Origin of the sequence: Vibrio bivalvicida (assembly GCF_001399455.2) — a bacterium.
GTDB lineage: Bacteria > Pseudomonadota > Gammaproteobacteria > Enterobacterales > Vibrionaceae > Vibrio > Vibrio bivalvicida.
Genome location: NZ_LLEI02000013.1, coordinates 57,672 through 115,342, shown reverse-complemented (window position 1 = coordinate 115,342; position 57,671 = coordinate 57,672). Strand labels below are relative to the sequence as shown.

Here is a 57,671-nt window from a genome sequence, read left to right as displayed (position 1 = left end):
AACATCGGCCACTTCCGCGCTGCGGGTAAGATGCTTGAAGAGTTCAATGGTTCCCTAAGCACTCGTCTATGGGTTGCACCACCAACTAAGATGGATAAAGATCAGCTAACGGAAGAAGGTTACTACGGTATCTTTGGCCGTGCGGGGGTTCGTATTGAAACTCCGGGTTGTTCGCTATGTATGGGTAACCAAGCACGTGTTGCCGACAAAGCGACAGTCATGTCAACATCTACTCGTAACTTCCCGAACCGTTTGGGTACTGGTGCGAATGTTTACCTAGCGTCAGCAGAGCTTTCTGCTGTGGGTGCCATTCTAGGGCGTATCCCAACTAAGGAAGAGTACTTGGAGTACGCTCAGAAGATTGATGCAACGGCAGCGGATACATACCGCTACCTGAACTTCCATAAGATGGAAGAGTACACTAAGAAAGCGGATGAAGTGATTTTTCAAGAGCCAGTCTAACGTTTAGTCGCGGTTCAAGTAATGATATAGCGCTCGCCAAAAGGTGGGCGCTTTTTTTTAGACAATGGGAACGGACTTCGTCCTATGAAACGCTTCGCTCTAGGTGCGAGAGTAGTAGGATCTATTTTAATTCTGTCATTCCCTAGACTGACGAAGGAAGGAGTAGGGAATCTCACTAAGCTATCTACTCGCTTGAGGAGATCCCCAATTCTCGACCCTTGATTCCCGACCCTGTATACTCCCGCCGATTAAGTTTGGCAGAACTACAAGAGGCGCCCTATGGAATTCGAGTTTATTAGGAACACTTTAATGGGCGAATACTATGTGAAGTCCAGTATGGGGCACGAAATTGTTGCACGTTGGCTGCAGGAAGAAATTGGTAAAGATTGGCAGAAAATTGATCGCGTTGATCATTTAATTCGCGAAGCACGCTCTAACCCTCAACAAGAGCATGCCTTAGAAGGCACTGAAATTTCCCTAATGATTCAAGGTGATGAAGCAACGGTTCAAGAAAATGTACTTGCTCATGGTCAGGAGATGGACGCAAATAGCGAGTTTGATTTTTATGACAGTGAAAGTACAGCCAACTGTGGGTTGGAAGACTTCGAAGATCTAATTGAGCAATGGAAAACTTTTCTCACAACCAAGTAATGCACTTTTGTGGTGAGCTATCTTAGACTTGCTTTAATTTTGTGAAAAGGGCGCACCGAGTTGGTGCGCCCTTTTTGTTTGTTGAGCTATATTTGAGGCTTGTTTTTATTTAAATCAATAATTTAATAAGTTGGCACGTACCTTGGATTACTAATAAGCAAAAGGATGACAGCTTCAGAGAGGATGCGATGAAACTTATAAATGCGATTATCAAACCGTTCAAATTAGACGATGTTCGTGAGGCCCTAGCCGATGTTGGTATTGAAGGGATGACAGTATCAGAGGTTAAGGGATTTGGCCGTCAGAAAGGTCACACCGAGCTTTACCGTGGTGCTGAGTACCAAGTTGATTTTTTGCCGAAGGTAAAACTTGAAATAGCAACTCAGGCAGAAAACGTAGACCGCGTGATTGAAGCGGTTTCAAAAGCAGCACACACCGGAAAAATCGGCGATGGCAAAATTTTTGTTTATGACCTCAGCCAAGCGGTACGTATTCGTACCGGTGAAATGGACGCCGAAGCGCTTTAAGAATTCAAAGGATTGGAGACAATAAGATGGAATTAACAACAACAGTAACAGAGTTACGTTACGCACTAGACACCTTTTTCTTCCTCATTTCGGGTGCGTTGGTAATGTGGATGGCAGCAGGTTTTGCCATGTTAGAAGCGGGTCTGGTTCGCTCAAAGAACACCACTGAGATTCTGACCAAAAATATCTGCTTGTACGCGATCGCTTGTACTATGTACCTCATCGTTGGTTACAACATCATGTATGTTGATAATGGTGAAGGCGGTTGGTTACCATCATTTGGTGCACTCATCGGTACTCAAGGCGAAGGGGCTGACCACTCTTTAGAGTCAGACTTCTTCTTCCAGGTAGTGTTTGTCGCGACCGCAATGTCAGTTGTCTCAGGTGCTGTTGCTGAACGTATGAAGCTATGGTCTTTCTTAATCTTCTCGGTAGTACTAACAGCATTTATCTACCCAATGGAAGGTTACTGGACTTGGGGTGGTGGTTTCCTATCAGAAGCTGGCTTTAGTGACTTTGCAGGGTCAGGTATTGTTCACATGGCAGGCGCTGCTGCAGCTCTCGCGGGTGTTCTACTTCTAGGTGCTCGTAAAGGTAAATACGGTAAGAATGGTGAAATCTACCCAATTCCTGGGTCAAATATGCCTCTTGCAACGCTAGGTACCTTTATCCTATGGTTTGGTTGGTTCGGCTTCAACGGTGGGTCTCAGCTAATGGTATCTGATTTTGAAAATGCTACCGCAGTTGGTCAAATCTTCTTGAACACGAACGCAGCCGCAGCTGCAGGTGCAATTGCAGCGTTACTAGTATGTAAAACAACTTGGGGTAAAGCGGACCTGACTATGATTCTTAACGGTGCATTAGCAGGTCTTGTTGCTATCACTGCTGACCCTCTATCACCATCACCGCTTTACGCTGTTGCAATTGGTGCAGTATCTGGTGCGCTAGTGGTATTTAGCATTATCGGCCTAGATAAGCTTAAGATTGACGATCCAGTTGGTGCGATTTCAGTACACGGCGTATGTGGCTTCTTTGGTCTAATGGTTGTGCCACTAAGTAATGGTGATGCGACGTTCGGTGCTCAGCTGCTAGGTGCATTGGTGATTTTTGCTTGGGTATTTGGTGCAAGCCTAGTGGTTTGGGCTGTGCTGAAAGCAACAGTGGGTATCCGAGTCTCTGAGGACGAAGAAATGGAAGGAATGGACATGCACGACTGTGGCGTAGGTGCATATCCTGAATTCGTTACGGTGAAGTAATTACACTAAGTGTGATGTTACATATAGTTACAAATAAAAGTATCAAAAACCTGCTCTAATGAGCAGGTTTTTTTGTTTCGCATCATTGTTTTCTAAATTGTGATGAATATAATAACGCAACTGATAAACGTTATCATTACGAAGTTAAAGGACTGAACCAATGAAAAAACTGCTGACTCTTTCTGCACTAGCTTGCGCGACAATCGCACCTACAGCGGCGATCGCTGCAGAAGAAGTGAACGTATACTCTTACCGTCAACCTTTCCTAGTTGAGCCAATGTTCAACGAGTTCACTAAAGAGACAGGTATTAAAGTAAACGTTAAGTTTGCTAAGAAAGGTCTAGCAGAGAAGCTAGCTCAAGAAGGTGAATACAGCCCAGCAGACGTGATTCTAACTGTAGATATTAGCCGTCTATCTGAACTGACTAAGAAAAACCTTGTTCAAGCGGTTGAAAGCGAAGTTCTAGAAAAAAACATTCCAGCTCAGTACCAAGATACTGACAACGAGTGGTTTGCCCTAACAACTCGAACTCGTAGCGTTTATTCTTCACGTGACCGAGTTGGCCGTTTAGGTGAAGACTTCACTTACGCTGATCTAGCTAAGCCTGAATTCAAAGGCAAAATCTGTACTCGTAGCGGTAAGCACCCTTACAACGTATCTCTAGTTTCTGCAATGATTGCTCACGAAGGCGAAGCCGCAACTAAAGAGTGGTTAGAAGGCGTTAAAGCTAACCTAGCGCGTAAGCCACAAGGTAATGACCGTGCACAGGTTAAAGCAATCAAAGAAGGTCTATGTGACGTTTCTCTTGGTAACAGCTACTACCTAGGCAAGATGGTTAACGATGCAGAGCAAAAAGCTTGGGCTGATGCAGTTTACATCAACTTCCCTAACCAGAAGACGACAGGTACTCATGTAAACATCTCTGGTATGGCGATGGCTAAACACTCTCCAAACAAAGAGAATGCAGTGAAGCTTATGGAGTTCCTAGCGGGCGATAAAGCACAAAGCATGTATGCTGAAGTTAACTTCGAATACCCAGTGAAAGATGGCGTTAAGCGTTCAGAACTGGTTGCGTCTTGGGGTGATTTCAAGCCAGATACTATTTCTCTAGATGATGTTGCTAGCCACCACGAAGCGGCGATCAAACTACTAGACGAAGTTAAGTTCGACCTATAATAGTTTTTTGGTGAGTCATTGACTCTCTAAATAAGCACAGCCTCAAGTCGCTCTTTTTGTAGGGTTACTTGAGGTTGTTTGTTTATAAGGGTATAAATACCCTAAACTATTAAAGGGATATGAGAGGTATTTGCAAACGCATTTATATTTCATAATTCCTGGTTGTAAGTAGGCGATGAAAGAAAAAAATTATTTATGGGGAACCAGTAGCGGAGCGCTTGCTTTACTACTGGTTTTGCCGATCTTAGCGATATTCATGACAGCTGTTGGTGAAACCGATGAGCTTTTTGCTCATTTGATGTCAACGGTAATGCCAACTTACACGTTTAATACTGTGGTACTGGTTATTGGTACTATGGTGTTGTCTCTCGTGTTTGGTATTCCTTCCGCTTGGATTATGGCGATGTGCCGAATCCCCGGAGAGCGAGTCCTTCAATGGGCTCTGGTACTTCCGCTAGCGATGCCGGGGTATATCGTTGGGTATATTTTTACTGATTGGTTTGACTTTGCCGGACCAGTTCAGATTTTGCTGCGCGATCTGACGGGGTGGGGGCCAGGGGAATATTGGTTTCCTGACATCCGTACCCTGAGCGGTGCGATTATTGTTCTTTCGTTAGTCTTCTATCCATATGTTTACCTTTTGTGCCGTGCTGCTTTTATGGAGCAAAACGTCTCTTTGCTTCAATCTGCCCGTCTATTGAAATGCTCGCCTTGGGAGAGCTTTCGCCGTATCTCTTTACCTTTAGTTAGACCGTCGATTGCGGTTGGTTTGTCGCTGGTAGCAATGGAAACCATTGGTGATTTTGGCACGGTGAGCTACTTTGCGGTCAATACGCTAACCACTGCGGTTTATGATACTTGGCTTGGTTATTCGAGCTTAACGGCTGCGGCAAAAATTTCTGCGATAATGTTGGTTGTTGTCATACTCCTACTCAGCTCCGAACGCTACAGTCGCCGCAAGCAAAAATTATTTCAAAACCAATTCAGTAGCCGTGAAGACTTCCGCTATGAGTTAGCTGGTTGGAGAAAGTGGCTAGCATTGTCTTGGTGTTGGGGGCTTGTCTGTATCGCGTTTATTTTCCCGCTTGGGCAGTTGATTATCTATGCTTACAAATATTTCGGCCAAAGTTGGACGGCGGAATTTCGTGAGTATGCGCTTAATAGCCTGTATGTTTCCCTAACCGCTGCCATTATTGGTGTTGTGGTCGCATTGATTGTCAACTTCTGCCAACGCGTCAACCCTGGGCGTAAGAGCCTTGCATTTATGCGCTTATCCTCAATGGGATATGCAGTCCCTGGAACTGTCCTCGCTATAGGTGTGATGGTGCCTGTGTTATTTATGGACCACTTGGTCAACGACATTGCTAAATTCATGGAGTGGGGCAGACCAGGTTTGATTTTTTCTGGTTCTATGTTTGCTTTGATCTTCGCTATGGTCGTGCGTTTTTCTGCGGTCGCAATAGGCAGTATTGAAAGCAGTTTAAGTAAAGTATCTCCATCGCTTGATATGGCATCAAGAACCATGGGTTGTAGTGCTAATTCCATGCTGTGGCGCATTCATTTCCCGTTAGTTCGTCGAGGCGCTTTGATCGCGGGTCTGTTGGTCTTTATCGAGTCAATGAAAGAGCTCAATGCGGCTCTGCTGCTGCGCCCATTCAACTTTGAAACTCTTGCAACTTATGTTTATAACTTTGCCTCTGATGAGCATCTAGAACTCGCTGCATTACCTGCGGTGCTGTTAGTGCTGGTTGGTTTGGTGCCTTTAGTTATTGTTAACCGTTCACTGGAGCATTCCCACTAATGAACTGCGCATTATCAATTAAAGACTTAACGTGTAAATACGATGAGCAAACGACGGTGCTAGAGTCACTGTCGCTAGAAGTTGAGCAAGGTGAAATTGTTTGTCTGCTTGGGGCAAGTGGTTGTGGCAAAACAACGTTACTTAAAGCGATAGCAGGGTTGTTACCATTAAGTTCTGGCACCATGAGCCTAAACTGTATGACCATTGATGACGGTGCGAACTGGCTTCCTCCAGAGCAGCGTAATATCGGTATGATCTTCCAAGATTACGCGCTTTTTCCACACTTAACCGTGGCAGAAAACGTTGCCTTCGGCTTACGTAAATTACCGTTCGGTGAGCAAAAAGCGAAAGTCGAAGAAATGCTTGAGTTAGTGCATCTTGATGGTTATAGCGAGCGCTATCCGCATCAATTGTCTGGTGGTCAGCAACAGCGTGTTGCTATTGCTCGCTCCCTCGCTTATAAGCCAGACTTATTACTGCTCGACGAGCCTTTCTCAAATATTGATACTCAAGTGCGACACGAGCTGATTGCCGAGATCCGTAAGATCTTTAAGAATCAGGGGGTAACGGCGATTTTCGTAACTCATAGCCGTGAAGAGGCGTTTGCTTTTTCTGACAAGATGGCGGTTATGAATCACGGTGTGATTGAACAGTATGGCACAGCGAGCGAGCTGTATTACCAGCCATCAAGTAAGTTTGTCGCTGACTTCCTCGGCGGAGGTAGTTACTTAACTGCTAAACGCTCTTCAGAGTCAGAATTTGAAACTGAACTAGGCTTAGTCGAAGCAACTGCCCAGCAACATATTCAAATCGGTGACAGTTGTGAATTACTGCTTCGCCCTCAGCATGTTCAGATTAGTGCGGCAGAAGACAGCAGCGTCACCGTATTAGAGCAGCAATTTATGGGTGATCACTGTCGTTACGTGATTGATGCGAGTGGAAGTCGTTTGCTAGCGAGTTCTGCCGAGCCTCTTACCATAGGCCAGCAAGTGTCGGTCAAGGTCGAAACTCAAGGTGTGTTAGCTTTCTAGATAAAAAATGCCCGGCGAATGAAGCCGGGCCAATTATATCCACCTATAGGGTAGTGAATTCGATTAACTAGAGTTGCAGAAACTCTTTTACTTGCAGCACAACCTGTTCCGCAGTTTCTTTATCTGCCATCTCGGCAAAGATACGCAATAGCGGCTCAGTACCAGAGAAGCGAGCAATCACCCAGCCACCATTTTTGAAGTAAACCTTAGCGCCATCTTCGTAGCTGACTTTATCTATTTCAAAGTTAAACTCTGGCAGCTGCTTTGCAACATAAATTCGGTTGTATAGCAGTTCTTTTTGCGCTGGCTTAAAAGTGCAATCTCCTTCTGCGGTATAGGCATAGCCATACTTACTGTATATCTCATCCAGCAGTTCTGAGAGCTTTTTGCCCGTTACTGAAATCATTTCGACCAGCAGACTTGAGGCAAACACGCCATCTTTACCTTTGATGTGACCGCGAATCGTTAAGCCACCGGAGCTTTCACCGCCGATCAGTGAGTCATCTGCTTCCATCTGTGAACTGATATGTTTAAAGCCTACAGGTACCTCAAATGATTTCTCGCCGTGTTCGGCAGCGATCTTATCGAGAATGTGAGTCGTAGCAATGTTACGCACCACAGAGCCCTTCCAGCCTTTGTACTCTAATAGGTAGTAGTAGAGTAGGATCAAAACTTCATTGGGGTGAATAAAGTGACCTTTCTCATCAATGATACCTAAACGGTCAGCATCACCATCGGTTCCGATACCAATATCGTAGCCTTCAGCGGCAACTAGGTGTTTTAACCTGTACAAGGTCGCGGCGCTCGGTGAGGGCATTAAGCCGCCAAAGTCTGGATTTTTGCCATCATTGATCACGTCGACATCACAGCGACCGTTGATAAGAACAGTCTGCAAGGCATTTTTAGCAACACCAAACATCGGGTCGATCAGCACGCGTAGATTGGCCTCTTTAATGGATTCAATGTCGATAAAGTTAATGATTGAGTCGACAAACTCGTTCATTGGGTTAATCACTTCGATTAGCTTATCTTCAACTGCTTGGTCGAAATCGACCGACTTTACTTTTGCTAGTGTTAGCTGTGCGATTTGCGTTTCGATCTTTTCAGTGATTACCTCATCTGCATCGCGTCCGCCTTCAATAAACACCTTAATACCGTTGTAGTCGGCTGGGTTGTGTGAAGCGGTGATACACGCAGAGTAGGCACAGCCCATCTCTTTGGCTTTGAACATCACGATAGGGGTTGGGACGAACTTATCAATAAAACTCACCTTGATAGTGTTTGCTGCGAGTACTTCTGTAAACCAGCGGCCAGCTTTGTCTGATAAAAATCGGCGGTCATAACCGACGACAAAGCCTGTATCTGCGACTTGTTCGTTGTTAATGATGTTGGCCAGTGCTTGGGCAACAAGTTGGACATTGTCTTTGGTAAATTCTTCGCCGATAAATGCGCGCCAGCCACCTGTTCCGAACTTAATCATGGTTTTAATCCTTTAAGTAAACAAAGAGCCTCTGTGAAGAGGCTCTAGCGACAATTAACCTAATACAACAACAACGTCATTGATGCTGTCATCAGCCTGAACCGGAACAGCGTTGCCAGTGATAAGTTCACCGTTAATAGTGATTGATTTAACGCCTTTGCTCACTGAGTTCGGATTCTCAACTTTGATGTTGTAAGTCGCGCCTAACCATTGACGAGTTACCTCGAAGCCAGGCCAGTTCGTTGGGATACATGGATCAATCGTTAGACCATCGAAACCCGTACGTACACCTAAGATGAAGTTGGTTACGGCGAAGTATGCCCAGCCAGATGTACCGGTTAACCAAGGGTGGTTTGCACGGCCGTGGTCTTGGTGGTCACGACCCATGATGAACTGAACGTACGAGTATGGTTCAGCGATACGTTTTTCGATGATGTCATTTTGGTTGTATGGGTTAAGTGCATCGTAGAACTTCATTGCACGGTCACCGCGACCAAGTTTCGCCTCTGCAACCCATGCCCATGGGTTAGGGTGAGAGAAGATGGCTCCGTTCTCTTTAACGCCTTGGTATACGCGGGTTACGAAGCCGATATCATCGTTAGGTGTAGCGAATGAAGGTGAGTTCAGGTGCAGGCCGTATTCAGAGAATAGGTTCTCATCTACTGCATCCATTGCTTTTTCGCCGCGCTCTTGAGAAACTGCACCAGAGAGAACCGCTAGTGTGTTTGACTCTAGGTGTACACGACCTTCTGCTTGTTGCGCAGTGCCAATTTTGTCACCATTTTTTGTTAGGCCTCGGATATACCAACCACCTTCGTCATCCCAAAGGTGACTTTCACACGCTTCACGAACGTTCGCTGCCATTTCAGTGTACTTAGCTACATCTTCATCTTTACCAAGGAACTTAGCTAGGTCGATAAACTCTTGTAGAGCCCAGAAATGTAGGAATGAAACCATTGATGATTCACCACCACCTAGGTTTAGACAGTCATTCCAGTCCGCGCGAAGACCTTTACAGATACCCGTTTGACCAACGTATTCAGCAGAGAAATCCAGCGCCGCTTTCATATGGTCATAGACAGAAGCGTCTCCACCGTCTGCGTATGGAATCATCTCATCAAAGAAGCTGTGCTCACCGGTTTCCATTACGTACTTACAGATGGTAGGCACTAGCCATAGGTGGTCATCTGAACACGTATCTTCGATACCGTGGATCTTATCTTCGTCTGAAGGTGTTGGGACAACCGTTGGTGATTTTGATGGTTCAACGTCTGCTTTCTCTGGATCGAACCAGTCTGGATCAAATAGATGCAGACCGTAACCTGCTTTCACCTGACCACGTAGTAGATCAACGAGGCGTTTGCGCGTCATTTCAGGGTTTGCATGAGGGACTGAAATCGCGTCTTGAGCAGTATCGCGGTAACCTAGACCTGTACGTCCGCCGACTTCGATAAATGAAGCGAAACGAGACCATACGACACAGGTTTCAGCTTGGTAAAGAGTCCAAGCGTTGATCATGGTGTCTAGACCTTCGTTTGGAGACTTCACCTGGAATTTCTCACAACGTTCGTTCCAGTGCTGTTTAATACCAGCAAATGCGGCATCAACATTGGCTAGATCTTGGTATTTCTCACGTAGGCGCTCACCATTGCCTTTACCGATACCTAGAATGTAAGCAAAGCGTACTTCTTCACCCGGCTGGATCGTGAATTGTTTGTGGAGTGAACCGCAATGGTTGTAACAAGTTTGCGCTGTGTTTGAACACTTACCTTGTTCGACGGCAATTGGGTTTGCTTCATCGCGGTAAAGACCTAGGAAGCTATCACGTTGGCCATCGTATGAGTCAGGGCTAAATGTTGACGCTAAGTAATAGAAGCCTTCAAAGTCGTTGGTGTTGTAGTACAAGTCATACTCAATCACGCCATCCTTGTACTCAGTACCGGCTGAGTATAGTGACATTTGGTGGTTTTGGTTATCAGATTGAATATGGCTAAATGAGAACTCGACAAATGAGAATGCACTGATGGTACGTGGCTTGTCGGAAGTGTTTTTGATCACTACATCCCATACTTCAGCGTCTTCACCTTTAGGTACGAACAATGTCTTCGTTGCGGTGATACCACTGTATTCACATTTGAATTTAGAGTAAGACAGACCATGACGAACTTCGTAGTTTGCTTCGTCTAAGCTTTTTGCGACTGGTTGCCAAGATATTGACCAGTAATCACCAGTTTGGTCATCACGCAGGTAGACATAATGGCCCGGTCGGTCAAAGGTTGCATTGGGGCGGAATTTGGTAACACGGTTATATTCAGGAGAGTTGTAGAAAGAGTAACCACCCGCATTGTGCGAGATGACAGTACAGAATTTCTCTGTGCCCAAGTAGTTAGTCCATGGCGTAGGTACGTCTGGTCGAGTGATGACGTATTCACGATTGTCGTTATCGAAATAGCCGTATTTCATGTTAATTTCCTTTTTACCAAGCTGCCACTTTAGCAGCCAAAAATTTAAAGCTAGTGAAAACCGCGAATGTTCACCATTCGCTCCAGTGTTATTTCCACGGTTGACGGAAGTTAATGCCTTGTTTTTCGAGTAGAGGCAGGTGCCCTTTCAGCCGTGCTAAGTAATCTTCCCAATTCCGTTGAGGTTTCTCTGTCCAACAGGCTTCAGCCATTGCTGTTAGCCTTGGGAAAACCATATAATCCATTCGTTTCTGTTCAGTGATAATTTCGCTCCAAAGAGCACACTGAATGCCTAAGATTCGTTTTCTTATCGGGTCGCTATCGGGCACTTGAGCTAATGGTTCATAACGATAGGCGTTTTCAAGTGGGATCACAGCGGCCCAATCGACGCCGGGTTCATCTGGGCTATAGTCTTGAGTCATATCCAAATAAGTAGATTGGCCCGGTTGCAGAATGACATCGAAGCCTTGCTTAGCGCAGTTGAGGGCTGCTTCTTCGCTAAGCCATGAGTAGATAACGGTATCTTTGCTCACTTTGTTGCCGTGTTGAGCTTCTTCCCAGCCCACCATACGTTTACCCAACGAGCGAAGTTTTCTTTCTGCATAACCCAATAGGTGACCTTGTAGCTCTTTAGGGCTTTGGAAATTTTTCTCTTGCATCAGTTTTTGGCATGCAGGGCTCTCTAGCCAGACACCGTCAGGTACTTCATCAGCACCGATATGAACCCAAAGAGAGGGGAATAGCTCAGCCACCTCTTCGAGCACTTTATCGAGAAACTCGTATGTACCGGCTAGGGCAGGAGAAAGAACATTGTCGTTGTAGTGCTGGATGCTGCGATACTGCGAGCGATCATTGGGATCTTGCAGTAGCTTAGGCAGAGACTTGATCGCAGCGCGGCAATGACCTGGAATGTCGATTTCTGGGATAATATTGATCCCGCGTTCTTCTGCGTAAGCAATCACCTCTTTGACTTCTTCTTGGCTGTAGTAACCGCCATAAATGTCAGCTAGGTGGCTGTATTGAGGTTCCAACTGTGTTCCGACTCCACGATATCCACCCACTTGTGTCAGCTCAGGCAAAGCCTTGATTTCTAAGCGCCAGCCTTCGTCATCAGTAAGGTGCCAGTGGAAAGTATTGAATTTGTAATGTGCCAGTTGGTTGAGCAGGCGCTTAATCATATCGACGGAGTGAAAATGACGTGCACAGTCGAGCATCATGCCGCGATACTTAAAGCGTGGAGTATCGATGACTTTAATAAACGGAATGGTTAGGTTTCGTTGATCATTTTTTGTAATCAACTGTAATAGCGTTGCACTAGCGTGGACAAAACCGCTACGAGACCCCGCTTCAAGACGGACCCCAGAGCTTGCAACGGTAAGTTGGTACTCACCTTCATCAAGTGTTGGATTATTGCGGTAAATAATCTCGCTATGACCTATGGTTTGCGCTTTAAAATCAAATAACCGTTCTAGCTCTAATTGCAACCAAGTCGCGGCTTTCTCGGCCAGATTAGCTTGCAATGTAATTTGGCTTGAGCGAGTCAGTTGGAACTCGCCATCAAAATGTTCAACCTTATTTGGTTTTGGAATCAGGGCTATGGCTTGCTCAGCAACCTGTGGAAGTTCAGCACGCTCGCGATAAGGCGAGGCTAGGGCTATTGGTGTCAGTACGACGGTATGCTTTACCTTGCCATCATCGGTGATAATAACCGCGTCTTTAAAACCATCCGTGTAGAAACGAAGTGGCGCAGTATTGATACTGAACTCGCAGTAATAATGTTGGTTGGCATCGAGAACTTTGATGTCAGGTCTGACTATACAGAAACTGCCTATCTGTTCGATTTCCCCGTGAGTAAAGCTATCTGGCAAAATGAAGCGGTCTATGATGAATTGCAGTTGCCAATTTTGCAGTGCTTGGTCAGTAAGGTTGTGTAAAGTTAAACCAAAACGGCAAAACTGCTTTTGTTCGGATAGGACGGCTAATTCGACGCGAAAGCTCATATACTTATCCTTAATACAGGTTGTGCTTAGGTTGACCAGCAATCATGATCGCGCCTTCGATGGCATCAAATTGTGGTTCAACTACCCAAGACTGAATAGGTGGAGATAGCCAAGCTTTGATGCGCTCGGCAATACTGCCCATTAAACAGATGCGAGTAGCACCTTTACGATTAAGTACCACTAGGATCATTTCAATGTCACTGGCGGTTTGCTTAAGCATTTCAATTGCTAAGTTGTCACCTTTATTAGCGTGTTGAAAAATTGCTGGGGAGAACTGCCCGTAATCTCGTGGCAAGGCTGATTTAGACCATGCCACGATTTGGTCTACATCATGGTTAAAATGAGCGAGAACGTGCTGAACAAGAGGGGTTACTTCACCAATGCCGTCTTGAGTAAGGAGGACTTTTTGAATAAGGCGTAGACCCATAACAGCGCCACCACCTTGATCAGAGATTGGAAATTCGCGTCCACCGACGATGTGCTGTTGACCATTTTCAAGGTAGATACCGCAAGAGCCTGTTCCTGCAATCACAATCGCCCCAGCGTCACCATTATGAGCACCAATACATGCGCCGTACGCATCGGTATTGAGTACCATAGACGCAAACGAGTGTGACTGATCCATAAATGCTTGCCATGCTGATTTTTGCTCGGCACCTGCTAGAGCGAGACCAAGGTGCATACGAGCAAAATCGCCTGTGTTTAAACCACCCTCAATAGCGGCTACAGTAATAGCTTGCATGATGGAAGCCATTGCAACCTCTATACCAAGTAATATATTGGCGCTTCCGCTTTTCGCTTCGCCGATGAGTGTGCCTTGCTCATCACGAATTCTGGCGCGGCAGGATGTACCGCCGCCATCAATACCGACAAATAGCTTATTCATTGGTTGTCTCCTCAGTATTGAAGTAGGCGAACTGACTGAGTATCGCGAGCAAATACCAAGCGCCATGAGGAATCCATTGCTCCCCCCAACGCCAGTTTTGTAGCATGTCGTCTTTCTGTTTCACTGGGTTAAAGGCGATGTCGTTTTCATCTTCGAAGCCTGCGGTAATACCGTTACAAATTCCGCCCTTTGCATTAAAGAATCCAAGCTGCGGTAGGTAATCTGGGTTGTTGATACCATGTCCATCCAGCATGCACATATGGTAAGGGTTAAGACCTAAGATCCAGTTGAGATTGTTTTGCGCGAACGTCAGCAGTTGCTGTTGCGTTGTATGGTCTTCAATATGCGCTAGGGCCAAAAATGCCATGCTGCTTAGTGACCCTAAACGAGCGTTCTCCCCTTGCCACCAGTAACCAGTTTCATTGTTCTGCGCGACAAAGAATGCATCACGTTTTTCACCATCGACAGATTTGACATATTGGCGAGGATAACCAAACGGGTTTGCAACCATATTGCTAATCGTAAGTTCAAACTTTACCGCTTGGTTGATGACCTTGATTAGGTGCTGCTTTCTGTCCTTATTGGGTTCGATATTGAGGTATTCGCACAAGGCTATAACTGGTAACCCTGATTCTGCCGCGTGGTAATATGGTCGGCTGCCGTCTTGATTTGCTGCCCAAAAGTGGGTGAAGTTTTGGTCGCTTTGCTGGTGTGAGATAAGCTGGTCACTCCAGTAGTGACATTCTTCAAGGTACTGTTTACTTGCCGTGGTACGGAAAAGCTCGGTCGCAGCGAGCAGAGCGCAGTATTCGTCAATGATATTTTCTTGGCCATCATCTAAGTATTGACGGTTGAATTCTTTAAGGTGCCAGTAACCTTTTTCTGCCGCAGCTAAATAGTCTTGATTGCTAAAGTGACCGCTTTCTTTCAAGCGAGCGGCACTTGCTAGAGCCGCAATCGCAATGCCACCGCCTTGCCTAAAGCCCGATTGATAGTTTTCAGATTTGTGACCATCTTGCGTGGCGTAAGCGCATATCTCGCGTTGATTGATATCTTTTGACCATTTATCAAATACCGTCATGTAAAAGTAGCCTGCTTGATTTTGCATGCGCACGAGAAAATCTGCGCCAAACAGTGCTTCTTCGGTGAGACGAATCTTAGAGAAGGCTGGCAGGCTTTCACCATGCTCAACAAGTTCTAGACCCTTTAGCATGTTCCACACCACCATAGGTGTTTGCTGAGGGTTTAGGTAGTTGGCGTAAGAGAGATGGCTAAGGTATTTACTGACATCACCTGATGCGTCGTACCAACCACCTTGAACATCAACGGTTTGATCACTACCGAGAATAGGGACCTGTTTATCTTGCTTGTCAAAGCGGCCACCACAACGTTGTGACTTGAAGTAGTGGAGCAGGTCGGAAAAAGTCGTTTTGAGCAATAGGCCTTGCTCAATCGCAAACACTTCAGAACGGAGATTTTCAATTCTTAGGTAGAAGCGTCCAGCTTGTTCAAAATCAGAGAATTCAATACGAAAAAAACTCCCTTGGTGCCAATTAGCGACCTTTGTGCCTTTCTCAATAGCAAAAGTTGCCACAGTTTGATGACTGTAGGCACAAACTAACAACGCAGTGGTAGATGAAAGTCGTGTCTTGCGAGTCATCAAAATAGCCTGCTTTGGCCCAAGGGCTTCATAACCAATATGGTTAGTAAGTAGCAGCATTAAAATCTCCGAAAAAATCTTGGTATAGGTTGAGCCAAGGTTTTCCTTGGCTCTATTGGTGTTAGCTTTCGTATAGGTAACAGCGAACAAAGTGGTTGTCAGAGAGCTGAATGACTTCAGGCAATTGCTCGCGGCATTTGTCTGAAGCATGCTGACAGCGTCCTGCAAATGGACAGCCTGCCGAGGCTGGTGTCCATAGAGGGATCTCCCCTTTGTTGCCTTTCAGTTTTTCATGAATTGATTTGCTTGGATCAGGCACCGCTGATACCAATAGTTGTGTATAAGGGTGTTGAGGGTTGTGAATGATTTCTTCTGTGTCTCCCCACTCAACCATGTGGCCAACGTACATTACCGCAAGGTCTTCTGCGATGTAGCGTGCAGTAGCGATGTCGTGGGTGATATAAAGTAGAGACATCTGCTTCTCAAACTTCATTTCTTCCATCAAATTCAATACACCAGCACGAATAGACACATCAAGCATGGAGGTGGGTTCATCAGCCAACACCACTTCCGCACCAACAGCAATGTTACGTGCTAGGTTAACCCTTTGACGTTGTCCACCCGATAACTGATGTGGGAACTTCTGTGCGGTCTCTTTTGGTGGGATCAGACCGACCTGCTCCAATAAATCATAAACGCGTTCTTCCTGCTCCTTCTTGTTGCGAGGATCGACTTTTTTGTGGATCAGCAATGGTCGAAGGATGTGATGGTAAATGTTATGGGTTGGGTTTAGTGAACCAAATGGATCTTGCCAAACCATTTGCACGCCTTCGCGATAGGCCATTAAATCTGAACGTGAATCGATCGTTTGGATATCACGCCCTTTGTATTCGATGATGCCATCTGTCGGGGCATACATTTTGGCGATCATCTTGGCAGTGGTTGATTTTCCTGAACCTGACTCACCAACCACAGACAGACCGCGGCTTTTGTACATTTTGAATGATACGTCGTTGATGGCGCGCATCATCGGCTGTTGTAAAGAGTTACTCGTTATTGGAAAATCTTTAACTAGATTTTTCCCTTCTATCAGTAGCTCGCCATATTCTTTGCTCATAATTGTCTCCAGTAATCTTTATAGTTATTTCTCAATGGCTCGCTAGAGTTTATGTTGAGCTATCGGTTCACCGTAAAGGTGACAATTTGAGAAACGATTAGGCTCGATTTGTCTTAACTGAGTTGGAACGCGAGTACATGCCTCGTGCACGCGATTACAACGTGCTTGGAAACGACAACCTTGTGGAACTTCTAGCAGGTTGAGTGGGTTTCCAGGGATGCCAGTTAATTTAGTTTTTGGCCCTGTTAATGGAGGGAAAGAGCTACCTAGTCCTTTAGTGTAAGGGTGATATGGGCTTTCCAGAATCTGTTTAGATGGAGCGACTTCAATCAGTTCACCCGAATACATGATCCCGATACGATCTGAGAACTCGACCATTAACGAAATGTCATGAGTAATGAACAGGATAGAAAAACCAAACTCTTCTTTTAGTGCATAGATTTTTTGCAGTATTTCGCGTTGTACTACTACATCTAGCGCTGTTGTTGGTTCATCCATGATGATCATTTTGGGATTGAGAGCGAGAGCAATTGCAATGACTAAGCGCTGACGCATACCTCCAGAAAATTGGTGCGGGTAGTCCGTGAGTCGACTAGGGTGAATATCAACGATTTCCAACAGACCTTCAGCGCGTTTGCGTGCTTGTTCACGAGTCATATTCGTGTGACGCATGATAACGTCGCAGAACTGCTCTTCCATCGTCAATACAGGATTCAGAGCATTCATGGCACTTTGGAACACCATCGACATTTCACTCCAGCGGAACGATTGCATACGTTGGTCGCTGTACTTGAGGATATCTTCACCGTTGAAGATGACCTCACCTCCAGTGATAAATGCTGGTGGCTTATGCAGACGCATGAGTGAGAAGGCGACCGTTGATTTACCACAACCAGATTCTCCAGCTAAGCCAAATACTTCACCAGGGGCGATATCGAAGCTGACATTGTTACAAGCGCGAACGTCGCCAGCATCTGTGATGTAATCAACGCAAAGATTGCGGATAGAAATTAGTGGGCTAGTCATAATTATTTATCTCCGCTCCAAAGTGCATTCTGTGGTGGCATTTCTGGCGTGCGTTCTTTTTGGTCTTGCGCAGCAAGTTTCTTCCAACGCTTCATACCTTTGTGAGAACGTAATTGTGGGTTAGCAATTTCATCTACTGCGAAGTTCAGTAGTGAGAGACCTGTTACCAGTAGTACCAGTGCAATACACGGTGCCAATACTTCCCACCATGCTCCGATAAGCATTGCTGAAGATTGGTTCACGTTATACAACATGATGCCCCAACTGATGGTATTTGGGTCGCCAAGACCAAGGAACGAGATAATGGATTCCATACCAATTGCATACATAACCGAGCCAATAAAGCTCGCGCCGACGATTGGAATCAAGTTTGGTAGGATTTCAACAAAGATAATTCGAAATGAAGATTCACCCAGTACTTCTGCTGCCTTTACAAACTCTTTCTCTCGCAAGGCGAGTGTTTGCGAGCGTATGACCCTCGCGCCCCAAGCCCAGGAAGTACAGCCAATAATAATGGCGATGGTAAGTGGCCCTGCTTCACCTATAAAGGCAGCCAAAACAAACAACAACGGATATTGTGGAATAACCAGCATGATGTTCATCGCGGCAGTCAGTACATCATCGACTCGACCACCAAAGTAACCAGCTGAAATACCAATTACAGTGGCAAGGAAACATACGGTTAAGCCAGCGCCAAAGCCCACACCTAACGAGATTCGTGCTCCGTAAACAAGTTGTGACCAAACATCACGACCCATACGGCTAGTGCCTAGTACATGCTCAGCTTTTTTTGACATGATCATAGTTCGTCGATCAGTGGCTAAGTTTTCAGCGATAAAACCATCCGGATTCGTTTGCGCTGATTTGACGACAAAGCTCGGATACTCGTGTGGATTACCAGTGCGTTTATCTGGAGCATGTTGAGTCAGCAGTGGTGCTGCTACCGCGACAAAGATAAACAAAGAGACGATCACTAGGCCGATGCGTGCATATGCATTGCCTAGGATCAGTTTAAATAGATCTTTCATGATTATTTCCCTCCCTTACGAAGGCGAGGATCTAGTACAACGTAAAGCATGTCGGCAATGAGGTTAAATGACAGCATAAACAGCGTCATAATGATCAATTGCCCCTGAAGAACTTGATAATCACGAGCGTGAATCGCATTAAGAAGAACTGTACCTAGACCTGGGTAGTTAAAGATGATTTCTACAATCAACTGACCACCAATCGCCATACCTAAAGACATTGATAGGGCGGTAACACTTGGTAGCAGTGCGTTACGTGCTGCGTAGTTAAAAACCACTCGGTTTTCACTTAGGCCCTTACCTTTCGCCATCGTGATGTAATCTTCTGCTAGCAGGTTAATCATGTTGTTACGCATGTTGACCAAGAAGCCGCCAATCTGAATGATTGAAGCACAAAACAGCGGTAAAACGGCATGGTAAGCCACGTCTTTGTAGAACGCCCAACTGGTCCAGTCTGGCACTGTTCCTGCCGTGTAGGCGTAACCAGTAGGGAACCACTTTAGACCGATAGCGAAAGTGAAGAGAGCAAGCATAGCGATAACCACTTGCGGTACTGCTTGAACAATCAACATGCCAGGAGTTACAAAGGCATCATATTTACTGCCGCGCTTCCATGCAGCGAAAATGCCCAGTATGGAGCCAATCGAAAAAGAAAGAATTACAGCGCTGCCGGCAAGGAAGAGTGACCAACCAAAAGCACCGCCGAGTAGTTTATTTACCGATAGCGGATAGAACTGAATAGATGTTCCCAGTTCCCAGCTAAGAATATTTTTCATGTAAGCAATGTACTGAACAAAAAGGCCACCATCGACAAAGCCTAACAGTTCTTTCATTGCTGCAATGCGTTCGGGTGTTACTTGAACTGATGCATTGGCAAACATCATGGTCACCGGATCACCCGGCATTGCACGAGGAATAATAAAGTTTAGTGTCGCAGCAACTAACAGCGCGACTAAATAGAATGACAAACGTCTTAAAAAATAACCCATAACTCACACCTTACTTACCCAGATTTTCCCTGTTTCTGGTTTCAGGTCGCTCCTAGCGAAAGTTGAAATTTAGAGCGAATAATCCCCTGACGACTGGCGCCATACTTTAATCAACTTAAAGAGAGGGGGATTAGGCGGCGCACAGAAGATGCGCCGCAAGATAGAACAACTACTTACTTAACTGGTTTTAGATCCAGTACGTGAAGTAGACGCTCTGGGATACCGGCCCAAATGTTTGGACGGCCTTTTGGATTTTCTTCGTTCCACCAACCAGTAAAGCGAGTTGTGTTGTATTGGAACATATAAGCACCTGACAACACTGGAATCGTTACTTGATTGGATGCAATGATTTGCTGGATACCATGAGCGATTTCTAGCTGTTCGTTCTTGTCAGCTGTTTTGTAGAAGCTGTTAAGTAGGCCATCTAGTTTATCGTTCTTGAAGTAGTGCATAGCAAAACGAGGCATGCCGTCGCCCGACTGTAACTCTGAGTTGTAACCACTGTTCCAGTATAGATGTGGATCTGCACCGTGGAAGTAGTTGGTGTATGCAACGTCGTAAGTACCTTCTAGCATTGCTTGGTTGTACACAGAGAAGTCTGGAGTACGTGCTTTCGCTTTGATACCTACTTCAGCTAGCTGCTCTACGGCTAGTTGAACCGTGTTGTTAAAGTCAGTCCAGCCATTTGGTGACTGAACTAATAGCTCGAACGACTTACCAGATGGAGTATCAACGAAGCCATCATTGTTGACATCTTTAAAGCCCGCTTTCTTAAGTAGCTCTTTTGCACCCTCTACATTGTACGTGTTGTAACCCTTGTACTTGTTGTGAGTAGTTTCGTCAGACCAAGTCTTAAATGCGTAACCTAGACCAGAAGCGAAATCATTTACTGTACCGCCGCCGTAGAACGCGATGTCGATAATTGTTTGACGGTCGAGAGCCATTGAGAATGCACGACGGAAATCAACGTTTGATAGCGCTTCGTGCTTCGCGGTATCTGGATGCTTGAAGTTAACAACGAATGCTTGTGTACCTGCTGGCGGGTACCAGTAGTGGTGGTTAGGGCTCGCAGCAGCGTAAGTACGGTCGATATCTGGAATGAATGATGAGGTCCAGTCCATTTCGCCGTTTACTACTTTACCTAGGAACTGATCATTGTTCGCGATTTGTGGAACACGTAGACAGTCTACATCTAGGTTATCTGCATCCCAGTAGTTCGGGTTTTCACATTGAATGTAAAGCTGTGGAGTGAAAGTTGCAATCTCAGTAAATGGACCAGAGCCTACAGGATTCTCGTTAGTGAATGTCGAAGGATCCTTAATCTTACTCCATACGTGTTGTGGTACTACAGGTACTTTTACGATTTCGTAAGCAGCATTTGAGTTAGCTTCCTTAATGTTGAACTTAACTTGGTAGTCGTTCAATTTCTCAACGCTAGAAACCCAAGAGTTGATACCGCTTTGATCAAGTTCTGGCTTCTCTTTAACTAGGTTGAAAGAATATACCACGTCGTCTGCGTTGAATGCTTCACCGTCAGACCACTTCACACCTTTACGTAGGTCAAATACAACGCTTAGTAGATCGTCTGCAATTGTGTAGTTCTCTGCTAGACGGAATACTGGAGTATTACCGTGCATTTCGTTGAAAACAACGAGTGGCTCATATAAGAAGTCCGTTGTTGTATGTAGGTTTGTCGCACCTAGGTATGGGTTAAAGTTACGGACAAAAGTGGTGTATTCTTTAGGGTGGATAGTTAGTTCACTGCGTTCAGCTGCAGCTGCTACTGAAGTAAAACCAGTGGTTGCTGTTGCAATAATTGCTGTTGCTAGTGCTGTTTTTTTAATGTTGGCAAGCATAGCTGTTCCTTACTATTTGCTTTCATTTCACTAATGGATGGAATGTCATCAATTGATAAACACTCACTAAGGCCTACCTCTTGTAGATAACTTCATGTCGGAGGTGACGAGAAGTTTAGAGTGGCCTGTAAGCCTTAGGCACAGTAAGAAAACACTGTTACGTTAATTTTCGCAATCGCCATTCCCGTTAAAAACGTTAAAAACTGCCTTTGCGACGTCAAGAATGTCAAAAATAACAGAGGTATGGTTTTTTTAAGCGATTTCTTGGATTTGAACTAAGTCGCATAGCTTCCTTCTTCTGTCCAGTGATGTAAGTGTTTACTAACGCAGATGAGCTTGTAGTTTGGCTTCTTTCTGCTGTATTTAAGATCTTGAGATCTTAATCACCTAGCTTAAGTAGTGTTAATTTTTATCGATAAATTAAAACTGCCGTCTTGTTGTGATTGGCTTCGCAATCTGCGCTATTTTTGTTCGTAAAGCAGTCTATAGCGCCACTTTCTGTCAAAAGATATCACTTCACGATCGGTGTTTTTGTTGTCTTATTAGAGTTGTTTTACGCAGCGTATTAATGGCTAAAGACCAATGTAGAGTTGGAAATGAGGGAAATAAAAAAGCCTGCGTGAGCAGGCTTAGGAGGAGAGATGTATCCGAGGCTAACTGGTCAGTAAGTGTTGCAACTTGTCACGTAACCCCTCAACGTGAGTTCGTTCCGGGCTATACTCATTGCAGTGTTCAAGAATGTAATCCAAAGAGCTGAGTACTGTTCGCCAGCGTGGCGTTTTTGGTAATGTCTCTGGACGAAGGTATTTATCAAGAGTACGCGTTTGTAAGGTGCTCCGGTCAAGGTAGACGCGCCACAAACCACTTTGTTCGGCAAAGGTAAACTTGCTTTGTCCTGTGACTGATTCCCAATAGGCGAGGGCACTTGTCATCGCATCCACTAATACCTCACGCATTACCTCTTGCTTAGACTTATTATCATTGGTTGCTCGGTCAGCTAAACGAGTAAACTCACCGCCTAATTCTTTAAGCTCTTGCAGTTTGGCTTTGTCACCTTCAAAAGCAAAGATCGATAACGCTTCAATTGCTGTCTCTAGATTATTCATTCTGGTTGCATTGATACTGCCGCCTACGTTGAAGATGTATATAGAGCGTAGCCCAGCACCATCAGGTAACTTCAAGATGTCTGCCGACAGATGTTGTCTGACATCTTCAACGTAGACATCAATGGTGCCACAATAGTGCTCTTGCTCTACATTGAGGAATTTAGGCGCAATGATTTCCTCTGCACTAGAGCGTTTTAGTTGTTCCGTTGAGCGTTTGAATAACCTAGATGCTGCCTCATTAGCAAAGCGAATTTTGTTGTCTTCACGTACACACACAATCGCTTCAGGTGCTGTCTCGAGTTGCTCTAATAGGCGCCCTTGTGTTTCAAGTAAGCTGGCTTCAACGATGGCTCTTTGCTTGAGTTCTTGGTGAAGCTGTTGGTTTTCTATACGTCGTAGTTCTGCCTTACTTGCGGTAAGGTGTGCGACAATTCTAGCTGCAAGTTCTTGCTTATTAAAAGGTTTAGAAAGATAGTCGTTTGCTCCTGCATTAAAGCCTCGCACACGATCATCGGTTTGATTCAATGCCGTGAGCATTATGATAGGCAATGCAGCATGGTCATAGGTTTCTCGTAGCGTTTGGCATACTTGGTAACCACTCATTCCTGGCATCATGATATCGAGCAGCAGCAGTTCGGGTTTTTCTTTGCTAACGGCTTCGAGTGCCTCATGACCATCTTTGGCAGTTCGAACACGATATCCCTCAAGACGCAAGAAACTATCCAGAACGCGAAGGTTGACAGGTTCATCGTCGACCACTAAAAGCAGAGGGCCATCCGGGTTTTCGGGTAGGCTGGTTGGCTCCTCTAACTCAATATCACCTGTGTTTGGTGCTTTAAAGTGCGCAGATTCATAGTGGTTTGCTTGTTCTATTTGTTCAACACTAGCAATAGGTAAGGTAAAGCTAAAGGTGGTCCCAACCATTGGTTGGCTACTTACATAGAGCGTGCCATGCATTAGCTCAATTAACTGTCGGCTAATCGATAGACCTAACCCCGCCCCTTGACGATAACGACTTGAGTCACTTCCGGCTTGAATGAGAGGTTCAAAGATGTGGTCAAGCTGATCCGCTGGAATACCTTGCCCAGTATCAACCACCTGAACGCGGATATTGTCATCTACTACGCTTGCAGAAATGACGATTTTACCTTCGCTTGTGTATTTGATTGCGTTACCAACTAAGTTATACAGCACTTGCTCCAGTCGCTGTGGATCTGCGCTAACCCAAACGGGATCATCGGGAACTTGGTTAATGATACGCAGTGGCTTAGAACCAATAAGATGGGATGACAGCTCTAGTACCAAGCGGGTTGAACCAGCAAGATCAACTGCACTTGTGTCAATGTCGAGATTTCCATAACGCATTTTATGGTAGTCGAGCAGGTCGTCGACCAAAGTAGCCAATCGTTGACCGCTATTAATGATGATATCGAGCTGATACTTATGCTCTGAGGTGAGCGGGCCGTTAGCACCTGAGGCTAACGCTTCCGCAATACCCACCATTCCATGTAGTGGTGTGCGAAGCTCATGAGAAGTCGTTGCTAAAAACTCATCTTTCAGCTTATTGGCAAGCTGCAACTCTTCATTTTGTTTTTGAATCAGCGTTAGGTTGCTTTCTAGCTCCTCATTTTGCTGCTTTATCAGTTGAATCTTTTCTCGGATCGAACGCTGCATACGTTCAAAGCTGATGGCTAGGCGGCCGATCTCATCTTTGCGTTGAGTATTGTTCATGTCGGCATCGAGATCGCCAGCCGAGACTTTTTCTGCTGCCCAAGTGAGCTGTAGTAGTGGGGAGGTAATAAAGTTCGACAAATAGTGAGAGGCCATCACCACCAAAAGAATGGCAGTGAGCATGGCGAAGATGAATAGTGTTTCAAGTTGATGGACGCGAGCGAAAGCAACATTTTCTGGTACTTCAACCACTATCGCCCAATCAATGCTCTTAAACGAGATAGGACTATAGGCTGCAATGATCGCTTCATTTTCTGTATTGCTATAGGTGCCCACGTCGGTGGCACCTGCGAGCGCTAAGTCGATTACTTGACGACTTTTATCTATGTCTTGTTGTTGGTAGGCAAGGGTTCGAGAGTGATGGTCTGAGCCAACTAGCAAAGTTTTCATCGAGGTTAGGTTATTGTTGTCTGCGATGAGTTTAGTAATGCCATTATTTGGCAATCTAAACATCGCGTAACTGTGTAGATAGCCTTGTTGAATAATTGGCGCGCCTAACCAAGCGACCGTCTTTCCTTGTTCTTGTGAGAAGTCAGAAATAATCAGCGGTGTATAATCTTCATTGGTTTTGCGTTTATCGGTAACCAAGTTACGTAGCTTGGTGAAGGTTTTGCCCAAATTGTCGTCTTTGTATTTTCCCGTCAATAAGTTGGTGCCGTAGTTATCATTCTTATAGATCGAGTAAGTGACGTTACCCTCTCTATCGACGAGTAAAATGTCATCAAAGTCAGAGCGTTTTAATAGCTCTAGGTAGGCCCAATGGTAGCGCTTGTGTAAGAGACGGTATCGCTCTGTGCCGTTATAGACGCTCGACTGAGGTAAGATTGAGGTCTTGATCTGGTCACCGGAGCCTTGAATGTAGCGACGTTGGGCATATTCGCGAGCTTGTTCTATATCCAATCCTAAACTGCTAAACGCGTTGACTAAGCCATAGAAACGCCCGCCACTGGCATAAGCCAATTCTGAACGAACAAAACCCATTACTTCAGATTCTTTAGCGTATAGGTAATCAATGACCTGTTGACGCTTACTGTCTCGCACAGAGATAAGGTGCGAAGTACTCTGCTCTTGAAGGTCTTGAGTGTGGGATTGTAAGAAAAAGATCGCAATAACCGTCAGAGGAGTAATACTTAACACCAAAAATGCCAGCATTAATGTACTCTGAAGGCGTTTAAACTTCTGTTTTCGATAAAACTTAAACATAGCCTGAGTAATGTTTCCGTGAGAATACGGCTTAGTGGGTATCGGCACCCAAGTAAGCTAGACAAAACGTTATTTTCCTAAGATGACAAAATTAACGAGTTTTTTTACTTTGACAAGTAAGTTGCTAGTAAAGCGTGGAGAATGGCGCAATTTTAGTGTGATTAGGTGGGATGTAACCCAATCCAAGCGCTGGATTGGGTTGTTTGACTATTTTTTTGCGTGGTAGATGGTGAATTTATTGGTCTTATTTATCGTCTCACAATTACCGTAAGCTTGCTTAATAATCGGTGGGTACTTGAGGAAACTGTTCGCGACAATATACAAGTTGCCCTGTTTAGCACTATGTTTTGCTCCTTGAGCAAGCAAGTCTTCTGTTGCGCTGTAGCTGGTATCGAGCCCAGCGTGGAACGGTGGGTTACTGATGATAAAATCGTAATCACTGCTAGTGTCAGAGTAGACGTCGGAGGCAAACACTTTACCGGTAAATCCGTTGGCTGCTAGGGTCGCTTTGCTGGATTCTACGGCCAGTGCGCTAATATCACACATTTCTAGTTCGATGTTTGCGTTTAACTGTGCCATCACGCTACCAATTACGCCAGCTCCACAGCCAAAATCGAGTACTTTACCGCTCAGTTCTGGTAGCGTATCGAGCAGCAACTTGCTACCAATATCGAATTCACCATGACTAAATACTCCTGGCAAACTTTTAATTGTGAGCGATGTTTGCTGGTACTCGACTTGGTAGGTTTTAAACCATTCTTGTAGATTGAACGCTTTAGGCGTTTGAGTACATTGCCCCCAGTAAAATGAACAGCGGCGCGCTGAGTCGTATTTGGTAATTAGGCCATACGGCTTAAACATCTTTTCGATGCTTTTTACTCCTGAGCGGTTTTCACCAACGACAACAATTTCTGTCTCTGCGCCTAGCTTTGCCATCAGCATTGCCAGCAAGTACTCCGCTTCGGCTTTCGCTTTCGGCCAGTAAAGCAGCACCAGATCGGCTTGAGTTTGCTCGTGGAACTCTGCGCCAAATACACTTTTCACTTGTGGATAGGTGCTCAACTGTCGATGGTAGCCATAGTTGGTGGTGAATACAGTAACAGAGTGACAGTGTTGGGTTAGTTCAATAGGAAAAAGATCCTCAGCTTCTCCAGCGACCAAAACATGCTTGCCTTCGAAATAGGCGAGCTGTCTTTCAGCAATTTGACTTGGTGCAATATAAGCAGACATAGCAAACTCAGTGTAAAAAAAAGAGGGAGGATTTTCGCACAATCCTCCCTTATCTTGAAGTGATAAACGGTATTAGGCGTTAGCTGCGATCTTGTCGATCAAGGAAACCTTGGAACTCTTCTTCATAGATATTAAACAGTACCATTGTCACTGCAAAGATTATTGGGCCATAAATCAAACCGATCAAACCAAATAGATGTAGGCCACCAAGCAGTGAGAAGAAGATCATTAGCGTGTTCATCCCAGCACTGCCTTGCATCAGCAGTGGACGGAGCAAATTGTCAATCGAGCCAACGATTGCCACACTCCACACAGTAAGGAAGATTGCCCAAGTGGTATCGCCGGTTAAGAACAAGTAAATAGCGGCTGGAATCCAAATCAACGCAGTACCGACGACAGGAATAAACGAGGCAAAGCCCATCATGGTACCCCAGAACAGACCAGGGAAACCAGCTAGCCACATTCCGATACCCCCTGCAAAGCCTTGAGCAATAGCCGTTAGGAAAGATCCCATAACAGCAGATTTCGCCACTTGTTCTACTTCATCAAGCAGCTTATCTTCTTGGCTTCGCGAGAGGGGCAAAATATGCCGAATCGCGCTGATGATCTTGTCATGATCGCGAAGTAAGAAAAACAGTACGAACAACATCAAAAAGAAGTCCATTAAGAAGTTGGTCGCATCGCCTAAAATCTTTGCGCTGATACCAACAAGGTTACTGCCGAAGGAAGTGGCAAACTGCGCCACTTTTTGCGCAATTTCTTGTGGACTAATGGTATCGAACGGTAAATAGGTATTGATCAACGAAAGACCGTTCACGACCCAAGGGTGTTCAAAGATGGTTTGAATACCACCGTGTGTGACCCATTGGTAAACGTTTTGCGAGAATGATGAGCCTTGTTGAACGATAGCGGCAAAGACAAACAGCAGTGGAAAAACGATGATGAAAGTTAACACTACACAAGAGAGTAGGGAGGCCAAGTTGGTGTGCTTTGGCATACGCTTCTCTATCCATTCATGAATAGGGAACATCAGTAATGAGATGATAAACGCCATCACAATTGAGTTTATGTATGGCTCAACCAATAAAAAACACGCGAGCCCAGCAGCAAGTAGTGCAACAATCAATACCCAATGGCTGGAAGTTAATTTGATTTTATCTGACACATTTATTGTCCAAGTAATCGACACTGTATCCGTATAATGGCGGTAAACGTTAGTGTGTTCAACGCAAAATCAAAATGTTATTTGTGGAATGAAAAAGTATGGGCTGTTGCGAGAAAGAGAATTGCAGTGATAGTAAGCGTAAGACCAAGCGCACTATACCTTGGTTTTCTTTGCTTTTATTTGGGGTGGCTATCTTGGTCGTTGTGAACTGGAAATAACAAAGGCTGCATTAGGCAGCCTTTGTTCTGTCTATGAGCGAGTGCCTAAGCTTCTTCAGAAAGAATGGCGAAACAGCGGTCGGCTGCTTCTAGTGTGGCTTCGATCTCTTTGCTGCCATGAGCCAGAGAAGTGAAGCTTGCTTCAAATGCAGAAGGGGCTAAGTAGACACCGTGCTTTAACATTAAGTGGAAGAAGCGTTTAAAGCGTTCAATATCGCATTTAGCCACGTCTTCGTAACTTGTAATGCTCTCTTGTTCCGTAAAGAAGAAGCCAAACATGCCACCAACCTGATTCACCACTAATGGGATGTTGTGGCTGTCAGCTAGTGCTTTAAAGCCGTCCGCTAACTGCTTCGTTTTAGACGCAAGGCGTTTTTCATTACCTTCTTCTTTTAGTAGGTTCAAACAAGCGAAGCCGGCAGCCATTGCCACAGGGTTTCCTGAAAGGGTTCCCGCTTGGTAAACAGGACCTGTCGGAGCGATGTATTGCATCACTTCTTTGCGTCCGCCAAATGCACCCACTGGCATGCCGCCACCGATAACTTTACCAAGTGTGGTTAGATCTGGCGTAATGTTGTAATGACCTTGTGCGCCACCAAGAGCAACACGGAAACCTGTCATCACTTCATCAAAAATCAGCAGTGCACCTTCTTCATCACAGATTTGACGCAGACCTTCATGGAAGCCTTCAACTGGTGGGATACAGTTCATGTTACCTGCAACAGGCTCAACAATAATACAGGCGATCTCACCTTTATTTGCTGCAAACAGTTCGCGAACAGAATCTAGATCATTAAACCTTGCCGTTAGTGTATGTTTCGCAAAATCAGCAGGTACGCCAGGGGAGCTAGGTTGACCCAGAGTCAAAGCACCAGAACCAGCTTTGACTAATAGGCTGTCTGCGTGGCCGTGGTAACAACCTTCAAATTTCATGATCTTGTCGCGGCCTGTGTAGCCACGAGCAAGGCGAATCGCACTCATGGTCGCTTCTGTGCCTGAGCTTACCATGCGCACTTGTTCCATCGATGGTACTAGCTCTGAAACAAGTTCAGCCATAGCAATTTCCATTTCTGTCGGTGCTCCAAAGCTCAAACCACGTTGCGCCGCATCGATAACTGCTTCGCGAATGACTGCATGGTTGTGGCCAAGAATCATTGGTCCCCATGATCCTACGTAGTCGATGTAGGCTTTACCATCAGCATCAAAAATCAATGGGCCGTCAGCACGCTCCACGAAGATTGGTGCGCCGCCAACGCCGTTAAAAGCACGTACTGGAGAGTTTACGCCACCAGGAATGGTTTGCTGTGCTTTTTGAAATAGGTCTGCTGATTTGGTCATGGGATATCCTCTTTTGATTGCTCGGACCAATTTGGCTCGCATTGTACCTGCCCTATCCATTTCAATAAAACGCTTTGCGCCACATTCTGAATACTTTGGCAGCAAATAAACTCGATATAGTGTAAAAAATGGCGAGAAAAGTGGTGAATACTTGAACGCTTCACTCAGGTATTAGATAATCACTACACTATTAAAATTAAAGTTCCAGATGGTGAGTGCAGTCTGGATGTAGAAGACTGAGAGAGGTCATCGTGAGCGAAGTAAATATCCCATTAACATTTTCAGATGCAGCGGCTCAGCGAGTCGGCGCTTTAATTGCGGAAGAAGAAAACCCAAATCTAAAACTACGTGTATATATCACAGGTGGGGGCTGTAGCGGGTTCCAATATGGCTTTACGTTTGATGAAGCGGTTAATGAAGGCGATACCACCATTGTCAATAGTGGTGTCACGCTAGTGGTTGATCCAATGAGCCTGCAGTACCTAGTGGGCGGTCAAGTTGATTATACTGAAGGCCTTGAAGGTTCGCGTTTCTTCGTCAATAACCCTAATGCGACAACAACTTGTGGCTGTGGTGCATCATTTAGCGTTTAATCGCCACTTATTTTCCTGAGGCTGCATTGTGCAGCCTTTGTTTTATCTGCGATTCTCGTCTAGAAACTGAGACCTACTCTAAAATACTGTCCAACTGTATTTTCTTTTTATTTGGTTAATTTATATCCTGAATAGTACTTCTCGTAATTAGTTTACGAGCCTATATCTATGGCTTACCTATTGACTGCATAACTGATGTGAAATAGCAGCAATTTGGGTGCGATATAGAATCACTAAGGATAGTTATGGCTAGAATCTCTCCGTTTCGTTTTATCGCGACAAGACCGTACCTTGTTTCTCTTTTTTTTATCACCATGCTCACGCTCTGGCTAGGAGTCGGTATGCTTAATGCTGAAGACGCGACTCCACAGCAGAGTGAGCAAGAAATACCACTCGCAAAAGTGGCGTTTACTTCCTTTGTGGCCAGCCCGACGCATAAGAATATTGACCTTTATGGCCGCACTGCACCTAACAAGCAAGCCAAATTAGGTGCGGAAATCGCAGGGAAGATAACCCAGCTTAAAGTGTCCAAAGGAGATAGCGTTAAGCAAGGGCAAGTGATCGCCCTGATTGATAAAGGGGATCTTGAGATTCAGCTAGATCGTGCCAGAGCCATGCTCAAGGTCAAAGAAAAAGAGTTTAACGCAGCGAAATCACTGCAAAGTAAAGGGTTACAAGGTGAGGTAGCGTTTACCAATGCCCAAGCCGGGTTGGTTGAAGCAAAAGCCATGGTAAGTAACGCTAAGATTGCGCTAAGAAATACAGTAGTAACCACGCCCTTCAGCGGTATTGTTGAGCACCTGTTTATTGAAAAAGGGGATTTTGTCGGTGTCGGTGATCCTGTTGCTAGCTTGCTAGATTTGAGCAAGATAGTGATTGAAGCCGATGTAAGCGAGCGGCACATTCAAGATCTGGTCTTAGGCCAACAAGCAAAAGTACGTTTTATTAATGGTCAAGAAGCACAAGGTAAAGTGCGTTACATTTCCCGTATCTCTTCTGATTCTACCAATACGTTCCCAATTGAAATTGAACTGCCAAATCCTAAGCAGAGAATTCCCGCGGGAATTAGTACAGAAGTGTCTTTGAATCTGCAAGATCAATTGGCGATCAAAGTGACTCCGGCGATGCTCGCACTCGATGAGTCGGGAAACTTAGGGGTGAAAACTTTAGTTGATGACCGGATTAAATTTGTACCGATAAACCTTGTTAAAGCTGAACAAGACGGGGTTTGGCTGACAGGTCTCGGTGGGAAAGTCGACATCGTGACCACAGGTCAGGGCTTTGTTCGAGATGGCGATCAAGTGATCGCGGTTGAACAGCAAAACTAGGAGGCGCGACGATGTTTGCATTGATTGATGCTGCGCTTTCTCGTACTCGAACTATGATTGTGCTGCTGATGTTTATTTTGTTTGCTGGTGTGGTGACTTATGTAACGATTCCGAAAGAGTCTAGTCCAGACATCACTATTCCTATTATCTATGTGTCAGTAGGGCACCAAGGTATTTCTCCATCTGATGCTGAAAGGCTACTTGTCCGCCCGATCGAACAAGAGTTGAGATCGATTGAGGGTGTAAAGGAAATGACCTCGACGGCTTCAGAAGGCCACGCTTCAGTGATGCTCGAGTTCAGCGTTGGAGTGGATCTTAGTAAGGCGATGGCCGATGTGCGTGAGGCGGTCGATCTGGCTAAACCCAAATTACCAAGCGATAGTGATGAACCAACGGTTAATGAAGTCACGCTTGCGTCGGAGGAGCCGGCTCTTTCAATTGTACTTTATGGTACGGTCCCCGAGCGCACCATAGTTCAAATTGCACGGCAATTAAGAGACAAGCTAGAGAGTTACCGTCAGATCCTTGAAGTCGATATTGCAGGTGATCGTGAGGATATCGTCGAGATTATTGTCGATCCTTTATTAATGGAAAGCTATGGTCTTGATCAGGGTGATATCTACAACTTAATCGCGCTTAACAACAAAGTGGTCGCGGCAGGTTTTGTTGATACAGGCTACGGACGCTTTTCGGTCAAAGTACCGTCAGTGTTTGACTCTTTAAAAGATGTGCTTGAACTTCCCGTAAAGGTCGATGGCAAGCAAGTGATTACGTTTGGTGATGTGGCGACAGTCAGACGTGCATTCCGTGATCCTGAGAGTTACGCCAGACTTGATGGTAAGTCGGCATTAGTACTCGATGTGAAAAAACGCGCTGGTGAAAATAGTATCGAAACAGTGAGCTTGATAAAAGCGGTACTGGAAGAAGCGCAAAAACGCCCAGATTGGCCAAATAACTTATTGGTTAAATACACTTGGGATCAATCCAAAGACGTTAAAATGATGCTTAATGATCTGCAAAACAATATTTTGTCTGCAATCATTTTAGTTGTCATCGTCATTATCGCTATCTTAGGTGTGCGCACTGCGTTTTTAGTTGGTGTGTCAATTCCTGGTTCGTTCCTGACGGGTTTGTTAGTGCTGTCGGTATTTGGCTTAACGGTCAATATTGTTGTGCTATTTTCGTTGATCATGGCCGTGGGTATGTTGGTTGATGGTGCGATTGTGGTCACCGAATTTGCAGATCGAAGAATGCAAGAGGGGACACCAAGGCGAGATGCCTATCGAGATGCGGCAAAACGCATGGCGTGGCCGATTACTGCTTCAACTGCAACCACCCTAGCAGCATTTGCCCCACTGCTTTTCTGGCCTGATGTTACGGGTGAGTTTATGAAGTACTTGCCGCTTACTTTAATCGCAACATTGACGGCTTCGTTGGTGATGGCGTTATTGTTTGTCCCTGTGTTGGGTAGCTTGATGGGTCGACCTCAGCACGTGACTAAAGCGCAAAGGCAGGAAATGGTCGCGTTGCATGAAGGTGACTTCTCTAAGGCGACGGGTATTACTAAGCTTTACTTCCATACTTTAGATATTGCCATACGTCATCCTTTAAAAATTCTGTTTAGTGCGATACTCCTTGCAATAGGCGTTGGCTTTACTTATGCCAAAGCAGGATTGGGCGCCGAGTTTTTCCCTGCTGTTGATCCACCTTTTTTTACCGCTAAAGTGCGTTCTTATGGCGATCTTTCTTTGGACGAGAAAGATATCATTATGCGCGACATTGAGGCGGTGATGCTTGGACAAGATGAGTTTGAAAGCGTCTATACCAAAACGGGAGGGGATGACGAGATAGGTCAGATTCAGATCACGCCAGTCGATTGGCAATATCGCCGTAAAGTGAAAGACATTATCGAAGAGCTTAAACAGCAAACGGATCAATATGCGGGGGTAGAAATAGAGTATAAATTCCCCGATGCAGGCCCACCAGTAGAGCACGATCTGGTGATCGAAATGTCGGCGCGAATCCCAGATGAGCTAGATGGAGCCGCCAAGTTGGTTAGACTGTGGGCGGACAACTACCCAGCGTTTACTAACCTTAGTGATACATCGAGTAAAGAGGGCATTGACTGGCAGATTGATATTCGTCGTGATGATGCCTCGCGGTTTGCTGCCGATGCTACCCTAGTGGGCAATACGGTTCAGTTTGTGACCAATGGTCTGAAGATTGGTGACTATCTCCCTGATGATGCGACCGAAGAAGTGGATATATTGGTTCGTTACCCAGAAGAAAAACGCGATATTGGTCGTTTTGATCAATTGCGAGTCAAAACACCGGCTGGCCTTGTTCCCATTACCAACTTTGCCAATATTATTCCTGAGCATAAGCAAGATACGATTCGTCGTATTGATGGCCATCGAGTGATTAACATTATGGCTGATATAAAAGAGGGTTATAACCTCGCATTAGAGTTGCCGAAGATTAATGAGGCGGTGTCTGGTCTTGAACTCCCTGCCAGTGTTGAATTTAGAATACGTGGTCAGAATGAAGAGCAAGAAAACTCTTCTGCCTTCCTGCAAAACGCTTTCTTGGTTGCCTTGGTGGTGATGGCACTGATCCTGATCACCCAATTCAACAGTTTTTATCAAGCATTCTTAATCTTAAGCGCAGTGCTGTTTTCTACTGTTGGGGTGTTTGTTGGCTTATTGGTCTTTCAAAAGCCGTTTGGCATTATTATGTCAGGCATCGGTGTTATCGCGTTGGCGGGCATAGTGGTCAATAACAACATTGTATTGATTGATACTTACAACCAACTACTAAAACGGGGGCTTGATAAGCGAGAAGCGATTCTGCGTACCGGTGTGCAGCGTTTAAGGCCGGTATTGTTGACTACAGTAACGACAATTCTCGGATTGCTACCTATGGTACTAGAGATGAACATTGATTTAATTAATCAAAAGATCGAGTTTGGTGCACCAAGTACCCAATGGTGGTCGCAGCTAGCAACAGCAGTTGCAGGAGGATTGGCATTCGCTACGTTGTTGACCCTAGTGCTGACTCCGTGTCTGCTTATGTTGGGGCGAGTGCATAAAGTGGAAGAGCAGGCGAACCAAGTCATTGAAGCTGATTAGTCCTCAATAGCCCAATCATAAAAAAGACCCGCATGTAAACTGCGGGTCTGCATGTTTATGGGGTAGCAAGTAACTCGCCATAACGTTCAAGTTTTTCAAGCCTCAACTTAGCGTTGGCAATATAGGTGGTCTTTGATTTACCCGTCAGTGACTTGGATTGGGGTAGTTTCACCGTTCTTGCGTTTTTGTGGACACCGTTAACTAAGAATTCGTAATGGAGGTGTGGGCCAGTGACGCGACCTGTGCCTCCTAACGTACCTATTGTTTGTCCTTGCTTAACACGTTGCCCGGTTTTGACCTTACGCCGTTGTAGGTGAAGGTATTTGGTGATGTAAGTATTGCTGTGTTTGATGAATACATAGTTGCCGTTGAACTGGTTGTAACTCGATTTAAGCACTGTTCCGTCACCTGCTGCCCAAATCGGTGTACCGACAGGTGCCGCGTAATCAGTGCCTCGGTGAGCGCGAACTTTTCCGGTCACTGGGTGGCGACGGGTCGGGTTAAAGTTCGAAGTGACACGACGGAAATCAAGCGGTGAGCGTAAGAAGGCTTTTTTCATCGCGCGACCATTTTCATCATAGTAGTTGCCAGTTTTATCATCGAGAATCGCTTTAAAGGTATCGCCTTGGTTTTTGAAGATGGCAGCGATGATCTTGCCTCGTCCAACCACTTCTCCTTCAACCACTTTTTCCTGATAAAGGATCTTAAAGTGGTCTCCGCCTCGAATATCTAGAGCGAAGTCAATATCCCAACCAAAGATCCCGGCAAGTTCCATAATCTGATTGGGTGTTAAACCTGCGTTAACACCGGCATTCCAGAAATTTGAGGTGATGTCGGCCTCAGCGTAGTTGTATTGAAAGTGAACTTCTTTTTTATCGATCGTTGAGGAGTAACCGCTATCGGATTTAGTGACAAGAAATGTCTCGTATGGGCTAATCACGCGTTTGAGTTGAATTAATTGGTTGTTTTCATCAAACCCAAGTTGAAAGGAATCACCAGGTCTAACCCGAGTTAATTGGCGTTGAATGTCTTTATTGGTTGAGGTTAGTTGGTATAGCAGGCGAGAAGAAAGCCCTGCACGCTGGAATAGTAGCGCCATACTATCCCCAGAACCAATCGTATGTTTTTCCCAACGCAATACAGTGAGCTTGTGGGCAGATTCTTGCAATGCGAGCTGTTCAAGATCAATAGCTAATGGGTAGGCTTGGCCTACTTGATAGTTACTCTCCTCTTGGCGGAGATCTTTGGGCGCAGGCAGAAACAGTGCGATAACGATAAATGCGCTAAATATGGCGATAAGGGCTCGATGAATCCATGGTAATCGAGCGAAAAGAGACAACATCTTATGTCCGTTCTAAAAAATTCAGTAAAAAAGCTTAGCTGTTTAGTCTAACTGGTTTCAAAAAGCATCGCTATTCAAGTAAGATGACCAACTAACAAATTTTTGCCAAATCTGTGGGAGTGAACAAGAATGGCGAGCATTGAAGCTGCACTAGCCGAGATTAAGCGCGGTGTTGAAGAACTGATTCCAGAAGAAGAACTGATTGCTAAGTTGAAAGAGGGGCGTCCTCTTCGCATTAAATTAGGTGCCGATCCTACCGCACCAGATATTCACCTTGGTCATACAGTGATTTTCAATAAGCTTCGTGCATTTCAGGAGCTAGGCCACGACGTTACTTTCCTAATCGGTGACTTTACTGCGATGGTCGGTGATCCAACGGGCAAAAACAATACCCGTCCACCACTAAGCCGTGAAGACGTACTGCGTAACGCTGAAACCTATAAAGAGCAGGTGTTTAAAATCCTAGATCCGGCTAAGACTAAGATTCAGTTTAATTCTGAGTGGCTGTCTGAACTAGGAGCTGAAGGTATGATTCGCCTTGCTGCTAACCAAACTGTGGCACGTATGCTAGAGCGCGATGACTTTAAGAAGCGCTACGCTGGTGGTCAGCCTATCGCGATTCATGAATTTATGTACCCACTGCTACAAGGCTACGATTCAGTTGCAATGGAGACGGACGTTGAGCTTGGCGGTACTGACCAGAAGTTTAACCTGCTAATGGGACGCGAGCTGCAGAAATCTAACGCTCAGAAGCCTCAAGTTGTGCTTATGATGCCACTTCTTGTTGGTCTAGATGGCGAGAAGAAGATGTCTAAGTCAGCAAACAACTACATTGGTATCAGTGAAGCGCCGAGCGAAATGTTTGGTAAGATCATGTCGATCTCTGATGACCTAATGTGGAACTACTACGACTTGCTTTCATTCCGTCCACTTGAAGAAGTGGCTCAATTGAAAGCGGGTGTTGAAGCGGGCCAAAATCCACGTGATGTGAAAGTAGCTCTGGCAAAAGAGATCATTGCGCGCTTCCACTCTCAAGCAGAAGCTGACATGGCAGAACAAGAGTTCGTCAACCGCTTTGCTAAGAACCAAATCCCTGATGAAATGCCAGAGTTTGCATTTGATGCGGGTTTACCTGTAAGTAACCTGCTTAAAGAGGCTGGGTTATGTGCCTCGACATCTGAAGCGATGCGTATGGTTAAGCAAGGTGCGGCTAAGATTGATGGTGAAAAGGTCGCAGACTCTAAGTTTGCCCCTGAAGCAGGAACTTACGTATTCCAAGTTGGTAAACGTAAATTCGCTCGCCTAACAATCAATTAGGCGATAGCATTCAGCAGTACTATGTTTGATAGAAGCGCCTTAATTAGGCGCTTTTTTGTTTTCAAAGAGATAGATTGAATATCTAACTTTTTTGCCCAATTAGGCTGATTTACAACACAACTTTTGTTATCATCCTCGCGCTGCCAAATCGGCAGTTTTTTCGGAGACTTTTATGAACAATATCGACCATCCTCCTAGTATTAAAGGGGAAAAATAGTCCGCTTCGGTATTGTCGTCTCATGTCTCTACCTTTGCGGTAGAGTGCTTCTTATCTGTTTGTGAATCCTCACGTTTTTCTCCTCTAAATTCTAGAATCCTATACAGTTCTCTGTACATTCATTGTGCAGGCAGTGCGTTTGTTTATTCGAAATTGACGTGTGACTGTATTTGATGGTCGTTACCAATTGCCAATCGGGAGATTCGCCATGACGGTAATGAGCAATACTTACATTGAAAATACCCCGCACTTTTCTCAAGAAGAAATAGGTGCTGCTCGCAATGCATTTTTGCAGTACGAGCAAACCCAGCAGGTTCATTTACTCACAGTGATGCCAGTAGAAGAAGCTGTTGGGATTTTACATCACTGCTCAGTGGGCTATGTCCAGCAGTTGATATCTGCGCTTGAGCTTGGTGGGCACGACAAGTTAGCCCGACACTATGCGCATCAACTGGGCTTTATTCACTCAGAAGTGGAAACATCCAGCAGTTATCTAGATACCTCGGTCATTGGGCATGTTAAGCAGCGCATAGGCTGGATCATTGCTCTTGCTTTACTGGGGATAGTCTCAGGTTTAATTATTGCTCAGTATGAAGATACATTAAGCCAGTTGGTGCTATTGGCTATCTATATGCCGGTAATAGCAGCAGCTGGTGGTAATACAGGTACTCAAGCGGCAACCTTAGTTATACGAGCCTTGGCGACTGGTGAGTTACGTAAACGGCAGTGGCTAGAGGTGTTTTGGAAAGAGAGTCGAGTCGCTATTTGTTTGGCTTTTGCCATTGCTTTGGTGATTATTGGGCGCATCTTACTCTTTAGTGATAGCAGTAGTACCGGGGGCTTTGAGCTCAATACCATCGCACTTGCTATCGCGGTTGCACTGTTTATTCAGGTGACGATGTCGACCACACTAGGTGGATTACTGCCTATCCTAGCGCGTGCATTTAAGCTTGATCCTGCCGTGCTGGTAAGCCCGGTTTTAGCGTCTATCGTTGATATCTCAGGAATGTGGATTTACTTCACTGTGGTGAACTACTTTTTAGGTATCGCCTGACTGAAGTTAACAATATCTTTGTAGAACAAGGTTTCAAACTTGGTGATCGGGGCGATGGTAGGTTTATCATCGCCCTTTGTTTTTGGTGGGTGGTAGTCAGTCACAAACTGAACAAATAGCGTACTCGGCTTACCTGAGTTATCTAACCCATAGCCCGCCATATTATAGCTGCCATACACTGAACCACTTTTGGCAATTAGCTCACCTTTAATTGGTGCTTTACGCATACTGCGACGATATTTAAGTGTTCCATTGGTGCCCGATGTTGGCATTAAGGAGATCAAGTCAAGTTCACTGTCATGTTGCCAAATATAGCGCAGCACCGCCGCCATGTTTTGACTGGTAAAGCGGTTATTACGTGATAAACCTGAACCATCTGCCAACGGGGTATGTTCAATATCAATGCCTGTTTGAGCAAACAAAATCTGCTTGATAGCCTTAGTACCGTTAGCAAAACTGCCGGGTTGTATAAAGAACTTGGCACCTAAGGTTTTAGTTAGGTTGTCGGCGATAAGGTTATCTGATTTCTTTAGCATGGTTTCAAGTAGCTTAGGTAGCGCCTTTGAGCGATGGGTTGCAATCACTTTACCTGATTGTTCGGGAGCACCAAGCCGAATACTACCGCTTAACTCGATATTAAGTTGAGTAAGAAGTGTATTAACAATTCTCTGCGCATACAGAGCAGGATCTTGAACTGCAAATTTAAGCGGGAGCGGCTTGCTACGGTTTTGCAAGCATCCTTGAAGCTGATAGTGGTTGTCAGGTGAAGAAAGTAACTCTAAATCGCATTGAGTGCTCTCTTGTTCAATTTTAGAAACTGAACTTGCCACTGTGGTGACATAAATTGGTTGATGCTCGGGCACATAGACTCGAGTTTTGCCATCTTGTTGAGTATAAATAGAGGCTTGAACACAGTTTTCATCCAGTGAAATTGCACTCGCCGGAGCGCTGTAACAGACACCAAGAATATCCCACGGCCAGCCGACCGCCCGGTCGTAGCCAGTAAATGCGCTATTATCGAGCCAAAGATCTCCGCTTATCCTCGTGATGCCTTGATTACTAAGCTTACTCAGTAATTGTTTTAAATCTGGTGTCGTTAAAGTCGGATCGCCACTAAAACGTACGACGACATCTTTACCTGCTTGCTCAATATTAGTTTCAAACATGAAGTTGTCACCGAGTTCTAGTTTAGCGGCAAGTGCAGTGACGATTTTTAAAGTACTGGCAGGAGGAAAAAGCTGGCTCTGATTGTCAGTTTGTTGAAATTGAGTTTGGTTTTTCAGCGCCTCAACCGTAATTGCCGCACGACTACCTAGGGGCAGTTCATCAAGAGGGGAATATGCCCATGCAGTCATGCTGATTAGAAAGAGTAAGCAAGCGGAAGTAACACGATCAACACAGCACAGCATAAGAGATTCACGATTAGAGGCAAAGAAGGTCAGTATAGCGGGTAAAAAAAACGCCTGCTAGAGAGCAGGCGTCTTAGGTTCATGACTTAATGTCAGGAAATTAGAAGTCGTAACGTAGACCTAGAGCTAGCTCGTCTTCTGCACCAGCTTTACCTACAGTACCAGTTGCTGTCTTATCATCTTTACCAAGTAGGTTGAAGTTGTAAGAGATGTAAGTACGGAAGTTTGGCTTGAAGTAGTATGTTGCATCGATCGCTACATTGTCAGCTGCATCATACGTAGTGCCTGAAGTTTTCTCTTCTAGCTTATTGTATGTTGTAGTGAATGCTACTTTTTCTAGAGTGTAAGCTGCTGCGAATTCGTAACCAGTTTTATCTGTTTTGCTTGAACCATCTTTGTCTTGACCATCAGTAAACGTACCAGCGAAGTAGAAATCGCTGATGCGGTAAGATGCAGCAAGCATGTACTGATCAGAAGACTTGCTAGCGCCAGTATCTTGATCTGCATAACCACCACCTAGCTTAACACCAGTGTCGCCGATTGCGTAGATTGCAGATAGAGAGTAACCATCTGTTTCGTTGTCAGTGTAACCACCGTTAACAGTGTCTTCTACACGGTCAGCAAAGCGGTAGCTCGCTTTAAGACCTAGATCTTCAAATTGGCCTTTGTATGACAGCATGTTGTCTGTACGGTCAGCTACAACTAGTTTGTAAGCAGCAGTGTTACCGTGGTAAGACATGATATCAGTAAAGTCAGTGATAACGCCTAGTGCACCGTCGTTTTTACCGTAAGTTACTTCACCGAAGTTACCGCCGATACCAGCGTAAGTGTAACGATGATCGATATCGTTCTTATCGCCATCTGTAGCGTTGTCATTTGCGTTGTACTCTGCTTCGTAGAAACCTAGGCCGTATAGGTTATCATTGATCTGAGTTTTACCAAGGAAGTTTAGACGCACGCGAGTTTTGTCTTCAGCTTTACCATCTTTTAGAGACATACGAGCTTCAGCACGACCGCCGATCTCTAGAGAGTTACCGTTTGAGCTGTATACTGAAGTACCTTCGATACCGCCAGCTTGAATACCATCAGCTGATGCGTGTGCGCCTGTAGCTACTGCTGCAGCTGAAACTGCTAAAGCGATCAGAGTCTTGTTCATCTTATTAGTCCTAATTTACTGTCCATAAATAGTTGTATAGCGAGGAGTATCTCCACTATTGGGTGAGTCCTCTGTTTATCAGCGCTAGTAATCCAGTCTCATAGCCATGCGTTATAGCAAGTTGTTGAGCAATAAGGACTAATCCCGCTGATTAGGTCAGCTAAGGTTTTAACGCAAAGTTCCATTATGAGTTAGTAAAATGATATAAATTGAATATATGAACAGTGTTTTATTTAATGTAAAATAATATCAAGCGTTTGATTTTATAGGTTTTATCTCTCTTGTTGATAGGTTTCTTTATATCCGAACATTTATTTTTTTTTAGGTGAAAAATGTTTGAAGGCGCGATCAAATTCAAAAATAGCGTCACTTTTTCAACGGCTTATCTAAGTTAGTTTGGGATTAAGATCACATTCAATTAATTTGAGTGATTTAGACGCCAAGTTTGTTTACACTAGAGGCAATTGATTAGCTAATGCATCTACCTAGTCCACTGGATTAGGTAGTTTTGTTTTGTCCAAAGATTGCTTTGGAATGAGGTATATAATGGAAAAAGTGCCAATGACACTGCGTGGCGAACAAAAGCTACGTGAAGAACTAGAACGACTATTAAAGCTTCGCCCACAGATTTCTGAAGCCATTGCAGAAGCGCGTGAGCTAGGTGACTTAAAAGAGAACGCGGAATACCATGCCGCGCGTGAAGAGCAAGGTATCTGTGAAGCACAGATCCGTGATATTGAATATAAGTTGTCTGTCGCTCAGGTTATCGACGTAACGAAAATGGATAACACAGGTAAAGTTATCTTTGGTTCAACAGTCGCCTTGATCGACTGCGATACAGAAGAAGAGAAAACATACCAAATTGTTGGTGATGACGAAGCAGATATTAAAGCGGGTCGTATTTCAGTAAGCTCGCCAATTGCTCGTGGCCTTATCGGTAAGATGGAAGGTGACGAAGTGGTGATCTCTACACCTGGTGGCGACCGCGACTTTGAAATCGATAGTGTCGAATATATCTAAGTGAATTTATTACACTGAATATCAAAAAAGGTCGCGCAGGCGACCTTTTTTCTTGCTCACTGAAAGTTAAATTACTTGCGTGGCAACTCGATCTTACGTTCTTGTGATTGACGGAAAAGAACTAAGGTTTTACCGATTACTTGTACTTTCTCTGCACGAGTTTCACGTACAATAGCTTCAATAATCAGGTTCTTAGTATCGCGATCTTCCGACGCGACTTTGATTTTGATTAGCTCATGGTGGTCAAGAGCAATTTCAATTTCCGCTAGAACAGCTTCAGTTAGTCCGTTTGCGCCCATAAGCACAACAGGTTTTAGACTGTGCGCTAGGCCTTTTAGATGCTGCTTTTGTTTGGTGCTTAGGTTCATTACGCGGCCAATTTTCTTTAATATAAGGGTTGAAAAATACCATTTTAACGCCATCTAACCATGAAGACTATAATTTATTGGGTTAGTTGTTCCCTCTATCTATTAGGTAACAAATGAGTAAACAGAAACATTCCGCTAGCTCAGGTCGCTGGTTGAAAGAGCATTTTGATGATAAATACGCCAATGAAGCCCGTAAAAAAGGCTACCGTTCTCGTGCTTACTTCAAGATGGAAGAGATCCAAACTAAGGATAAATTGCTAAAACCCGGTATGACTGTGGTGGATTTAGGTGCAGCTCCCGGCGGTTGGTCTCAATATGCTGCTAAGATAGTAGGTGAGGATGGGCAAATCATTGCATGTGATTTGCTGCCAATGGACCCGATTGCAGGTGTGAGCTTCTTACAGGGTGACTTCCGTGAAGATACTGTTTTAGAAGCACTGCTTGACCGTATTCAACCTTCTATGGTCGATGTGGTGATGTCGGACATGGCGCCAAATATTGCAGGTAACAATTCTGTCGATCAACCTCGCGCAATGTATTTAGTTGAATTGGCTTTAGATATGTGTCGACAAGTTCTAGCCCCTAATGGTAGCTTTGTCGTAAAGGTGTTTCAGGGCGAAGGTTTTGATCAGTTTGTCAAAGAAGTCCGAGATACATTTAAAGTCGTAAAAATTAGAAAACCAGACTCATCGCGAGCTCGCTCACGAGAAGTCTTTGTTGTAGCCACTGGTTACAAAGGTTAACTATTTGCCCTTTGATGGGCGAGTTAACACTATAGCTACAGGTTATAAACTGTAGTACCCTACCTTTAATTACAATTAGTTATCGAGAGGCTGACACCTTGAGTGACATGGCAAAAAATTTAATTCTGTGGCTTGTTATCGCTGTCGTATTGATGTCGGTTTTCCAGAGCTTTGGCCCTGGAGAGAACAATGGCAGAGCAGTGGATTACACCACGTTTGTACAGGAAGTTGGCCAAGGCCAGATTCAGGAAGCAACTTTTAAAGACGGTGAAATCACTTTCACACGTCGTGGCGGCGGCTCGCGTTATGTGACTTACATGCCAGTCTATGACCAGAAGCTACTTGATGACTTAATTAACCAAAATGTGAAAGTACAGGGCACTCCTCCAGAGGAGCAAAGTCTGCTAGGTACTATCTTTATTTCTTGGTTCCCTATGATCTTACTGATTGGTGTATGGATTTTCTTCATGCGTCAGATGCAAGGCGGCGGCGGTAAAGGCGCTATGTCTTTCGGTAAGAGTAAAGCTCGTATGATGAGCGAAGAGCAAATTAAGACCACTTTTGGTGATGTTGCAGGTTGTGACGAAGCAAAAGAAGACGTAAAAGAGCTAGTAGACTACCTGCGCGATCCGAGCCGTTTCCAAAAGCTAGGTGGTAAGATCCCAACAGGTGTTCTGATGGTTGGTCCTCCTGGTACGGGTAAAACGCTACTGGCTAAAGCAATTGCCGGTGAAGCGAAAGTACCTTTCTTTACTATCTCTGGTTCTGACTTTGTTGAAATGTTCGTTGGTGTTGGTGCATCTCGTGTACGTGACATGTTCGAGCAAGCGAAGAAAGCCGCACCATGTATCATCTTTATTGATGAGATCGATGCAGTAGGTCGTCAACGTGGCGCAGGTGTAGGTGGTGGTCACGATGAGCGTGAGCAAACCCTTAACCAAATGCTGGTTGAAATGGATGGTTTCGAAGGTAACGAAGGCATTATCGTTATCGCAGCGACTAACCGACCAGATGTACTCGATCCAGCGCTACTTCGTCCTGGGCGTTTTGACCGTCAGGTCGTGGTTGGTCTACCGGACGTTCGTGGTCGTGAGCAAATACTTAAGGTGCACATGCGTAAAGTGCCACTAGCAGGGGATGTTGAACCATCGCTTATTGCACGTGGTACTCCGGGTTTCTCGGGTGCAGATCTTGCTAACCTTGTTAACGAAGCTGCACTATTTGCGGCTCGTGGTAACAAGCGTAACGTTTCAATGGTTGAATTTGAACTGGCGAAAGACAAGATCATGATGGGTGCTGAGCGCCGTTCTATGGTGATGTCGGAAGAGACTAAAGAGTCTACCGCTTACCACGAAGCGGGCCACGCTATTGTTGGTCGTTTGGTCCCTGAACATGATCCTGTGTATAAAGTATCGATTATTCCACGTGGTCGTGCGTTAGGTGTGACTATGTACCTCCCAGAGCAAGATCGTGTAAGCATGTCTCGCCAGCATCTTGAGTCAATGATCTCAAGTTTGTACGGTGGTCGTTTGGCTGAAGAGCTAATTTACGGTGCTGACAAAGTATCGACAGGTGCTTCAAACGATATCGAACGAGCAACAGATATTGCGCGTAAGATGGTGACTCAATGGGGTTTCTCGGAAAAGCTTGGTCCTCTTCTTTACGCAGAAGACGAAGGTGAAGTATTCCTTGGTCGAAGCGTTACACAGACCAAGCATATGTCTGATGATACGGCGAAGCTTATCGACAATGAAGTTCGCCACCTGATCGACACCAACTATGAGCGTGCTAAACAGATCCTTGAAAACAACATGGATATTATGCACGCGATGAAAGATGCTTTGATGAAGTACGAGACTATCGATGCTGGTCAGATTGATGACCTGATGGAGCGCAAAGCAGATATTCGTGAGCCAGCGGGGTGGGGTGATAGCCCAAGTAATAAACCGGAAGCTAAGCCAGAGGATAAGTCAGAAGGCAAAGCGGAAGCACCTGCTAACGAAGCAAAGGCTGATGACGCTGCTGCTTCGCAAGAAAACACTTCAGAAGAAGTGACTGAGAAGAAAGACTCAGAATAGTTGATTTAATTAAGAGAAACCCCGAGGAAACTCGGGGTTTTTGTATTTATGATTCTAAAAGCAAACAATAAAACGCTCGACTTATCGCACCCTCAAGTGATGGGAATTCTTAATGTCACCCCTGACTCTTTTTCTGATGGTGGAAAGTTTCGCACACTGGCTGATGCTCTTGCTCAAGCGCAGCGAATGATAGACGTAGGTGTGACGATTATTGACATCGGTGGTGAGTCTACTCGTCCTGGAGCGCCAGATGTGGAGTTAGAGGAAGAACTACAACGAGTTATTCCTGTGATTAAGGCGATTCGCGCGCAGTCTGATGTATGGATATCAGTAGATACCAGCAAAGCAGAGGTGATGCGCCAAGCTGCCGAGGCGGGAGCTGATATCATCAATGACGTGAGGGCTTTGCAAGAACCTGGAGCACTCGAAGTCGCAGCGAAAACCGGCTTGCCTATCTGTTTAATGCATATGCAAGGGCAGCCTCGTACCATGCAATCGAATCCGCATTACGATGATCTGTTAAAGGAAGTCGGTGAGTTTTTACAGCAGCGCATTAAGGCGTGTTCAGAAGTTGGTATCGAGCGTGAAAAGCTGATACTTGATCCTGGTTTTGGTTTTGGTAAAACGCTCGAGCACAACTATCAGATGTTGTCTCACCTTGAAGAATTTCATCAATTTGGCTTGCCAATCCTTGCTGGGATGTCGAGAAAATCTATGATCTTCAAATTACTCGATAAAGCGCCGGCGCAGTGCGTGGCAGCGAGCGTAAGTTGCGCTACAATCGCCGCTATGAAAGGTGCGCAAATTATTCGCGTGCACGATTTTGAACAAACGCTTGATGCTATGAAAATTGTCTCAATGACCAAAGCGAATCATTGAGCAAAATAGAAAGATAAAAAGGAACAACCATGTCTGATAAGAGACGTTATTTTGGTACGGATGGTGTACGTGGCAAAGTGGGCCAATACCCAATTACTCCAGATTTTGTGCTTAAGCTAGGCTGGGCTGCAGGTCGCGTATTGGCGAAGCAAGGCACAAAGAAGGTGATCATCGGTAAGGACACACGCATTTCAGGTTATATGCTGGAGTCGGCGCTTGAAGCAGGCTTAGCCGCTGCTGGCCTTAAAGCCACTTTTACGGGGCCAATGCCAACACCAGCGGTTGCGTACTTAACGCAAACCTTCCGTGCTGAGGCGGGGATAGTGATTTCAGCATCACACAACCCATACTATGACAACGGTATTAAATTCTTTTCTTCAGAAGGAACCAAACTACCTGACGATATTGAGTTAGCAATAGAAGCTGAGCTAGATAAAGATATCGAGTGTGTCGAGTCTTCATTGCTGGGTAAAGCAAGCCGTCTTGACGATGCCGCAGGTCGTTATATTGAGTTTTGTAAAAGTACCTTCCCTTCAGAGTTAAGCTTAGCGGGCAAGAAAATCGTTGTTGATTGTGCTCATGGTGCCACCTACCATATCGCTCCAGCGGTATTTAGTGAACTTGGCGCTAAAGTGATTGCGATGGGGATAGAGCCAAATGGCACCAACATTAATGCTGAAGTCGGTGCAACAGATGTGCGTGCACTGCAAAAGCGGGTGGTTGAAGAAGGGGCTGAGCTAGGTTTAGCCTTTGACGGTGACGGTGACCGCATCATCATGGTTGACCACTTAGGCAACAAAGTTGATGGTGACCAAATCGCTTATATCATCGCTCGTGATGCGCTGCGTCGCGGTGAGCTAAAGGGTGGTGTGGTTGGTACGTTGATGACTAACCTAGGTATGGAAAATGGATTGAAACAGCTAGGTATTCCATTTGTCCGTGCCGCGGTAGGTGATCGCTACGTAATGGAGCAATTACTTGAGAAAGGTTGGAAAATCGGTGCAGAAAACTCAGGTCACGTTATCTTACTTGATAAAGTGACGACGGGTGATGCTATCGTTGCTGCTCTTCAGGTGCTTGCTTCTGTGGTGGGTAGCGAAATGTCGCTACATGAACTTTCGCAAGGAATGACGCTGTACCCACAAGTTCTGGAGAATGTACGTTTCTCTGGCGACTCTAATCCACTAGAAGCTGATGCCGTAAAAGCGTCGGTAGTTGAAGTGGAAGCTGAGTTAGGTGACAAAGGCCGTGTATTGCTGCGCAAATCGGGGACCGAGCCACTGATTCGCGTGATGGTTGAAGGTGAAGATGCTGAGCTTGTTCAGTCTTCTGCACTTAAGATTGCCGAAGCGGTGAAGTCGAGCTTTTAAATCGTTACCTTAAATAAGACTCATAAGCGCTACCTTTGAGTAGCGCTTTTTTAGTGCTGAACAAAGCCTAATTCCATTTAGCGATTTTGTGATACGATTAGCGCGGTTAAACGAGTAGTGATAAGACATGGCGCAACTAGAGCAACAATATCTACATGAAATGGAAATCCAGTGCTATAAACTGGCACACCCTGAAAGGTTATTGGGTTACCAATCACCTCTACTCGTATTACCTGAAAACTGTAAATTGTTGCTTGTTTCACCTCAGCTTCCCCAAGATAAAACGGCTGAGATGTTTGAGCGTGTGCTAAATAGCATCAAGTTGCCTCTCGAAAACGCTTTGCATATCTACCCTGAACAATTGAGCCAACTAGATAGTCATCATATTGAGTGGGTTTGGTTTGCAGGATGCCAGCAAGATTCTGAGATTGAAGCTAAAACCTTAGTTAGCCCATTATTGACCCAAGTTGATGGTAATAATGAGCAACGTCGAGCGCTGTGGCAACAGATTTGTTCCTACCAAAAATGAGCGATAATTCATGACCCAAACCACGATTTTACCGCTATCATCTGAGCATCTTGACCAAGCATGGATGATTGAGCGCATTGCTCATTCTCACCCTTGGTCTGAAACCATGATTCGAGATATCAATAGCCGAGGTGCATGCCACCATGTTTTAGTCGTGGACGACGTTGTTGTTGGCTACTTCTACGCCCAGAATATCGTTGGTGAAGTCACTTTACTGAATATTGCAGTCAATCCCAGCGAGCAGGGTAAAGGTTACGGTAAACAGCTTATGGATGCGTTCTTGGATATTTGTCAGCAAAACCAAGCGGAAAGTGCTTGGTTAGAGGTGCGAGAAAGCAATATTGGCGCCTTTGGTCTGTATGAATCTATGGGGTTTAATGAGGTTGACCGTCGCATCAACTACTACCCGACTACGTCAGGTAAAGAAGATGCGATTATCATGAGTTATATCTTTTTCTAGATAGTTACTTCTGCACCGCTTTTACCACAGATGGACTATCTACTGGGTAGAAGTTCTTTTCAAATCGTTCATTAAGCTCTGATGCAGGTAGCGGTTTATCAAACAAGTAGCCTTGGAATTGTACACAGCCAAGCTGTTTGAGGGCATTAAGCTCATTGACATCTTCTACCCCTTCCGCAATCACTTCTAAATTTAGTCTTTGCGCTGTCATAATAATCGTATCGACGATAGCTTGATCGCTTTCATCCAGATGCAATTGAGTGACGAAAGAGCGATCAATTTTCAAAACATCAACCGATAAGTGTTTCAAGTAACGTAAAGATGAGTAACCTGTACCAAAGTCATCAATCGATGTTTTTAGGTTGTGCGCTTTTAGCTCTGCCATTTTTTGAATCGCAGCTTCAACGTTTTCAAGTAGTAAATTCTCGGTAATCTCTAGCTCTATATGTTCGCCGTCAATTCCTGCTTGTGCTAATGAGTCAACGATGTGTTCAACAAATGAGGGCTGAGAGAATTGAAGCGGGCTGATATTTATCGCCAGTCGACGGAAGGTCTCAGGGAGTATTCCTTGCTTTTTCCAGTTAGAGAATTGGTAACAAGCTTGTTCAATGATCCAATTACCAATCTGGAGAATTTGTCCAGTTTCCTCTGCAATAGGCATAAATACACCAGGAGGAAGTAGCCCTTTTTGTGGGTGGTTCCAACGGATCAGGGCTTCGACGCCAATGATATAATGGTTGTCATCAACCTGAGGCTGATAATAAAGCTCTAGTTGACCTTTGTTGAGTGCTTCATGAAGACCTTTTTCGATTTCGAGGAAAGACTCCACCTGTGCCTGCATTTCTGGTTCATAGAACATGTATTTGTTTCTGCCAGCCGTTTTAGCACGGTAAAGGGCAGTGTCTGCTTGTCGTAGCACATCGATATTGGTACTACCCACGGATGGAAATACCGCAATACCGACACTCACGGTGCAGTATAGCTGGTGGTCATCAATAGAATATGGGTTCGAAATAAGGGCGAGTAACTGCTGAGCAAACTCATGGGCCTTATCAGCACTTGTATTGGGTAACAGTAAGGCAAACTCGTCACCACCGATTCGGGCAGCAGTAAAATCTTCGTTCAACCATGCTTCGATACGCTTTGAGATCGCTTTAATTAAGTTATCACCAATAGTATGACCAAGGGAGTCATTGATGGTCTTAAATCTATCCAAATCCAAATAGAATAATGCACCCGCTTGATTGGTTCGGCTTGACTCGCTAATTGAATCTTTGAGCATTTGCAGTAACAAACTACGGTTTGCCAGCCCGGTAAGAGAATCATAGTAGGCAAGCTGATTTAGCTGAGCCGTAGCGGACTCTCTTTCAACCCAAAGGGTATGGAAGGTTTTAGCCAATTGTCCAAGCTCATCGTCTCGATATTGCGTTGGAGGTGGTATATCTGTCTTAGCATTTTGCAGTGAACGAACCCAGTCAATTAAAGTGATCAGAGGTTTCGACAGTTTTTGATAGAAGAACATCAATAGTATTGATGTCAGAAGAATATTTCGAAATAGATCAAACAGCAGGATCCGGCTTGTTTTGGCGATAAAGTCTTTGGCAATGTTGGCGCCGTTGACTGAAAAACTTAGTGTTCCCACTACAACATGAGAGTTGGGTTGGTGTAAATCTGTCGTATAAATGGGTGTAGCGGGTGTTAGGTAACTGGAAAGTGCTTCAATGAAGTCACCTTGCAATGAAACTGATCGCTCTTTTTCAGTCAACGTGTCACCAAAGTCATCGACAAGTTGCACTTTGTACACCGCGTTGTCCATCATTAGGCTTGAGGCGACTTGCTCAGCCAACAGTTGATTGAGGTGATAGGCAGCTTGGCTAGCATTGGAATAGTTCTGTAAAAGCTTGAACTGGTAATGTTCTTCTATGCGCTTTTGCTCCTGATGGAGATCCACCAAAATATGATAGAAGCTAAAGCAGATCCCTAGTATCACAGAGACTAAGAATACTGTTTTCGCTTGACGAAAAGCTAATGAGTTAATTTTCTTGCTTTTAGGCATAGTTCAGATCGGTTCCCTCTACTCCTTTAGTTATAGCCCATAATCATTGATATTTTAATAGGCAGGGAAATTGACGTTGAATTTGATCCATTTTCATCGTTGAAGTTGCCCCACAGTCTATTATAAGCGAGAATACCGCGCAAAATTGAATCGACCATTTACGCTAGGGTATTTCTTGCCTGCTCTAGCGCTTAGACAGAAGAAGAACCTTTCATGTCAAATACTCCATTTCTAAGCGAAGTGTCTAAACGTAGAACATTCGCTATCATCTCGCACCCTGATGCGGGTAAAACCACAATTACAGAAAAAGTACTACTGTTCGGACGCGCAATCCAAACGGCAGGTACTGTTAAAGGTCGCGGCTCAGCTCAACATGCTAAGTCTGACTGGATGGAGATGGAGAAAGAGCGTGGCATCTCGGTAACAACCTCTGTTATGCAATTTCCATTCAATGATTGCTTGGTTAACCTTCTCGATACCCCAGGACACGAAGACTTCTCGGAAGATACTTATCGTACACTAACTGCTGTTGACTCATGTTTGATGGTAATCGACGCGGCTAAAGGTGTCGAGGATCGTACTCGCAAACTGATGGAAGTAACACGTTTACGCGATACACCAATCGTAACTTTCATGAACAAGTTAGACCGTGATGTCCGTGACCCAATGGAAGTGCTGGACGAAGTTGAGAGCGAGCTAGGTATGATGTGTGCTCCAATCTCTTGGCCAATCGGTTGTGGTAAAGAATTTAAAGGGGTTTATCACATTCATCGTGATGAAACGATTCTTTATGAATCTGGCCATGGTCATGAGATTCAAGAAGTACGCACGATCAAAGGGCTTGATAATCCAGAGTTAGATGAAGCTGTGGGAGCAGACCTTGCTGAAAGTGTCCGTGAGGAACTCGAGTTAGTCATGGGAGCTTGTCCTGAATTTGATCTTGAGCTGTTCCTGCAAGGCGAACTAACGCCAGTATATTTTGGTACTGCACTGGGTAACTTTGGTGTTGATCACATGTTAGAGGGTCTTACTAAATGGGCTCCAGCACCTCAAACGCGCGAAGCTAACGAGCGTTCAGTGGAAGCGACAGAAGAAAACTTCTCAGGGTTCGTATTTAAGATCCAAGCAAACATGGATCCTAAGCACCGTGACCGCATCGCTTTTATGCGTATTGTCTCTGGTACCTACAAGCAAGGTATGAAGATGAACCATGTTCGTCTTGGTAAGCAAATCAATATTTCTGATGCAGTAACCTTTATGGCGGGGGACCGTTCTCGAGCAGAGAATGCTTACGCAGGCGATATTATTGGTCTTCATAACCACGGTACAATCCAGATTGGTGACACCTTTACTCAAGGCGAAGCGTTGAAGTTCTCAGGCATTCCTAACTTTGCACCAGAGCTATTCCGTCGTATTCGTCTAAGAGATCCGCTGAAGCAGAAACAGCTACTAAAAGGTCTAGTACAGCTGTCTGAAGAAGGTGCAGTACAGGTATTTCGCCCATTACAAAACAATGACTTAATAGTGGGTGCCGTCGGTGTGCTTCAGTTTGACGTAGTTGTTGCGCGCCTGAAAGCGGAATACAACGTAGAAGCGATTTACGAGAGCGTAAACGTAGCAACCGCACGTTGGGTAGAGTGTGAAGACGGTAAGAAACTGGATGAGTTCCAGCGTAAGAACCAAACTAACCTAGCACTAGATGGTGGCGACAACCTAACCTATATCGCGCCAACTATGGTGAACCTGAATCTGGCGAAAGAGCGTTTTCCAGATGTGGAGTTCCGCGCAACTCGCGAGCACTAATCTTCTGCGCCTTTGCTGCGATAGCGGCGTTGACTGCGTAAACTCACCTTAGTCACGTAGCGTACTACGCTCCCAAGGCTGAGTTTACTTGTCGCCTTGCTCTCACAGCAAACGCTTTGAAGAACTGTTTCCGAAATACCGCCTTATTAAGGCGGTATTTTTTTAGTCCGTCATTCCTTAGAACGACGGAGGAGTGAGTAAGGAATCTTTTAAAGCGAGTCGCTATCTTGATGAGATCCCCAACTTGTTTGTATCTCACTTTTGAGGATGACGTTGTTTTAGATGATTTATGTACTCTGTTCGGAAAAAGAAAGGGTTGGTGCTTTCACACCAACCCTTTGAAGTTTTATCGAATCAAGACGTTACTTTTTCTTCTTAGCGACTTTCTTCTTACCTTTAGCGGGAGTTTTCTTCTTGTCGTCTTTCTTCTTGTTCTTTTTCTTAAACACAGGCTTTTTGTGTTTAGGGCGCATCTCTTTGATAAAGCGCTCTTTGATCTCTTCTTTTACATAGCGGGCAACACGGTCTAGCATTGGTTGATCGTGTGCTTCTACTAACGAGATCGCGTTACCTTTTTTACCCGCGCGAGCAGTACGACCAATACGGTGTAGGTAAACGTCAGCACTGCGTGGCATATCGTAGTTAATCACGTGGCTTACATCCGGTAGATCTATACCACGCGCAGCAACATCGGTTGCAAGTAGTACATTTACGCTGCCATCACGAAAACGAGCAATCGCGTTGTTACGGCGATCCTGAGGCATTTCACCTTGAATCCAGGCACAAGGGATTTGCGCTTTTTCTAACTCAACACGTAGCTCTGAGAGGCGCTCGCGAGTTTTTAAGAACACGATAGAGCGTTCAGCTTGATCGGTAATGATCTTTTTCAGTAGTTCAAGCTTGTGCGTCATATCGTCTGCTCGGTGGTACCACTGAGCGATCTTCTTGCGTTCACGACGTGAAGGTTCTGCATCGATCTCTGCTGGTTCTTTGAGTAGATCCTCGGTAAAGCCTTCCACCCCTTTACCTTCAAGCGTTGCTGAGAACAACAAGGTTTGTTTACGCCAGCGACACTCGGAAGAAAGGCGGTCAACGGTTGGCCCAAAGCCCATATCAAGCATGCGATCGGCTTCGTCTAAGATCAGCCATTCGATCGCACGGCAATCAAAGCGTTCCGCTTCGATGTATTCCATTAAGCGTCCCGGAGTGGCTACAACGATATCTTGAGTAGTGGCTAAGATGTCTGCGTGCTCTTGATACTGAACGCCACCGGTAATGGTGAAGATATTCAGATTGGTATGTTTCGCTAGAGTACGTGCTTGATCCGCTACTTGCATCGCCAGCTCACGCGTCGGCGTTAAGATCAACACACGTGCAGGCCCTGGCTTACGACGTGGGAAGTCTTGCAAGAATTGCAGTGCAGGCAACACAAATGCGGCTGTTTTACCTGTCCCTGTGGGAGCTGAGGCTAAGATGTCTCGACCGTCCAAAGCTTGTGGAATGGCTTCAGCTTGAATTTGTGTTGGGCGGTCGTAACCCATTTCTTCGATTGCGAGGAGTAGGTTAGGGTCTAACTCTAATTCAGCAAAGTTTCTGATCACTATGATGTCTCCACAAGCCAGTTGGTGTGAACAATAAATTTAAGGGGACGTATTATAGAGTGTTCGGTGACAAGGATCACACCTTATTTTTTACATCTTAAGATAAAAGTCTTTGGTCAATTCAATAAAGGTATCACTATAACCTTGATCGGTGTGAATGGTCAGTGATTCCCTAATTGTAGCGGTTGGAAACTTTGTTAATTCGATCAATAGCCTAGAGACTTCTTTACGCTCGGTTGCTTTGATTTGACATAAGCGACTGACGTGCCAGTCTTGCGTTTTAGCGAGTTGTACAAATTGCTCACCTTCTAGCTTAGGTAGCACAAAGCTTGCTTTTCCCTTGTTAGTGAGCAGTTGCTTACAACGTAAAAGAAGCGCTTTGTGGGTAAAGGTACCAGTATGCCTTGCGGTTGCTCGTGTTGCGTTACGGGCTTGCTCACCACTGTTAAAGTAAGGTGGGTTGCAAATGATCCGATCAAACTGCCGTGTAAATTTATATTGGAGTATGTCGCCTTGATGCAGCGCTAATCTTTTCTGCCAAGATGAGCGAGAGAAGTTAACTTGAGCGGCTTCGATGGCATGAACATCAATATCAATCGCTTCGATGATGAGTGAAGAATGACGTTGGGCACACATCAAACTTAATAGACCAGTACCTGTTCCGATATCGAGCAAATGCGCTGACTTACTAAGCTCTACCCAAGCACCAAGAAGGACTCCGTCGGTACTAACGGGCATACCTGAATACCCACCATAAATAGTGAATTGTTTGAAGTCAAAGTCTTTGGTCTTATTCATGATTTTTTATGTTTATCGGAGTTTTGTTTGTTTTTAAGTTAATTGATCTGTTGTTAATTGATTGTTTGGATTTTTGTGCTATTTGTGTCACTTGTGTATGAGAATTTTACTAGTTTATTAAACTGGGATTTCATCAAATTCTAGTGATGCATGCTGACTTTTTGCCTGAATTATAAATTTTTATGGTGTTTTTAGCCTCAAGCTTGCGAGCTGATGAGGATTTCGTCATTATGCGCGCCTTAATTTTATAGAGTGAGCGCCAGTTCGACTTACTCAGCAGACACAACATCTATTTAAATTATAACTAAAGGGTCGACAGTGAATCAGACTTTAAAACTAACAGATATTATTGCGGTAGGCTTTATGCTTTTCGCATTCTTTTTGGGTGCAGGCAACATTATTTTCCCACCTCTAGCAGGTCAATTAGCTGGAGAGAATTTAATCCCTGCAATGACAGGTTTCCTTTTAACTGCGGTAGGTCTACCTCTTATTACTATCGTTGCTATTGCAGTTGCTGGTGGTTCTTGGGATCACCTAACTAAAGATCTGCCAAAACGTGCAGCGATGATCATAGCGGTGCTAATCTTTATCATTATTGGTCCTGCATTTGCGGCTCCGCGCACAGGTCTTGTTGCTTACGAAATGGCGGTTAAACCATTTTTCATTGATGCTGCGCAATCGCATCTAACAATTTTCTCAATCTTGTTCTTTGCTATTGCGATGTTCTTCGCATGGTCTCAGGGAAAACTGATTGATGTGATCGGTAAAGTACTGACTCCAGTTCTTTTCTTAGGTTTAATTGTTCTTGCTGCTGCAGTGTTTATCGACCCACAAGGCAACATGATTGCCGCGCAAGGTGAATACTTAACGCATCCATTGCAGAAAGGCTTCCTTGAAGGCTACAACACCATGGATACTTTTGCCTCACTGATGTTTGGCGGGCTTATCGTTGATGCACTGCGCAAAAAAGGTATTGCAGATCAAAAGGCGACGGCAAAGTACCTGATTAGCGCTGCATGTGTTGCTGCAGTAGGTTTAGCATTTGTCTACGTATCACTGTTCTACCTAGGTGCAACCAGTGCGGCCGTGGCTGCAGGTGCCGACAACGGTGGCGCGATTCTTAGCATGTATGTTCAGTCTTTGTTCGGTCCTTATGGTCAAATTGTGTTGTCAGTCATTGTACTGCTTGCATGTTTAACAACGGCTATCGGTATTATCTCTGCGTGTTCTGATTACTTCAGTTCGATAACGCCAGTTTCCTATAAAGTTTGGGTGGTCATTATCGGTGTAGCCTGTGCGACAGTCGCAAACGTCGGTCTATCTCAGCTTATTTCTTTGTCGGTACCAGTGCTATTTGCGCTATACCCTGTTGCGATTGCTTTAGTGGCATTGACATTTGTACGCAAAAAACTACCAAACCCGCAAACGGCTTATCGCGTGGTTATTCTGGTGTCATTGCTATTTGCACTGATTGATGCAGCGAAAGTAGCGGGTGTGGACGTATCGGCATTGAGCATGCTGCCACTATTTGATGTTGGCATGGGGTGGTTGCTGCCAACGACGGTAGCGATTGTTTGCATGTTCTTTATTGGTAAATCTACCTCTCACGCCATGGCTGAAGAAGCTGCATAATAAAGCAACTTTTTTGAATCAAAGATCCCCTGTCGCGTAAGGCGTGGCAGGGGATTTTTCTATTCAAGCATTTTTATTCTTCAGTAAAAAATTCCTGTATCTTCATCACATTTTTAAGTAGAATTCTTCGGTTAAATTCTACTCATAAATGCTGAGCAAACATGTTTGAAATCAATCCTATTAAAAACCGCCTAAAGGACGTGTCTGAGCGCACGAATGTCCTGAGGGGGTACCTTTGACTATGACGCCAAGCAAGAGCGTCTAGAAGAAGTTAACGCAGAACTCGAACAGCCGGATGTATGGAATGAACCTGAGCGCGCGCAAGCACTGGGTAAAGAACGTTCTTCACTAGAAGCGGTTGTAGAAACGATCGATCAACTTGAGCAAGGTGTTGAAGATGTTGAAGGTCTTTTAGAGCTTGCGGTTGAAGAAGAAGATCAAGAAACCTTCGATGAAATTGAACCAGAACTAGCAGAGCTTGAAGCTAAGTTAGAAAAGCTTGAGTTCCGTCGTATGTTCTCTGGTGATCACGATTCTTCTGATTGCTATATTGATTTGCAGTCAGGCTCAGGTGGCACAGAGGCGCAAGACTGGACATCAATGATGCTACGTATGTACCTACGTTGGGCTGAAGCGAAAGGCTTTAAGACTGAGGTTATCGAAGTATCTGAAGGTGAAGTTGCTGGCCTTAAGGGGGCAACGGTGAAGATTTCTGGCGAATACGCTTATGGTTGGCTTCGTACAGAAACAGGTGTTCACCGACTAGTTCGTAAGTCTCCATTTGATTCAAGTGGTCGCCGTCATACTTCTTTTGCTTCTGCGTTTATCTACCCAGAGATTGATGACAACATTCAGATCGATATTAACCCTTCAGATCTTCGAATCGATGTTTACCGCGCATCTGGCGCAGGTGGTCAGCACGTAAACACCACTGAATCTGCGGTACGTATTACCCACGTACCTACTAATACTGTGGTTCAGTGTCAGAATGACCGTTCTCAGCATAAGAACAAAGACCAAGCGATGAAGCAGCTTCGAGCGAAACTTTTTGAGCTAGAGATTCAAAAGCAAAACGCTGAGAAGCAAGCGAATGAAGATGCGAAATCTGACATCGGTTGGGGTAGCCAGATCCGTTCTTATGTGCTGGATGACTCTCGAATCAAAGATTTACGTACTGGCGTTGAAAACCGCAATACTCAAACGGTTCTTGACGGCGATCTAGACAAATTTATCGAAGCTAGCCTGAAATCAGGTCTTTAAGCTTTTCACCGAAAAAACTATTTTCATAAAGATAGACAGGATACATCGAAAATGACTGATGCTGTTCAAAACGAAAACGTACAAGAAGCCTCTTTACCTGAAGAGAACAAGCTGATTGCTGAGCGTCGTA

44 protein-coding genes (2 of these 44 cut by a window edge) are annotated in these 57,671 nt (G+C 44.9%); 23 read left to right on the top strand and 21 right to left on the bottom strand.

Features of this window, described 5'->3' with window-relative positions:
- From acnB to APB76_RS01780, 7 genes are all read left to right on the top strand, one after another.
- A protein-coding gene (gene acnB / locus APB76_RS01810; RefSeq protein WP_054962757.1) for a bifunctional aconitate hydratase 2/2-methylisocitrate dehydratase crosses the window boundary here: on the top strand, positions 1-462 show its final stretch. Its footprint begins 2,127 nt before the window's first position; 462 of the gene's 2,589 nt are visible here — the last part of the coding sequence; its start codon lies off the left edge, out of view; it ends in the stop codon at positions 460-462.
- Between the two features lie 279 nt (positions 463-741).
- Entirely contained in the window at positions 742-1,113 is a 372-nt protein-coding gene (locus tag APB76_RS01805) for a YacL family protein (RefSeq protein ID WP_049845645.1), read from the top strand.
- A gap of 188 nt (positions 1,114-1,301) precedes the next feature.
- Positions 1,302-1,640, top strand: a complete 339-nt coding sequence (glnK, locus tag APB76_RS01800; protein ID WP_004742633.1) for a P-II family nitrogen regulator — start codon at positions 1,302-1,304, stop codon at positions 1,638-1,640.
- Positions 1,641-1,666: 26 nt separating this feature from the next.
- Positions 1,667-2,896 carry an ammonium transporter gene (locus APB76_RS01795; RefSeq protein WP_054962756.1) on the top strand — a complete coding sequence of 410 codons (1,230 nt, stop codon included), beginning with the start codon at positions 1,667-1,669 and terminating at the stop codon, positions 2,894-2,896.
- A 160-nt stretch (positions 2,897-3,056) separates the two neighbouring features.
- The gene (locus APB76_RS01790; RefSeq protein WP_049845647.1) at positions 3,057-4,073 is read left to right on the top strand and encodes a Fe(3+) ABC transporter substrate-binding protein; all 1,017 of its coding nucleotides are present in this window, start codon (positions 3,057-3,059) and stop codon (positions 4,071-4,073) included.
- Between the two features lie 175 nt (positions 4,074-4,248).
- Positions 4,249-5,874 carry an ABC transporter permease gene (locus APB76_RS01785; protein ID WP_049845648.1) on the top strand — a complete coding sequence of 542 codons (1,626 nt, stop codon included), beginning with the start codon at positions 4,249-4,251 and terminating at the stop codon, positions 5,872-5,874.
- Positions 5,874-6,905: an ABC transporter ATP-binding protein gene (locus APB76_RS01780; protein ID WP_049845649.1), complete on the top strand. Its 1,032-nt coding sequence runs from the start codon at positions 5,874-5,876 to the stop codon at positions 6,903-6,905. Before APB76_RS01785 ends, APB76_RS01780 begins: the two co-directional genes overlap by 1 nt.
- Before the next feature lie 67 nt (positions 6,906-6,972).
- Here the strand turns inward: APB76_RS01780 and APB76_RS01775 are convergent, their stop codons facing one another.
- The 14 genes from APB76_RS01775 to hemL all read right to left on the bottom strand — a co-directional run bounded on the left by APB76_RS01775 (position 6,973) and on the right by hemL (position 29,400).
- On the bottom strand, positions 6,973-8,385 hold the full coding sequence (locus APB76_RS01775) for a phosphoglucomutase/phosphomannomutase family protein (protein ID WP_054962755.1): 1,413 nt from the start codon (positions 8,383-8,385) through the stop codon (positions 6,973-6,975).
- Between the two features lie 54 nt (positions 8,386-8,439).
- The gene (locus tag APB76_RS01770) at positions 8,440-10,848 is read right to left on the bottom strand and encodes a GH36-type glycosyl hydrolase domain-containing protein (RefSeq protein ID WP_054962754.1); all 2,409 of its coding nucleotides are present in this window, start codon (positions 10,846-10,848) and stop codon (positions 8,440-8,442) included.
- A gap of 88 nt (positions 10,849-10,936) precedes the next feature.
- Positions 10,937-12,847, bottom strand: a complete 1,911-nt coding sequence (locus APB76_RS01765; protein WP_049845652.1) for a beta-N-acetylhexosaminidase — start codon at positions 12,845-12,847, stop codon at positions 10,937-10,939.
- Positions 12,848-12,857: 10 nt separating this feature from the next.
- Entirely contained in the window at positions 12,858-13,733 is an 876-nt protein-coding gene (locus APB76_RS01760) for an N-acetylglucosamine kinase (RefSeq protein ID WP_049845653.1), read from the bottom strand.
- Positions 13,726-15,453: a glycoside hydrolase family 9 protein gene (locus tag APB76_RS01755; protein WP_049845654.1), complete on the bottom strand. Its 1,728-nt coding sequence runs from the start codon at positions 15,451-15,453 to the stop codon at positions 13,726-13,728. The genes APB76_RS01760 and APB76_RS01755 overlap by 8 nt, the downstream gene beginning before the upstream one ends.
- Positions 15,454-15,514: 61 nt before the next feature.
- On the bottom strand, positions 15,515-16,510 hold the full coding sequence (locus tag APB76_RS01750) for an ABC transporter ATP-binding protein (RefSeq protein ID WP_049845655.1): 996 nt from the start codon (positions 16,508-16,510) through the stop codon (positions 15,515-15,517).
- A gap of 42 nt (positions 16,511-16,552) precedes the next feature.
- A complete protein-coding gene (locus APB76_RS01745) occupies positions 16,553-17,536 on the bottom strand; it encodes an ABC transporter ATP-binding protein (protein WP_049845656.1) in 984 nt (327 codons plus the stop codon).
- 2 nt (positions 17,537-17,538) lie between these two features.
- The gene (locus tag APB76_RS01740) at positions 17,539-18,564 is read right to left on the bottom strand and encodes an ABC transporter permease (protein ID WP_049845657.1); all 1,026 of its coding nucleotides are present in this window, start codon (positions 18,562-18,564) and stop codon (positions 17,539-17,541) included.
- A gap of 2 nt (positions 18,565-18,566) precedes the next feature.
- The gene (locus APB76_RS01735; protein WP_049845658.1) at positions 18,567-19,553 is read right to left on the bottom strand and encodes an ABC transporter permease; all 987 of its coding nucleotides are present in this window, start codon (positions 19,551-19,553) and stop codon (positions 18,567-18,569) included.
- 173 nt (positions 19,554-19,726) lie between these two features.
- A complete protein-coding gene (locus tag APB76_RS01730; protein ID WP_049845659.1) occupies positions 19,727-21,409 on the bottom strand; it encodes an ABC transporter substrate-binding protein in 1,683 nt (560 codons plus the stop codon).
- A 653-nt stretch (positions 21,410-22,062) separates the two neighbouring features.
- The gene (locus APB76_RS01725) at positions 22,063-25,449 is read right to left on the bottom strand and encodes a response regulator (protein WP_054962753.1); all 3,387 of its coding nucleotides are present in this window, start codon (positions 25,447-25,449) and stop codon (positions 22,063-22,065) included.
- Between the two features lie 207 nt (positions 25,450-25,656).
- Positions 25,657-26,679, bottom strand: coding sequence for a 16S rRNA (guanine(1207)-N(2))-methyltransferase RsmC (rsmC, locus tag APB76_RS01720; protein WP_054962752.1), 1,023 nt, complete (start codon positions 26,677-26,679; stop codon positions 25,657-25,659).
- Positions 26,680-26,758: 79 nt separating this feature from the next.
- Positions 26,759-27,844, bottom strand: a complete 1,086-nt coding sequence (locus APB76_RS01715; RefSeq protein WP_049845662.1) for an AI-2E family transporter — start codon at positions 27,842-27,844, stop codon at positions 26,759-26,761.
- Between the two features lie 263 nt (positions 27,845-28,107).
- Positions 28,108-29,400 (bottom strand): glutamate-1-semialdehyde 2,1-aminomutase, encoded by a 1,293-nt coding sequence (gene hemL / locus APB76_RS01710; RefSeq protein WP_054962751.1) that lies wholly within the window; start codon positions 29,398-29,400, stop codon positions 28,108-28,110.
- 251 nt (positions 29,401-29,651) lie between these two features.
- Between hemL and erpA the strand changes: the two genes are divergently transcribed.
- From erpA to APB76_RS01695, 3 genes are all read left to right on the top strand, one after another.
- Positions 29,652-29,993, top strand: coding sequence for an iron-sulfur cluster insertion protein ErpA (gene erpA / locus APB76_RS01705; protein WP_049845664.1), 342 nt, complete (start codon positions 29,652-29,654; stop codon positions 29,991-29,993).
- Positions 29,994-30,238: 245 nt separating this feature from the next.
- Entirely contained in the window at positions 30,239-31,321 is a 1,083-nt protein-coding gene (locus APB76_RS01700) for an efflux RND transporter periplasmic adaptor subunit (RefSeq protein ID WP_054962750.1), read from the top strand.
- Between the two features lie 11 nt (positions 31,322-31,332).
- Complete coding sequence (locus APB76_RS01695; protein ID WP_054962749.1) at positions 31,333-34,449, top strand: efflux RND transporter permease subunit; 3,117 nt, start codon at positions 31,333-31,335, stop codon at positions 34,447-34,449.
- A gap of 55 nt (positions 34,450-34,504) precedes the next feature.
- Here the strand turns inward: APB76_RS01695 and APB76_RS01690 are convergent, their stop codons facing one another.
- Positions 34,505-35,791 carry a peptidoglycan DD-metalloendopeptidase family protein gene (locus APB76_RS01690; protein WP_054962748.1) on the bottom strand — a complete coding sequence of 429 codons (1,287 nt, stop codon included), beginning with the start codon at positions 35,789-35,791 and terminating at the stop codon, positions 34,505-34,507.
- Between the two features lie 129 nt (positions 35,792-35,920).
- Here APB76_RS01690 and tyrS point away from each other — a divergent pair, with 129 nt between their 5' ends.
- Both tyrS and APB76_RS01680 read left to right on the top strand, forming a co-directional pair.
- The gene (tyrS, locus tag APB76_RS01685; protein WP_049845668.1) at positions 35,921-37,108 is read left to right on the top strand and encodes a tyrosine--tRNA ligase; all 1,188 of its coding nucleotides are present in this window, start codon (positions 35,921-35,923) and stop codon (positions 37,106-37,108) included.
- 425 nt (positions 37,109-37,533) lie between these two features.
- The gene (locus APB76_RS01680) at positions 37,534-38,379 is read left to right on the top strand and encodes a magnesium transporter (RefSeq protein WP_054962747.1); all 846 of its coding nucleotides are present in this window, start codon (positions 37,534-37,536) and stop codon (positions 38,377-38,379) included.
- Here the strand turns inward: APB76_RS01680 and dacB are convergent.
- Positions 38,358-39,788, bottom strand: coding sequence for a serine-type D-Ala-D-Ala carboxypeptidase (gene dacB, locus APB76_RS01675; protein WP_054962746.1), 1,431 nt, complete (start codon positions 39,786-39,788; stop codon positions 38,358-38,360). The two genes, APB76_RS01680 and dacB, sit on opposite strands and share 22 nt — an antisense overlap.
- Before the next feature lie 100 nt (positions 39,789-39,888).
- Positions 39,889-40,944, bottom strand: a complete 1,056-nt coding sequence (locus tag APB76_RS01670; RefSeq protein WP_049845671.1) for a porin — start codon at positions 40,942-40,944, stop codon at positions 39,889-39,891.
- A 546-nt stretch (positions 40,945-41,490) separates the two neighbouring features.
- Between APB76_RS01670 and greA the strand changes: the two genes are divergently transcribed.
- Positions 41,491-41,964, top strand: coding sequence for a transcription elongation factor GreA (gene greA / locus APB76_RS01665; protein ID WP_049845672.1), 474 nt, complete (start codon positions 41,491-41,493; stop codon positions 41,962-41,964).
- 71 nt (positions 41,965-42,035) lie between these two features.
- Here greA and yhbY read toward each other — a convergent pair whose 3' ends face one another.
- Positions 42,036-42,332: a ribosome assembly RNA-binding protein YhbY gene (gene yhbY / locus APB76_RS01660; RefSeq protein ID WP_049845673.1), complete on the bottom strand. Its 297-nt coding sequence runs from the start codon at positions 42,330-42,332 to the stop codon at positions 42,036-42,038.
- A gap of 113 nt (positions 42,333-42,445) precedes the next feature.
- Between yhbY and rlmE the strand changes: the two genes are divergently transcribed.
- The 6 genes from rlmE (at position 42,446) to rimI (ending at position 48,391) form a co-directional block, all read left to right on the top strand.
- Positions 42,446-43,075 (top strand): 23S rRNA (uridine(2552)-2'-O)-methyltransferase RlmE, encoded by a 630-nt coding sequence (gene rlmE, locus APB76_RS01655; protein ID WP_049845674.1) that lies wholly within the window; start codon positions 42,446-42,448, stop codon positions 43,073-43,075.
- A gap of 107 nt (positions 43,076-43,182) precedes the next feature.
- Positions 43,183-45,153 carry an ATP-dependent zinc metalloprotease FtsH gene (ftsH, locus tag APB76_RS01650; RefSeq protein WP_054962745.1) on the top strand — a complete coding sequence of 657 codons (1,971 nt, stop codon included), beginning with the start codon at positions 43,183-43,185 and terminating at the stop codon, positions 45,151-45,153.
- A 48-nt stretch (positions 45,154-45,201) separates the two neighbouring features.
- Positions 45,202-46,032 (top strand): dihydropteroate synthase, encoded by an 831-nt coding sequence (gene folP / locus APB76_RS01645; RefSeq protein ID WP_049845676.1) that lies wholly within the window; start codon positions 45,202-45,204, stop codon positions 46,030-46,032.
- A 29-nt stretch (positions 46,033-46,061) separates the two neighbouring features.
- Positions 46,062-47,402, top strand: coding sequence for a phosphoglucosamine mutase (gene glmM, locus APB76_RS01640; RefSeq protein ID WP_054962744.1), 1,341 nt, complete (start codon positions 46,062-46,064; stop codon positions 47,400-47,402).
- 127 nt (positions 47,403-47,529) lie between these two features.
- Complete coding sequence (locus APB76_RS01635) at positions 47,530-47,931, top strand: DNA polymerase III subunit psi (RefSeq protein ID WP_054962743.1); 402 nt, start codon at positions 47,530-47,532, stop codon at positions 47,929-47,931.
- A gap of 10 nt (positions 47,932-47,941) precedes the next feature.
- On the top strand, positions 47,942-48,391 hold the full coding sequence (rimI, locus tag APB76_RS01630; protein ID WP_049845679.1) for a ribosomal protein S18-alanine N-acetyltransferase: 450 nt from the start codon (positions 47,942-47,944) through the stop codon (positions 48,389-48,391).
- Between the two features lie 4 nt (positions 48,392-48,395).
- On the opposite strand, the gene APB76_RS01625 is transcribed toward rimI, so the two are convergent.
- Positions 48,396-50,447: a putative bifunctional diguanylate cyclase/phosphodiesterase gene (locus tag APB76_RS01625; RefSeq protein WP_049845680.1), complete on the bottom strand. Its 2,052-nt coding sequence runs from the start codon at positions 50,445-50,447 to the stop codon at positions 48,396-48,398.
- A 213-nt stretch (positions 50,448-50,660) separates the two neighbouring features.
- Between APB76_RS01625 and prfC the strand changes: the two genes are divergently transcribed.
- The gene (gene prfC / locus APB76_RS01620; protein ID WP_049845681.1) at positions 50,661-52,250 is read left to right on the top strand and encodes a peptide chain release factor 3; all 1,590 of its coding nucleotides are present in this window, start codon (positions 50,661-50,663) and stop codon (positions 52,248-52,250) included.
- Between the two features lie 362 nt (positions 52,251-52,612).
- Here prfC and srmB read toward each other — a convergent pair whose 3' ends face one another.
- Complete coding sequence (srmB, locus tag APB76_RS01615; RefSeq protein ID WP_054962742.1) at positions 52,613-53,851, bottom strand: ATP-dependent RNA helicase SrmB; 1,239 nt, start codon at positions 53,849-53,851, stop codon at positions 52,613-52,615.
- Between the two features lie 90 nt (positions 53,852-53,941).
- The gene (locus tag APB76_RS01610) at positions 53,942-54,649 is read right to left on the bottom strand and encodes a tRNA1(Val) (adenine(37)-N6)-methyltransferase (RefSeq protein ID WP_054962741.1); all 708 of its coding nucleotides are present in this window, start codon (positions 54,647-54,649) and stop codon (positions 53,942-53,944) included.
- A gap of 318 nt (positions 54,650-54,967) precedes the next feature.
- Here APB76_RS01610 and brnQ point away from each other — a divergent pair, with 318 nt between their 5' ends.
- The 3 genes from brnQ to lysS all read left to right on the top strand — a co-directional run.
- A complete protein-coding gene (brnQ, locus tag APB76_RS01605) occupies positions 54,968-56,281 on the top strand; it encodes a branched-chain amino acid transport system II carrier protein (protein ID WP_054962740.1) in 1,314 nt (437 codons plus the stop codon).
- A gap of 161 nt (positions 56,282-56,442) precedes the next feature.
- A protein-coding gene (gene prfB / locus APB76_RS01600; protein WP_157633176.1) for a peptide chain release factor 2 occupies positions 56,443-57,541 on the top strand; the annotation gives its coding sequence in 2 pieces (ribosomal slippage) (positions 56,443-56,517 and positions 56,519-57,541; 1,098 coding nt in all).
- A 51-nt stretch (positions 57,542-57,592) separates the two neighbouring features.
- Positions 57,593-57,671: the 5' portion of a lysine--tRNA ligase gene (gene lysS / locus APB76_RS01595; protein WP_054962738.1), read on the top strand. It continues 1,454 nt past the right edge of the window; 79 of the gene's 1,533 nt are visible here — the first part of the coding sequence; its start codon is at positions 57,593-57,595; its stop codon lies off the right edge, out of view.

Coding starts and splice junctions, on each gene's coding strand:
- prfC (WP_049845681.1), top strand. CDS start 50,661: ATGTCAAATACTCCATTTCTAAGCGAAGTGTCTAAACGTAGAACATTC.
- APB76_RS01765 (WP_049845652.1), bottom strand. CDS start 12,847: ATGAGCTTTCGCGTCGAATTAGCCGTCCTATCCGAACAAAAGCAGTTT.
- APB76_RS01780 (WP_049845649.1), top strand. CDS start 5,874: ATGAACTGCGCATTATCAATTAAAGACTTAACGTGTAAATACGATGAG.
- rlmE (WP_049845674.1), top strand. CDS start 42,446: ATGAGTAAACAGAAACATTCCGCTAGCTCAGGTCGCTGGTTGAAAGAG.
- APB76_RS01805 (WP_049845645.1), top strand. CDS start 742: ATGGAATTCGAGTTTATTAGGAACACTTTAATGGGCGAATACTATGTG.
- APB76_RS01610 (WP_054962741.1), bottom strand. CDS start 54,649: ATGAATAAGACCAAAGACTTTGACTTCAAACAATTCACTATTTATGGT.
- APB76_RS01750 (WP_049845655.1), bottom strand. CDS start 16,510: ATGAGCAAAGAATATGGCGAGCTACTGATAGAAGGGAAAAATCTAGTT.
- APB76_RS01635 (WP_054962743.1), top strand. CDS start 47,530: ATGGCGCAACTAGAGCAACAATATCTACATGAAATGGAAATCCAGTGC.
- yhbY (WP_049845673.1), bottom strand. CDS start 42,332: ATGAACCTAAGCACCAAACAAAAGCAGCATCTAAAAGGCCTAGCGCAC.
- glmM (WP_054962744.1), top strand. CDS start 46,062: ATGTCTGATAAGAGACGTTATTTTGGTACGGATGGTGTACGTGGCAAA.
- APB76_RS01625 (WP_049845680.1), bottom strand. CDS start 50,447: ATGCCTAAAAGCAAGAAAATTAACTCATTAGCTTTTCGTCAAGCGAAA.
- APB76_RS01745 (WP_049845656.1), bottom strand. CDS start 17,536: ATGACTAGCCCACTAATTTCTATCCGCAATCTTTGCGTTGATTACATC.
- APB76_RS01795 (WP_054962756.1), top strand. CDS start 1,667: ATGGAATTAACAACAACAGTAACAGAGTTACGTTACGCACTAGACACC.
- APB76_RS01670 (WP_049845671.1), bottom strand. CDS start 40,944: ATGAACAAGACTCTGATCGCTTTAGCAGTTTCAGCTGCAGCAGTAGCT.
- APB76_RS01695 (WP_054962749.1), top strand. CDS start 31,333: ATGTTTGCATTGATTGATGCTGCGCTTTCTCGTACTCGAACTATGATT.
- APB76_RS01735 (WP_049845658.1), bottom strand. CDS start 19,553: ATGGGTTATTTTTTAAGACGTTTGTCATTCTATTTAGTCGCGCTGTTA.
- APB76_RS01680 (WP_054962747.1), top strand. CDS start 37,534: ATGACGGTAATGAGCAATACTTACATTGAAAATACCCCGCACTTTTCT.
- glnK (WP_004742633.1), top strand. CDS start 1,302: ATGAAACTTATAAATGCGATTATCAAACCGTTCAAATTAGACGATGTT.
- hemL (WP_054962751.1), bottom strand. CDS start 29,400: ATGACCAAATCAGCAGACCTATTTCAAAAAGCACAGCAAACCATTCCT.
- greA (WP_049845672.1), top strand. CDS start 41,491: ATGGAAAAAGTGCCAATGACACTGCGTGGCGAACAAAAGCTACGTGAA.
- APB76_RS01775 (WP_054962755.1), bottom strand. CDS start 8,385: ATGATTAAGTTCGGAACAGGTGGCTGGCGCGCATTTATCGGCGAAGAA.
- APB76_RS01755 (WP_049845654.1), bottom strand. CDS start 15,453: ATGCTGCTACTTACTAACCATATTGGTTATGAAGCCCTTGGGCCAAAG.
- dacB (WP_054962746.1), bottom strand. CDS start 39,788: ATGCTGTGCTGTGTTGATCGTGTTACTTCCGCTTGCTTACTCTTTCTA.
- ftsH (WP_054962745.1), top strand. CDS start 43,183: ATGGCAAAAAATTTAATTCTGTGGCTTGTTATCGCTGTCGTATTGATG.
- APB76_RS01700 (WP_054962750.1), top strand. CDS start 30,239: ATGGCTAGAATCTCTCCGTTTCGTTTTATCGCGACAAGACCGTACCTT.
- APB76_RS01790 (WP_049845647.1), top strand. CDS start 3,057: ATGAAAAAACTGCTGACTCTTTCTGCACTAGCTTGCGCGACAATCGCA.
- APB76_RS01730 (WP_049845659.1), bottom strand. CDS start 21,409: ATGCTTGCCAACATTAAAAAAACAGCACTAGCAACAGCAATTATTGCA.
- APB76_RS01690 (WP_054962748.1), bottom strand. CDS start 35,791: ATGTTGTCTCTTTTCGCTCGATTACCATGGATTCATCGAGCCCTTATC.
- APB76_RS01725 (WP_054962753.1), bottom strand. CDS start 25,449: ATGTTTAAGTTTTATCGAAAACAGAAGTTTAAACGCCTTCAGAGTACA.
- rimI (WP_049845679.1), top strand. CDS start 47,942: ATGACCCAAACCACGATTTTACCGCTATCATCTGAGCATCTTGACCAA.
- APB76_RS01760 (WP_049845653.1), bottom strand. CDS start 13,733: ATGAATAAGCTATTTGTCGGTATTGATGGCGGCGGTACATCCTGCCGC.
- rsmC (WP_054962752.1), bottom strand. CDS start 26,679: ATGTCTGCTTATATTGCACCAAGTCAAATTGCTGAAAGACAGCTCGCC.
- APB76_RS01785 (WP_049845648.1), top strand. CDS start 4,249: ATGAAAGAAAAAAATTATTTATGGGGAACCAGTAGCGGAGCGCTTGCT.
- folP (WP_049845676.1), top strand. CDS start 45,202: ATGATTCTAAAAGCAAACAATAAAACGCTCGACTTATCGCACCCTCAA.
- tyrS (WP_049845668.1), top strand. CDS start 35,921: ATGGCGAGCATTGAAGCTGCACTAGCCGAGATTAAGCGCGGTGTTGAA.
- APB76_RS01740 (WP_049845657.1), bottom strand. CDS start 18,564: ATGAAAGATCTATTTAAACTGATCCTAGGCAATGCATATGCACGCATC.
- APB76_RS01770 (WP_054962754.1), bottom strand. CDS start 10,848: ATGAAATACGGCTATTTCGATAACGACAATCGTGAATACGTCATCACT.